The following is a 57258-nucleotide window of genomic DNA, read 5'->3' as shown; positions in this document are numbered from 1 at the left end:
CATGCGCGTGGCCGTCAGATGATGGCCGCCCATGCGCGCGACCTTGTGCGCTTCGTTCATGGTCTGCAGCATCGAGAACGAAGTGCCGCCGCCCACGTCGGTCGCGAGCGCGACGGACATCTCCGATTGCGCCGCCTTGTCGAAATCGAACAGACCGCTGCCGAGGAACAGGTTCGACGTGGGGCAGTGCGCCGCGACCGCGCCGGTTTCGGCCATGCGGCGGCGATCTTCCTCGTCGAGCCAGATGCAGTGGCCGTACACGGCACGGCGACGCAGGAGTCCGTAATGATCGTAGACATCGAGATAGCTGCGCTGGCGCGGGAACAGTTCCTTCACCCATTTCACTTCATCGAGGTTTTCGGCCACGTGGCTCTGGATGAAGATGTCGCCGTGCGCCTTCGCGAGCGCCTGGCACGCTTCGAGCTGCGCTTCCGTCGAGGTCGGCGCGAAACGCGGCGTGAGCGCATACATCTGGCGGCCCTTGTTGTGCCAGCGATCGATCAGCTCCGCGCTGTCGTCGTAACCGGTTTGCGGCGTGTCGCGCAGGAACTCGGGGCAATGGCGGTCCATCAGTACCTTGCCCGCGACCATGCGCAGATTCTTCGCTTCGCTCGCCGTGAAGAGCGCATCGGCGGATTGCTTGTGCACCGTGCAGTAGACCAGCGCCGTGGTCGTGCCGCTCTTGAGCAGTTCGTCGACGAAAAACTGCGCGGTGTCCTGCGCAACCGCTTCGTTCTCGAAGCCGCGTTCGGTCGGGAACGTGTAGGTGTCGAGCCACGGCAGCAGACCCGGTGCCGGCGAGGCGATCATGTCGGTCTGCGGGTAGTGGATGTGCGTGTCGATGAAGCCCGGCACGATCAGCTTGTCGCGCAGGTCGTGCACCTGCGCGCCGTCGCTCACGCGGTCCTTGAGGGCGGACCACGCGCCGGACGCGGCCACGCGGCCGTCCTCGACGATCACGACGCCGTCTTCATGGAATTGCACCGCGTCGGGCGACTGCGCGGGGTCGCCGGTGAAGGTCAGGAGTTGTGCGCGAAAAGCCGATTGAGTCATGGGAACATCGTCTCCGGAGAATTCAGGTATTCATGAGCAGGATGCGTGCGCGCTTCGTCATCGCACTGGCGCGCATCGCGGGCGCCGCTCCTGAAAACGCGGCGCGTAAAACTCGGCCCGATCTGCATCGGATAACCATCCGATTCATGTCCGAACAGCGTCAGATAAACGTCAGATCGACAGGCGGTTAATCGGGCCTTGAAAATCCAGGCGCTAAATCCAGGCGTAAAAGCGCCCCGGGCGCGGCGCGCGGTGCGCCGTTCCCTCAAGTCATTCACGGTCTTGGGCGATGCCCGGGCCGAAAGATCCGCGCCGCCCAACTGCGGCGCGCGGCGGCTTTCGCTCCTGCTTTAAGCCCAGTAAGCGTCGAGCTTTGCGATCAGCGCGGCGCGTTCGTCGGCCGTCACGAACGACGCCTCGAAGCCGTTGCGCAGGATCGTGTACACCTCTTTGTCGTCGAGCTCGAGCGCTTCGATGATCGCGCGGTAGTTCTCGTTGACGTAGCCGCCGAAGTAAGCCGGATCATCCGAATTGACGGTCACGGCCACGCCTTCGTCGAGCAGTTGCTTGAGCGTGTGCTGCGTCATGTCGTCGAATACGCAGAGCTTGGTGTTCGACAGCGGGCAGACCGTCAGCGCCACGCGCGAATCGGCCAGACGGGCGACTAGCGCCGGGTCCTCGATGCTGCGAACGCCGTGATCGACGCGATCGACCTTGAGCAGATCGAGCGCTTCGTAGATGTAGGCGGGCGGGCCTTCCTCGCCGGCATGCGCGACCAGCTTCAGGCCCTTGGCGCGCGCCTTTTCGAACACGCGCTCGAACTTCGAAGGCGGATGGCCGCGTTCCGACGAATCCAGACCCACGCCGATCATGCGCGGATAACGCTCGAACGCCGGCTGCGCCGCGTCCCAGGTGGCCAGCGCGTCTTCTTCGCTCAGATGGCGCAGGAAGCACAGGATCAGCTTGCTGGTGAGGCCGCGCTTTTCGGCGTCGGCGAGCGCGCGGTCGATACCCGCGACCACGGTGTCGATCGACACGCCACGCTCGGTGTGCGTTTGCGGATCGAAGAAAATTTCGGTGTGCACGACGTTGTCCGCGAGCGCGCGCTCGCAGTAGGCCATCGTCATGTCGTAGAAGTCCTGCTCGTGCAGCAGCACGCTCGCACCCGCGTAATAGATGTCGAGGAACGATTGCAGGTCGGTGAACGCGTAGGCCGCGCGCAGGGCGTCGATCGACTCGTAGGCGAGCTTGACGTTGTTGCGCTGGGCGAGCGCGAAAATCAGCTCGGGCTCGAGCGAGCCTTCGATATGGATATGCAGCTCGGACTTGGGCGCGCCGAGGGCTTTCTGGACTAGCGGATTAGCAGCGATTGCGGTGGTCGTGATCGTCATGATCTGGTCGGTCAAAATTTTCTGGTGGGTGACATCACGCGGAATGGGGCACCGCCTGGGCATGCGTGGCATGCGCATGCGCCGTGGCGGCCTCGATGGCCTGCAGCATCTGGGCGGCAGCCGATATCGCAATCACCTCGGGCGATTTGTCGACGATGCCGTCCACGCCCAGCGGGCAGTTCATGCGCGCGATCTGCATCGGGTCGATGCCGCGCGCGGCGAGCCGGTGCTCGAACTGCTGGCGCTTGCTGTGCGAGCCGATCATGCCGAAGAACACGAAGTCGCCGCGTCGCAGGATGCGTTCGGCCAGATCGAGATCGTGCGCATGATCGTGCGTCATCACGATGAAGCAGGTGCCGGGCGGCGCGGCCTCGACGGCCTGGTCGGGCGCGTCGCTGGCGTCGATGACGACGTTGGGCGCGCCAAGCGCGGCGAATTCCTCCGGCGAGGGAAACGCGGCGTCGCGCTGGTCGACCCAGCGCACCCGGCAGGGCAGCGTGCCGAGCACGCGCACCAGCGCCGCACCGACGTGTCCCGCGCCGAACAGCACGACCGGAAAGTCGTTGGGCGCGATCGTTTCGGTGAGCAGCAGTGCTGCGTCTTGCGCGCCAGCGGCGGTATCCCAGAGCAGGCAGTCGGCGGCATCGACGCCCGGTTCCGGCTCCGAGAGCATCACGGCGCCGGCATCGGCATCGGTCAGCATGGCCCCGTTCCGCGAGGAGCGGAATGATACGCTACGAACCGTCGATGCGCCTGCGGCGAGCCGGCGCGAGAGCGTGGCGAGCCAGCCGAGATCGGCGACATCGAGCCGCTCGAACGCCAGCACGACCGCGCCGCCGCAGCACTGACCCAGACTCGGGCCGAGCGACAGCCGCTCCAGACGCCGCGCGTGCGACATGCGCATGCCGTCGCGCAGCACCTGGCGCGCGATTTCGATGGCTTTCCATTCCAGATGACCGCCGCCGATGGTGTGGCGCGCGGCTTCGCGCGTGACGATCATCTTCGTGCCGGCTTCGCGCGGCACCGAGCCTTCGGCGCGCGCGACCGTCACCAGCACGGCGGCATCGCCATGCGCGAGCAGTTGTTGGAGATCGGTGACCCAGGCTTGCATCGGACAGGGCTCCTACTAAGCGAGCGGCAAGGCGCGTTCGTCCACGGCGTCATGCGCGCGGTGAACACAGCGGTCGAGGCGAAGGAGAGTCGGGGCGTGCGCGCACGCATGGCGCTCGATGGAGCGCTGGGAGGGCGCGCCATGAAGCTCAAGGGCGGCGCCGCGAAGGACGTATCGGATGGTTTGCGTTGTCATGTGAAACCCGGGAGACATTGCGGATCAGGCGCGCGTTACGCAGGAAAACCGGGCGGGCCGAAGCCGGCCTCGCGCACGTAGATCGCCATCCAGTTGGGACTGTAACACTGACAGCGCGAGGAAAGTATTCCCTGCGGATGATGGGGGTTATGTGACGGCGCCCATGACCGGAGGATGAAGGATTTGGCCCTTTACTGCGTAGGAGCAGCAAGAAAAGCCGGGAGAAAAACAGGGGGACGATGGGCCGCCCGCTGACGGGGCGGCCTGCTCTGACGGTCTGGCCCGCTGGCGGCTTAGCGGCGGATGCCGGGCCACGACACCTGACGGCGACGGTTACGCCACAGACTCGCCAGCACGGCGACGAACACGACGACAAACGCCACCACCGACCACAGCGGCAAGGTCAGGCCAAGAATCGGCGGATAAGTGGTTTCGCACAGACCCTGAACCTTGAAGACGCCGGGCAGCCAGTGCGCGGGCGGCAGGGCGTCGACGATCGGCTGCAAGGTGTCGAAGCCGCAGCTGAAGCTGGGGAATGCCTGCACCCACGCAAGACGCGCCGACGCCACGATGCCGCCCACCGCCGAAATCACGATCAAACCTTCGAGCGCACGCACGCCGCGCCAGCTCGTGAAGCGCGCGCCGAGGAAGGCGAACACGGCGATCAGAATGAAGAAGTAACGCGTGAGAATGCACAGCGGGCAGGGGTCCTGACGCTCGAAATACTGCATGTACAGGGCGCCGGCCAGCAGCGCAAGGCAGATCAGACCGAGAAGCACCAACAGGCTGCGTTCGCGGCGCAACAGCGCGTTATCGTCGTTCATGTGTTCGTTTTGTTCGGGTTGGATGACGCAGCGGCGCTCCCGCGGCGCGGCTGCAACGGCGTGTCGGGATTCTAGCGCGAAGGCAATGCGTCGCGAGAAAGTGCACGGGGCGGCATGCGGCGGCGCAAGCGCCCCGTAGAAGTCTCGATTAGCGCAGCGGCGCGAGTACGGCTTCCACACCGCGGCCGATGGCGAGCAGCGCGTCGTCGGCGTAGGGCGCGCCGGCGAGCATCAGCCCGACCGGCGCGGCGCCGTGGCGGTGGATCGGCAGCGACAGGGCGCAGGCATCGAGAAAGTTGAACGCGGCCGGGTTGCGCAGCACGAGCGCGTTGGTGCGCGCGAAGGCTTCATCGTCGGCGACGAGCGGGGCGACGGCGGGCGGGGCGATCGGCACGGTCGGCGCGATCACGGCGTCGAAGCGCGACCAGAGCGTGGCCTGCGCTTCCTCCAGCACAGCGGCGCGTGCGGCGATCAGGTCGAGATAGTCGGCGGCGCTGGCCGGCTCGCCCTTGAGAATGCGCACGAGCACGCGCGGATCGTACTGGTCGCGATGCTGCGCGATCAGCGCACGATGCCACGCGTAGGCTTCCATTGGCGAAAAGCCGATGCGGTTGATTTCGCCGAAACGCTCGAACGCCGAAAAACGCACTTCGTTGACGATCGCGCCCGCGGCATCGAGATGCTTGAGCGCGGTATCGAGCGTTTCCGCGACTTCGGGATCGACGCCGTCGGTCACGTAATTCGTCAGCACGCCGATGCGCACGCCTTCCAGATGCCGCGCGGCCGGCACATGCGGCGCGACACCGGCGAGGATGCGGTCGACCAGCGCGCAGCACGCCACCGTGTTGCCGATCGGCCCGAACGAGTCGAGCGTGGTCGACAGCGGCACGCCGCCGGTGCGCGGAATGCGCGCAGCGGTGGGCTTGAATCCGGTCAGGCCGCAGAATGCGGCGGGAATGCGGATCGAGCCGCCGGTATCGGTGCCGAGCGCGATGGCGGCCATGCCGTCCGCAACCGAAGCGGCCGCGCCCGAGGACGAGCCGCCCGCGACGCGCTCATCGCCCTTCACGTGGCGCTGCCACGGCGAAAGCGGCGTGCCGTAATGCGGATTCAGGCCAAGCCCCGAAAACGCGAACTCGCTCATATTGGTACGGCCGACCAGCACGGCGCCCGCGCGGCGCAGGCGGGCGACCACGGGCGCGTCGGCGCTGGCGGGCGCGGCGTTGGCCAGCGCCGTGGAGCCCGCGCGCGTCACTTCGCCTTCGACGTCGAACAGATCCTTCACCGAAACTGGAATGCCCGCGAGCGGCGACAGCACCGTGCCGGCGGCGCGCAGGCGGTCGTGCGCATCGGCGGCGGCGCGCACGCGCTCAACCTCGACGTGCGTAAAGACGGTCGCGCCCTGGCCCGCCGGGTCGGCGATGCGTTCGAGCGCGGCTTCGGCGAGCGCGCGGCTGGTGGTGCGGCCCGCGGCCAGATCGGCGGCCAGCTGGGCGAGCGGCGCAAAGGGGGCGTTGCTAGGGGAGGCGGTCATGGCAGTGGGCGCACAGAAGGCGGGTCGGGCGGTTCAGGGGATTCGTAACAGCGGGCGGCGACGCAACAACGGCCCGCGCGCACCGTGCGGCAATGCTCGGCTGCAAGGGACGCACCATTGTAGAACGTGGATTTTTTCTTGCCCGCGCAATTCGGCGCAACGCGATCATCGGGTAACATTCAGCTATTCGATAGCATTTTGTAAGGAATTGGGCTTATGCACCAGGGAGTCGGCTTTATTCAGGATCTGGCAGTCGTGATGGCGATCGCGGGGATCGTCACCGTGCTGTTTCATCGCCTGAAACAGCCGGTGGTGCTCGGCTATATCGCGGCGGGCGTGATCATCGGGCCTTATACGCCGCCGTTCCAGCTGATCCACGACGAACAGACCATCCAGACGATGGGCGAACTCGGCGTCGTGTTCCTGATGTTCTCGCTGGGGCTGGAATTCAGTCTGCGCAAACTGTTCCAGGTGGGCGCGACGGCCATCGTCGCGGCGATATCGGAAATCGTCGTGATGCTGTGGCTCGGCTATGAGATCGGTCGCGCGTTCGGCTGGGCCACGATGGACTCGTTGTTCCTCGGCGCGATTCTGGCGATTTCCTCCACCACCATCATCGTCAAGGCGCTCGCGGATCTGGGCGTCAAGCGCGAGCCGTTCGCGCAACTGGTGTTCGGCATTCTGATCGTCGAAGACATCCTGGGTATCGCGATGCTGGTGCTGCTCGGCGGCATCGCGCAAACGGGCGAACTTTCGCCTGGCATCGCGCTGATCACGCTGGGCAAGCTGCTGCTGTTCATGCTGGTTTCGTTGCTGGCGGGCATCCTGATCGTGCCGCGCGTGCTCGGCTACGTGGCGCGCGTGGGCAGCGACGAGATGCTGCTGGTCTCCGTGCTGGGTTTTTGTTTCGCGTTCTGCCTGCTGGTCGTGAAGCTCGATTATTCGATCGCGCTGGGCGCGTTCCTGATCGGCGCGGTGATGGCCGAATCGCGGCATCTGGAGCGCATCGAGCATCTGGTCGCGCCACTACGCGATGCGTTTTCGGCGATCTTCTTCGTCACCATCGGGCTGATGCTCAATCCGCTCGTGCTGGTCGATTACGCGTGGCCGATCGCGGTGATTTCGCTGGCGGTGGTGTTCGGCAAGCTGGTGTCGTGCGGTCTGGGCACCTTCCTCGCGGGCCGCGACGGCCGCACGGCGATGCGCGTGGGCATGACGGTTTCGCAGATCGGCGAGTTCTCGTTCATCATCGCTTCGCTCGGCTTGACGCTGAAGGTCACGAGCGGCTTTCTCTATCCGATCGCGGTGACGGTTTCGGCGATCACGACGCTCACCACGCCGTATCTGATCCGCGTGGCCGATCCGCTCTCGCAGCGGCTCGCGCGCGCCATGCCGCCTTCGGTTTCTAACGTGTTCGGCATGTATAGCCAGTGGCTGCGTTGCCTGATGCCGCGTTCGCAGGAAGCGGGCGGCCCGACGCTGTTTTCGCTGACGAGGCGCATCGTGCTGCAGATCGCGGTGAATCTGGCGCTGGTGTCGGCGATCTTTATCGGCATGTCGTATGGCGCGCGCTACGCCGCGCCGCTCATCGCCAACTGGGTGCCCGACGAGCGCATCCAGCGCGTGGTGCTCTGGAGCGCGGCGCTGCTGCTGGCGATGCCGTTCCTCGTGGCCGTGTGGCGCAAGACCCAGTCGCTCGCGCTGCTGCTCGCCGAAGTAAGCGTGCAGCCGGAGAAAGCGGGGCGCTTCACGCGCGCGCTGCGTCACGCGATTGCCGAACTGGTGCCGGCGGTGTCGATGATCGGCGTGTTCGTGCTGGTGGCCGCGCTCTCGGGCACGATCCTGCCGCCCACGGGCTTTCTGATCGGCGTGCTGGTGTGCGCGGCCGTGCTGACGATGCTGTTCTGGCGCTGGTGCGTGAAGATCCACGCAAGCATGCAGATTGCGCTGCGCGAGACGTTCGACGAGCGCCAGGGGCAGGATTCGCAGTAAGAACGCAGCGCCTGGGCGGGCTCGCACGAGGCGCGCCCAATGTGACGGAATGTGAGCAATTGTGCAAATGGGTGGCGGCGTCATGCCGTGGGACGCATAATCGGAACCCTGTTCATCCGTTTGCGCCCTGCAACGATGCGGCGCGCCCCGACACCACGTCATGAGCGAAAACAAGACCGACCGCCCCGAGGTTCCCGACGGCGCAGGCCGTCCCGCCGAGTCCGACCCGTCCAATCCTTCCACGACTTCCTCTGCGGCCCAGACGCCATCGGGCGAAGCCGCGCAACGCGCCTCGACTGACGCGCCCGCAAGCGCCTCGACCGTGACGCCCGACACAGCGGGCGCCGACAGCTCCGGCGTCGGCACCGACGAGGAGCCGATCAGCGCAAAACCCGTCGAAGCGCCCACCCAGGCCCAGCGCGTTGCCGAAGGCGTGCAGGCGCGCGAGGAAACGGCGCGCGCCGTCGAGCGCCAGGCTGCCGAGGCGGCGGCCAAAACGGCTGCCACAGGCGTGGGCAAGCCGCAAGTGCCGATCGAAGTTGCCGCCGATGCCAGCAAAGACGTGCCCGCTCCGGCGCAAGGCCAGAGCACGACGGCGGGCGCCGCGGCTGGAACGGCCGCGCAGCCGCCGCAGACCGGCAGCGCGTCGCGCCCCGGTGCCGCGCCCGCAGGCTTCGGTCAGGCGCCTGACTTCAGCGCGCAGAATCCGCCGCCGCCGGGCGCGCTGCCGCCCGATTCGCCGCGCTACCTGCGACCGAGCGATTCGGCTTGGTCGGTGCTCGGACGCATCATCGCGGCGCGCGCGCGTCAGCTATTCGATCGCGCGGGCCAGCGCATCACCCAGCGCACGCTGCGCATTGGCGTATCGGCGCGTATTTTTCACCCCGAGCCGGGCGCGCAGGGTTTGCGCGGCAAGACGCTGCAATATCTCGAAGAATCGATCGCGCATTGGGTCATGTCGCGCGATGTGATCGTCTTCATGATTCCGACGGTCGGCCATCAGGGCATGCTCCATCCGAGCAATATCCGCCTGCGCGACTACGCGAAGCACCTCGACGGCCTGCTGCTGCAAGGCGGCGCCGATGTCTCGCCGCAAACTTATGCGGAAGTTGCGCCGCGCCCGGAATGGCCCGGCGACCGCGTGCGCGATATGTACGAGCTGGAACTGCTGCATGAATTCGTCGAATCGGGCAAGCCGGTGCTGGGCGTGTGCCGTGGCTGCCAACTCATCAACGTGGCGTTCGGCGGCACGCTGTATCAGGACATCGCCACCGATGTGCCCACGGCCGGTGTGCACGTTAGCGAGCATTACGACCAGCATCGTCACGCGGTCACGTTCCCGGAAGGATCGTCGCTCGCGAGCATGTTCCCGGGGCGGCGCGAAGCCATCGTCAACTCGATTCACCATCAGGCGGTCAAGACGCTCGGCCGCGATCTGACGGTGGAAGCGGTGTCGGCCGGCGACGGCCTGATCGAAGCGGTGCGATACCGCCGTGCGCCGTTCGTGGTGGGCGTGCAGTGGCACCCGGAATTCCATCGCGCCGGCGGTCCCGAACTGCTCGATTGCACGCCGCTGCTCGATAACTTCCTGCGCTCGGCGCGCGAGACGCGTTTCTGACGCGCTTCTGACGCGAGACGTCTGGATTTATCAACAAAGCAGGACATCGAGAGGGGCGATTGCGAAAGCAATCGCCCTTTTTATTTTTCATACAACCTGTCCGAATATTCCTATGCTTTGCTAGGTGATTTCTGACAAACAAACAGCAGGTTCTTTTGTTATCCGAAATTAATTGGCGTTTATGAGATTTTCGTGCGGCGATAATAAACGGTTACTCGAAATCCTGAACGGAACTGGCAGTCATGAAGCAATCCCTTTCGCCGCGGCGCGCTTTGCTGGCCGCTGCGGCCTTCACACTCCTGCAGCACGGCGCGTGCGTCTGGGCCGGCGCGCCCGCGAGCGACGCTGCGCCGGTGGCGGGCGCCCGCCCGGCGCTCGGCAGTCTGACGCCGCAGCCCGCCAATGCGTTGCCGCCCGCCGGTATGGTCGACGACCAGGCCACGGCTGGCGCCTCGCAAGGCGATGTCGCCACGCTGATGCAGCTGATCCACGATTCACAACTGGTTGAATTGCGCACCACCTATAACGCCAGTTATGGGGCGAGCCTGTTCTTCTATCCGCCCGAAATGACGTATTACGTGGTGCTGTTCCAGGACAAGCACTTCTGGCGCGTGATTCGTTCGCAGGACGAAGCACGTGCCGAATCGATCTATGCAAACTTCGTGCAGCAGACCCAGCGTCTTGCCGAAGTGGAAATTCGCCGCATGCAGATCGAGGCGCAAAAGGCGTTTATCGATCGAGTGATTGCGATCAACGAAGATCGTGCGCGGCGTCTGCAGGCGGATATCGACGTGGCGCGCACGCAGCAGGCGCGCGTCGACGACTACCAGCGTCAGATGCAGGGCAATGCGGCCGCACTCAACGCGCAGAAGCTGCAGGCGCAAGCCCAGTTGCGTGATCTGCAGAATCAGGTCAATCAACTCCAGCGGCAAACCGAGCAGGGCTTGCCTGCCGTAGGCCGCTAAGGGAATGCTGAAGGATTGCTGCGCCGCGCTGTCCAAAGGGATGGCGCGGCGCGCACAGGATGACGAGTCAGCGCAGGACGAGAGAATGTAAAAAGCCCGGCTTCGAGCCGGGCTTTTTACTGTGTGCTGAAAGGCGTGCGCTTTATTTGTCGAAGTGGTCGGGTACTTCGGTCACGCGGCGTTGCGCGACATGATTGACCCATTCCGTGCTGTCGGCGTTCAACGGCGCGCGGTTCGCGGCGGGAAGCGCTGCATGCGTGTTCGCGTAGGTGGCGAGCGACGCATATTCGTCGCTGGCATTGGTCGCGAACTGATGTGGCGAATATTCCGCAGCCTCCGAGTACATGCCCTGCGTGCGATGCGTGGTGACGACCGGTGCGCTCAGGTGCGGCGTGAATTCCTGCGCCGCGTGGCGGCGGGCGGGTTCGCGTGCCGCGCGTGTGCTGTAGGCGGTTTCCTCGCGCGTGCGCCGGGACGTGCTGACGCGCTTCTCGCTCGCGGCCCTGGACACGAGCGCGGATTCGACGGGTTGGTTCGCGCGCGCACGCACCGTGAAGTCGGGCTGCTCGACCGATGCCGGCGCCGCAGGCGCTACCTTTGCTGCCGGAGCGATGGCTGGAGCAAACGCGGGCGCTGGCGCGGGCGTCGCGCGCGCGGTTACAGCGGGCGTAGTCACAGCAGGCGTAGTAGCAGGAGCCACGACCGCGATGGTGCTCTCTGCACGTTGCGCCGGCGAAGGCGCGACCGCTGGCGTTGCCTCCCGTTGCGCGACGATCGTCGAGCCGATCGCAATGCCGCGCTCGTTGTTCACTGCGTTGCTAACGTCCGGCGCCTTTGCCGCGACAACCGCTTTCGGCCCTTCGACCACGCCCGAAACCGAGACGTTGCGATCGTGTGCGGCACGCTCATCGGCCAGACGTGCCGACGATTGCGCGCTGGCTGCACCAATGGCTGCGGTTTTCGGCGCCGGGCTGACGGATTCGCGCAGAACCGTGCGGTCTTTCTCGTTGCCCGGCTGCGTGTGGCTTGCGACGATCCACGCCAGCAGCGCCGCGCCGCCGATGGCCACTGCGCTAGCCGCGAGTTTGTGCGATGGCGGCGGCGTGCGCTCAAGCGGCGCCGCCTGCATCGAACGGCTTGATTGCGCCGCGTTGACGGGCTTTGCGCCGATGGCTTCGGCCGCCGCCTGCTGCGCCTGCGCGGCGTTCAGCGCTGCACCGATGGGCGCGGCTGCCGGACGCGGCGGTTCAGGCGCAACGCGGGCGGCACGCTCGACGTGCTCCCAGCTATACACCTTGCGGAATGCCTCCGCGCTCAGGCAGATCGTGCGCAGGAACGCCGCATACAGCGCGTGCAGTTCGGTGCGCAGGCTGAAATGCGAAGGCATGAGCGACCATTCGCGGCCGAATGGCGGCGGGACGCGGTTGAGCGGGCGCATGTGCGGCATCGCGAGTGCGCCTTCCACCTGAACTAACGGAAAAGTTGACATGGATCTCTCGCTGCCTTTGTCGAGGCGGGGCACCGGAACACGGTGGTGTTCGAAAGGCGCGCCACAATCCAGCGCGGCAGCGCGCTATTCGGAAGTCGTATGGTTGATCTCTGATCTTGCAGGTCCGACTTCCGGCAATCCATCGGAAACATCCGAAAATATGACGGGAAGTGTAGTCGTCACGCGCGCGAGGGTCGCGTTGGGTGCGCAGGGCGTGGCCGCTCGCGTGCGCTTTGCGCAACAGGCGGCGGCTAGTTGGCGTTCAGCCGATAGATATAGCGCAGCGCGGTGATGTCGATGCCGCCCATGTGATCGGGCTCGGCGCCCGAAAATTCCCAGCCTTGCCGCTCGTAGAAGGCGATTGCCGGCGTATTGCCATCGAGCACGTAGAGATAGAGCTGGGCTTCGCCTTGCGCGCGCGCCCAGCTCTGCGCGGCTTCCATGAGCCGCTTGCCCACGCCGATGCCCTGATGCGCCGGCAGCGCATGCAGATTGTCGAGCAGCACGCCCCACGGCGATTCGGGCTGGCGCTCGACGCACACGAAGCCGACCGGCGTGCGGCCGTGCGGCTGCGCGTCGCGTTCCGCGATCAGCACGAGGCGGCGCTCTTCGCCGGGCGCTTCCATGCGCGCACGCCAGTAGGCGGCGCGCTCGGCATCGACGTCGCGTTCGAGAAAAGCGGCCGGCAGCAGGCCGCGGTAAGTGGCCTGCCAGCTGGCGGCGTGCATGGCGGCGAGGAGCGGGGCATCGGCGGCGGTGGCCGGGCGCAACGTCAGGGTGGCGGCGGTGGGCATGCTGGGCATTCGTTATGCGGGAAGAGCGCGGACCATCGCCATGGCGGTGAAATCGCCGGAACAGGCCGCATCGATGAGCTATTGTGCATGATAGGTATCGCACGTCGATACCCCGCCGAAAAGAAAGCTATTCGAAATAATTGAATTAATTTAGAAAGAAATGGCCGATGTTGCTGTTGATTGACGAGAGACGGCCAGGTTTTCCCCGAATGTCTGGGTATTGGGGGCCGCAGCATAATGGGCGCCCGCGCGGGCGCGCGTGAGGTCGTGGCGCATCGCCGCCGCGGCGGTGTTTCGTGTTTCACCTTCAGAGATGCAGAGATCGTCATGTCCACAGCGACCCACGTTTCTTCCAGCGAATCGAAGTTCCGCACGGTGTTCCGCGTCGTCAGCGGCAACTTCCTGGAAATGTACGACTTCATGGTCTACGGCTATTACGCCTCGGCGATCGCCAAGACCTATTTCCCAAGCAATAACCCGTTTGCCTCGCTGATGCTCGCGCTCTCCGTGTTCGGCGCGGGTTTCCTCGTGCGGCCGCTGGGCGCGATCATCCTCGGCGCGTATATCGACCATCATGGGCGGCGCAAGGGCCTGATCCTCACGCTCGGCCTGATGGCGCTGGGCACGCTGGCCGTTGCGGTCGTGCCGGGCTACGCGACCATCGGCGTCCTCGCGCCGGTGCTCGTGCTGCTCGGACGTTTGCTGCAGGGCTTTTCGGCGGGCGTGGAACTGGGCGGCGTCTCGGTTTATCTCTCGGAGATCGCGACCAAAGGCAACAAGGGCTTCTACGTGTCGTGGCAGTCGGGCAGCCAGCAGGTCGCGGTGATCTTCGCGGCCCTGCTCGGCGTGGTGCTGCACCGCCTGCTGCCGGTCGAGGAAATGACGGCGTGGGGCTGGCGCGTGCCGTTCATCATCGGCTGTCTGATCGTGCCGTTCCTGTTCCTGATTCGCCGTTCGCTGCAGGAAACCGAGGAATTCGCGAAGAAAAAGCATCGTCCGTCGATTCGCGAAATCATGGCGTCGATGGCGCAGAACTGGGGCATCGTGCTCGGCGGCATGGGCATGGTGATCATGACGACGGTGTCGTTCTACATGATCACGGCTTACACGCCGACTTTCGGTAAGGAAGTGCTCAAGATGGGCGAACTCGATACGCTCATCGTTACGGTCTGTATCGGCCTGTCGAATCTGTTCTGGCTGCCGGTGTCGGGCGCGATTTCGGACCGCATCGGCCGTCGCCCCGTGCTGCTCGCCTTTACGATCCTCACCATCCTGACCGCCTATCCGGCAGTGCAGTGGCTCGTGGCCGATCCGTCGTTCGCGCGTCTGCTGATGGTCGAGCTGTGGCTGTCGTTCCTCTATGGCTGCTACAACGGCGCGATGGTCGTGGCGCTCACCGAAGTCATGCCCGCCGATGTGCGCACGGCCGGCTTCTCGCTCGCCTACAGTCTCGCGACGACGATCGGCGGCTTCACGCCGGCGATTTCGACCTATCTGATCCACGTCAGCGGCAACAAGGCCGCGCCGGGCGCGTGGATGGGCGTCGCCGGTATCTGCGGGCTGATCGCCACGCTCGTGCTCTACCGGACGGCCGAAGCGCGCAATCAGTACAAGACGGTTTGAAGTCGGCCGCGCGTTTCGCAGACGCAAAAAAACCCGCAGCGATGCGGGTTTTTTTATGGCTTGCCGAAGCGTGGCGCGGGCGCGTCAGCCTTCGCGCAAGGCGTTCGCCACCTGCGCGACGACTTCGTCCCATGCGCCCGGGCGCGGCTGGCGCACGAGCCGCGCGCGCGGATACCACGGGCTCGCGTTGGTGTCGGTGAACCAGCGCCAGTCGGCGGCAAAGGGCAGCATCAGCCAGAGCTTCGCGTCGAGAGCGCCGGCCAGGTGGGCAATCGACGTATCGATCGACACCACGGCGTCGAGCCGTTCGATGACGGCGGCGGTATCGGCGAAATCGGCGAGCTTTTCACCGAGGCGATGAATCGAGCGCGCACGCGGATGCACGTCGAGCGCCGCATGTTCGGCGTCGGTCAAATGGGGTTGCAACACGATCCAGTCGATGCCGTCGAGCGCGAACAGCGCTTCGAGCGCCGCGAGCGGCATGCTGCGGTTCTCGTGCCGATGAATGCGGCCCGACCACGCGAGGCCGATCTTGCGCCGCGCCTGGCCGCCCAGCGAGCCGCGCCATTTGCGGCGGTACGCGGTGGGCGCGGCGAGGTAGGGCATCGGCGCGGGCAGGGCGTCGAAAGTGGTGCCGAGCACGAGTGGCAGCGACAGCAGCGGGCATTGCAGGTCGGCGTTCGGGCGCGGCGTGCCCTGGGCGATCAGCGTGATGCGCGCCGTGTGCGCGGCGGGGGCGATCAGCGGCACGAGCGGCGCCTGCACTTCGAGCACGATGCGCGTGCCGGCCTGCGCCAGCGCGAAAATCGACGGCACGAAGCGGATGAATTGCAGCGTGTCGCCGAAACCCTGCTCGGCGTGGATCAGCAGCGTGCGCTCGCCGAGCGGCTCGCCGCGCCAGCGCGGCACGCCTTGCGGGCAAGTTGGCGGCGGGCACTCGCGCGTGGCGACTGGCACGCCCAGCGCGCCAAAGCCGGTGTCGCGCGAAGCCGGATCGAGACGCCATTCGTATTCGGGCAGGCCGCGCCGGAAGTCGCCGAGCGTGAGCCACGTGAGCGCGCGGTTCAGGTGCGCGGCGGCCAGATCGGGCCGCGCGCGCAGCGCTTCGTCGAAGGCGCGCAGCGCGGCGGCGTGACGGCCCAGCGCGTGCTGTGCGGTGCCCAGCGCGAGCCAGGCCAGCGAAAACTTGGGATCGAGGCCGATCGCGCGCTCATAGGCGCCGATGGCCGCTTCGTGGCGGCCGAGCGCGGCGAGCGCGTTGCCCAGACCAAACAGCGCGGGCGGGAACTGCGGTTGCAGCGCCAGCGCGGCCTCGTAGCCGGACACGGCCTGGCTGTGATAGCCGGTCGCGTCGAGCGTATTCGCGAGGTTGAAATGCGCGGCCACGAAACGTGGCTGCGCGCGCAGCGCTTTCTGGAAATGCTCGACCGCGCCCGCGCTGTCGCCAAGCGCATTCAGGGCCATACCGAGGTTGTTGTGCGCGCCTGCGTGGCCCGGGCGGATCTTCAGCGCGCGGCGGAAGGCGTCGGCGGCTTCGGCGTGGCGGCCGAGCGCGTGCAGCGCATTGCCGAGGTTGTTGTGCGACGACGCATCGCCCGGCTGCAGGCGCACCGCGTGGCCGAACGCGTACATCGCATCTTCGTGGCGGCCGATCGCGGCGTAGGCGTTGCCGAGGTTGTAGTGCGCGAGCGCGAAGGCGGGCGACAGCGTGAGCGCATTGCGAAAGCGCTCGATCGCGCGGTCCAGATCGCCGAGCGCCTTCAGCGCATTGCCGAGGTTCAACTGGAGCGCGGCGTCGTCCGGCCGCAGGTCGACCGCCCGGCGCACGAGGTCCGCGGCTTCGGCGTGCTGGCCCTGTTGATGCCGCAGCACGCCGAGCATATGCAGCGCATCGACGTGTACGGGATCGGCGGCGAGCGTCGCGCGGTAGCCGCGCTCGGCGTCATCCAGCCGGCCGTCGCGATGTGCGGCGAACGCGCGGACAAAAACCTGTTCCATGACCTGAAGGCAGAGACTTTGAAGATGCAAAGGCGGCATTTTCCCACACTCGCGCAGGCGTTCCGCCATTCGGACGTGGGTTCTTGACCTGGTGCAGTGCCAGAACCGCCATAATGGGCCAGCGTCTTCCTTGCCGGAGGTCAGCGCAATGAGCGCCGATGGGCATCACGATCATCCGCACCACAGTCACGCCGGCCACGGCTCGCACGGCCATCATCACCACCACGCGCCGGCCAACGGTCATGGCCGCGCATTCGCGCTGGCCGTCGCGCTCAATCTCGTCATCGTGGTCGTGCAGGGCGTCTATGGCGTGCTCGCGCATTCGGCCGCGCTGCTGGCGGACGCGGGCCACAATCTCTCCGATGTGCTCGGCCTGCTGCTCGCCTGGGGCGCGGCCTGGCTTGCCACGCGGCGGCCTTCGGCGCGCTATACGTTCGGTTTCGGTAGCAGCTCGATTCTCGCGTCGCTGGCCAATGTCGCGCTGCTGCTGGTCGCCTGCGGCGCGATTCTGGCCGAAGCGATCGGGCGGCTGGTCCATCCCGCGCCGGTCGCGGGCCTCGACGTGTTCGTGGTCGCGACGGTCGGCATGATCGTCAATGGTTTTTCGGTGTGGCTGTTCATGCGCGGCCAGAAGGACGACATCAACATTCGCGGCGCCTTCCTGCATATGGCCGCCGATGCGGGCGTGTCGGCGGCCGTGGCGGTGAGCGGGCTGGTGATACTCGGCACGGGCTGGAGCTGGGTCGATCCGGCGATGAGTATCGTCGTCGTGCTCGTGATCGTGCGCGGCACCTGGGGTCTGCTGCGCGAATCGGTGCGGCTCGCGCTGGCGGCGGTGCCCGAGGGCATCGATATCGACGGTATCCGGCTTTTTCTTGCGCAGCAGCATGGCGTGACCGATGTGCACGATCTGCATGTCTGGGCCTTGTCCACCACGGGCAATGCGCTTTCCGCGCATCTGGTGATGCCGGCGGGCCATCCCGGCGACGCGGCGCTCGATGCCATCGTGAGCGCGCTGGGTACGCGGTTTCGCGTGCAGCATGTGACCTTGCAGGTCGATCTCGGTACGAGCGTGCATCGCTGTGCGCTCGATATGCGGGCCGATGTGCAAGCCGATGTGCATTCCAGTGAGCAACTGGGTGCCGCGCCGCACAGTCACACATAAGTGCCGCGCCGGCCCGCGCGCGGCCACGCCAAGAGCGGGCGTACACTACGCTTCATGTCGACCGTATGGAGGTCTGCATGACCGAGGTTTTCTCCCAGCCGTCCGTGCTTATCGTCGGTGCGGGACCGACCGGTCTCGCCGCTGCCCTGAGCCTCGCCCGCGCGCGCATTCCGGTCCGTCTGATCGATCGCACGCGCGAACCCGGACGTCAATCGCGCGCTATCGGCATCCAGGCGCGCACGCTCGAACTGTTCGAGCAGCATCGCATCGTCGAGCCGTTTCTCGCGCGCGGTCATCGCGCGCACGTCGCCAATCTCTATTCGAACGGCCAGCGCCGCGCGCGACTGGACTTCGACCCGCTGTTCACGCGCTATCCGTATCTGCTGTTTCTCGATCAGAGCGAAACCGAACGCATTCTCGCCGCGCAACTGGCGAGCTTCGGCGTCGAGGTCGAGCGCGGCTGCGAACTGCTGGAACTGCATCAGGGCGCTGCAGGTATCAGCGCCGATGTGCGCCGCGCCGATGGCCGCCAGGAAGCGCTGCGTTGCGCCTGGCTGATCGCGGCGGACGGCGCGCACAGCACGGTGCGCCATCACCTTGGCATGCAGTTCGACGGCGAGACGCTCGCGCAGTCTTTCCTGCTCGCCGATATCGAAGCGAGCACGCCCTGGTCCGACGACGAATTCCACGTGTTCGCCTCGGGCGACGGTCTGGCCGCGCTGTTTCCGTACGGCCACGGCCGCTATCGCCTGATCGCCGATCACAAGACCATGCTGCCCGCCGCGCCCGAAGGCGCGATGCCGGTGCCGACGCTCGAAGAATGCCGCTCGGTGGTCGAGCGCCGCGTGCATCATCCGGTCTCGATCGCCGATATGACCTGGGGCTCGTACTTCCGCATCAACAGCCGCATGGTGCGTTTTCTGCGCATGGAGCGCGTGTTCTTCGCAGGCGACGCCGCGCATGTGCATAGCCCGGCGGGCGCGCAGGGCATGAACACGGGCATTCAGGAAGCGTTCAATCTGGGCTGGAAACTCGCGCGCGTGCTGGCCGGCGCGCCCGAACGGCTACTCGATACCTACCACGCCGAACGTTCGCCGATCGAGCGCATCGTGCTGCGCCAGACCAGCTTCATGACACAGCTGGTCGAAGCCGATCACGGCCCGCTCAAGCTGCTGCGCGAACGCGTGATGCCGGCGCTGGTCGCGCTCGGGCCGCTGCGCGACGCGGCGCGCCAGGCGGTGAGCGAATTGTCGATTCAATACCGGCGTAGTCCGCTCACGCTCGAACGCGTGCTCGATGGCGGGCCGCGCGCAGGCGAGCGTGCGCCCGATGCCTGCGTGCGCGTGATCGACGGGCCGCTTGGCAAGGCGCCGGGCAAGGGCCGCATTTTCGATCTGCATGACCCGGCGAGCTTTTCGCTCTTTCTGCTGGTGGACGAAGAAACGGTGCGCGCCGCCGATGTCGCGGAGCATGCGGGCGAAGCGAGCCCCGCGGCCGGAAGTGGCGCCGAGGCATTGCGTCATTTCGCCGAAGCCATCGAGCGTGCGATGCCGCAGGCGGTGCGGGTCTGGTGGCTGGCGGAACTGGAAGAGGGCGATGTGCCGCTCGCGGGCGAAGGCGCACCGACGCTCGGCGACGCCTACGGCCGCACGCGCCCCGCGTTCTATCTCGTGCGGCCCGACGGCTATATCTGCGCGCGCGGGCGCACGGGCTCGGATCTGCACGGGCTGCTGCGCCATTGCGAAACATGGTTCGCGCCGACGCCATCGCCTAAACCTTCCGCGCAGTGATCGCGCGGCGTCCGCCTGTCACCTCCTAGGTGGCGGGCGTGAGCGCCTCGCGATGCTGCACGAGCGCGTCACGCACGATCGCGGTAAAGCTGTCGCTTTCATGCGTGGCATCGAGCGCGGCCAGCAGCGTGCGCCGCATGCGCGGCTCCCAGAACTTGCGGATATGTTCGGCAATGCCCGTGAGCGCCTCCTCGCGATCGGGCAGCGAGTCGAAGAACATGCCGATCTGGTTGGCCATTTCGATCAGGTGATCGCTTTTCATCGCGTGTCTTCCCAGATTTATTTGCCGTTAGTGGTCAGCAGTTCGCGCGAGCGATGCAACTCGAGCTGCGTCTCGTTGAAACGCGAGTACTCGCGTTGCCATTCCGACGGCTGCTGCACGTGGCTCACCTGCACGGCGGTCACCTTGTACTCGGGGCAATTGGTGGCCCAGTCGGAGGCATCCGTGGTGATGACGTTCGCGCCCGATTCGGGGAAGTGGAAGGTCGTGTAGACCACGCCCGGCTGCATGCGCGTGCTCACCTTCGCGCGCAGCACCGTATGCCCCGCACGCGATTCGATGCCCACCCAGTCGCCGTCGCGAATGCCGCGATCCTCGGCATCGACGGGATGCACCTCCAGACGATCCTCCTCGTGCCAGCGCGAGTTCTCGGTGCGCCGCGTCTGCGCACCCACGTTGTACTGCGACAGGATGCGCCCGGTCGTGAGCAGCAGCGGGAAGCGGCGCGTGACCTTCTCCGGCGAGGCGATGAACTTCGTGATGACGAACTTGCCCTTGCCGCGCACGAAGCCGTCGATATGCATGATCGGCGTGCCGTCGGGCGCCTGCTCGTTGCACGGCCACTGGATGCTGCCCATTTCGTCGAGCCGCTTGTACGAGACGCCGTGGAAAGTGGGCGTGAGACGCGCGATCTCGTCCATGATCTGCGACGGATGCGTGTAGTCCATCTCGTAGCCGAGCGCGCGGGCGAGCAGGATCGTCGCTTCCCAGTCGGCGTAACCGGCGATCGGCGGCATCACCTTGCGGACGCGCGAAATGCGGCGTTCGGCATTGGTGAAGGTGCCATCTTTTTCGAGGAACGACGAACCCGGCAGCAGCACATGCGCGTACTTCGCCGTCTCGTTCAGGAAAATATCCTGCACGACAATACATTCCATCGACGACAGCGCCGCCGCCACATGTTGCGTGTTCGGATCGGACTGGACGATGTCCTCGCCCTGGCAGTAGAGGCCCATGAAGGTACCGTCGAGCGCCGCTTCGAACATGTTCGGAATGCGCAGCCCCGGCTCGCTTTGCAGCGCGACGTTCCAGGCATCTTCGAACAGCGCGCGCACATTCGCATCGCCCACATGGCGATAGCCCGGCAGCTCGTGCGGGAACGAACCCATATCGCACGAACCCTGCACGTTGTTCTGGCCGCGCAGCGGATTCACGCCCACGCCTTCGCGGCCGATGTTGCCCGTGGCCATGGCGAGATTGGCGATGCCCATCACCATCGTCGAGCCTTGCGCGTGTTCCGTCACGCCCAGGCCGTAGTAGATCGCCGAGTTGCCCTGGCGCGCGTAGAGCCGCGCGGCCGCGCGCACCTGATCGGCAGGCACGCCCGTGAGCGCTTCCATCGCTTCCGGCGAGTTCTCCGGCAGCGCGACGAAATCGCGCCATTGCTCGAACGCGCGCGTCTCGCAGCGCTCGGCCACGAACGCTTCGTTGACCAGACCTTCGGTGACGATCACGTGCGCGAGCGAGTTGACCATCGCCACGTTGGTGCCGGGGCGCAGTTGCAGATGATGCTCGGCCTTCACGTGCGCGGTATCGACGATATCGATACGGCGCGGATCGACGACGATCAGCTTCGCGCCCTGACGCACGCGGCGCTTCAGGCGCGAGCCGAACACCGGATGCCCGTCGGTCGGATTCGCGCCGATCACCATGATCACGTCGGAATAATCGACGGAGGCGAACGTCTGCGTGCCGGCCGATTCGCCTAGCGTGGTCTTGAGGCCGTAACCGGTGGGCGAATGGCACACGCGCGCGCAGGTATCGACATTGTTATTGCCGAAGGCGGCGCGCACGAGCTTCTGCACGAGATAGGTTTCCTCGTTCGTGCAGCGCGACGACGTAATCCCGCCGATCGAATCGCGCCCGTGCTTCGCCTGGATGCGGCGGAATTCGCTGGCCGCGTAGTTGATCGCTTCTTCCCAGCTGACTTCGCGCCACGGATCGGTGATCTTCGCGCGGATCATCGGCTTCTTGATGCGGTCCTTGTGCGTGGCATAACCCCATGCGAAACGGCCCTTCACGCAGGCGTGACCTTCGTTCGCCTGACCGTTCTTGTGCGGCACCATGCGCACGACCTGATTGCCCTTCATCTCGGCCTTGAACGAGCAGCCGACGCCGCAATACGCGCAGGTCGTCACGACCGAATGTTCGGCCTGGCCGAGCATCACGACGCTCTTTTCCTGCAAGGTCGCGGTGGGGCAGGCGGCCACGCACGCGCCGCACGAAACGCATTCCGATTCCATGAACGGCTCGCTCGCGCCCGCGGCGACGCGCGATTCGAAGCCGCGCGCGGCAATCGTCAGCGCGAAGGTGCCTTGCGTTTCTTCGCAGGCGCGCACGCAGCGATTGCAGACGATGCACTTCGACGGATCGTAGGTGAAGTACGGGTTCGATTCGTCCTTCTGATCCTTGAGGTGATTCGCGCCATCGAAGCCGTAGCGCACTTCGCGCAGGCCCGTCACGCCGGCCATGTCCTGCAGTTCGCAGTCGCCGTTGGCGGGGCAGGTGAGACAGTCGAGCGGGTGATCGGAGATGTACAGCTCCATCACGTTGCGGCGCAGCTTGTGCAGACGGTCGGTTTGCGTGCGCACCTTCATGCCCGCTTCGACGGGCGTCGTGCACGAAGCCGGATAGCCGCGCCGGCCTTCGATTTCGACCAGACACAGACGGCACGAGCCGAACGGTTCCAGCGAATCGGTCGCGCAGAGCTTGGGCACGTTGATGCCCGCTTCGATCGAGGCGCGCATCACGGACGTGCCCGCCGGCACCGTGACCGGCTGGCCGTCGATTTCGAGCGTGACGTCGATATCGGCGTGGCGCAGCGGCGTGCCGTAATCGGTGTCGTCGAATGGCGAGCGGGCATTGGCCTTGTTCATCGCCGCCGATTTGCAGGCGCAATTGCCGGAACCGCAACCACCGGCTTGGGAGAGCGTGTCGGACATGCTGGTTCCTTGTTCAGGCTGCGGTGGCCGGTTGTACAGCGGGTTCGAGACCGAAATCTTCAGGGAAATGATCGAGCGCGGAGAGCACCGGGAAGGGCGTCATGCCGCCCATCGCGCACAGCGAGCCGGACACCATCGTGTCGCACAGATCGCGCAGCAGCGTGACCTGCTTTTCGGAGGTGTCGCCTTGGCGGATCTTCGCAATCACTTCGACGCCGCGCGTCGAGCCGATGCGGCACGGCGTGCACTTGCCGCAGGATTCGAGCGTGCAGAACGCCATCGCGTATTGCGCGAGTTCGGCGAGATTCGAGCTGTCGTCGTGCACCACGATGCCGCCGTGGCCCACGACCGCGCCGACGGCCGCATACGCTTCGTAGTCCATCGGAATGTCCCACTGGCTTTCGGGCAGATAGGTGCCGAGCGGGCCGCCCACCTGCACGGCGCGCGCAGGACGGCCACTGGCGGTGCCGCCGCCGTAATCGACCATCAGTTCGCGCAGCGTCACGCCGAAAGCGAGTTCGACCAGACCGCCGCGCGCGATATTGCCGGCAAGCTGGAACGGCAGCGTGCCGCGCGAGCGGCCCATGCCGAAATCCTTGTAGAACGCCGCGCCCTTCGCAAAGATGATCGGCACCGTGGCGAGCGTGATGACGTTGTTGATGACCGTGGGCTTGCCGTAGAGACCGGCCAGCGCGGGCAGCGGCGGCTTGGCGCGCACGATGCCGCGTTTGCCTTCGAGCGATTCGAGCAGCGCGGTTTCTTCGCCGCACACATACGCGCCCGCGCCCTTGGCGACGAACAGATCGAAGCGCTTGCCGCTGCCGAGCACATCGTCGCCGAGCCAGCCCGCGGCGCGCGCACGCTGGATGGCTTCCTCGAGCGTGGCGATCGAATGCGGATACTCGCTGCGCACATAGATATGGCCGACCGTCGCGCCCACCGTGATGCCCGCGATCGTCATGCCTTCGATCAGCACGTAGGGATCGCTTTCCATCACGAGACGATCGGAGAACGTGCCCGAATCGCCTTCGTCGGCGTTGCAGACGATGTACTTCTGATCGGCCTGCGCCTGCGCGACCGTGCGCCACTTGATGCCGGCCGGGAAGGCCGCGCCGCCGCGTCCGCGCAGACCCGATTCGATCAGGGCGTCGCAGGCCTGGGCGCTGGTGGTCTGCAGCGCATTGCGCAAACCTTCGAGGCCGCCGTGCGCGACGTAGTCGTCGGTCGACAGCGGATCGGTAATGCCGATGCGCGCGAAGGTCAGGCGCTGCTGGCGGCTCAGATACGGAATCTGCTCGACGAGACCGACGCCGCTGGCGTGCTGGCCGCCGCGCACGAAGTCGCTGTCGAACAGCGCGCCGACATCGCCTTCATCGACATTCGCGTAGCCGACACGGCCGTCCGGCGTCTCGACTTCGACGAGCGGTTCGAGATAGAGCAGGCCGCGCGAACCGTTGCGCACGAGTTCGATGTCGATGCCGCGTGCGGCGGCTTCGCGCTGGATCGCGGCGGCGACTTCATCGGCGCCCAAAGCCAGCGCGGACGAATCGCGAGGAACGTAGATGCGCGTCATGCGGCCTCCTCGGTGCGGGCGGTGGAAGCCGCGACGGCCTTCGCCAGCAGCCTGTCGAACTTCTGCGGGGTCACTTTTGCGTGCAGCGTGCCGTTAATCATCATGGCGGGCGACAGCGCGCACTGGCCGAGGCAATAGACCGATTCCAGCGCGACGCTTTCGCCCGAAGCCTGCTCGTCATGCGAGTGCGCGCCGAAGTGGCATCCCGTATGCGCTTCGGCATGCTGCGCGAGCGCTTCGCTGCCCATGCTGCGGCACGCCTCGGCGCGACAAAGCTGGACGACGACCGGCGCGGGCGGCGCGGTGCGGAAATGGTGGTAGTAGGTGAGGACGCCGTGCACTTCGGCGCGCGAGAGATTCAACGCTTTACCGAGCGGCCTGACCGTGTCGGGCGGCACGTAACCGAGTTCGTCCTGAATGGCGTGCAGGATCGCCAGCAGGGTGCGGCCCGGCAGCGCGTGGCGCTGCACGAGGGCATCAGCCGAAGCCGCTATCGGCGTGGCCGATTGCGGATTTGTCTCGTCCATTGTGAGGCTCCTCCAGGGGCATATATGCACTTGTTATTCATAAAGTGTGCATCTATGCTGGGGTTGTCTTGTTGTATGGACGAACAATAGGCCCGTAGAATGGCCGTTGCAATAGGAAGGAAGACTTCATAATGATCAAGGTCGATTGCCAGGCGCAACTGGTCGTGCGCGACGCGGATGGCCGCGAGGCAAGCCTGACGGACGTTGTGCCGCTACTCGCCCTCGTCGCGGAAGAAGGCAGCATCGCGCAGGCCGCGCAGCGTAAGGGTTTGTCCTATCGCCATGCGTGGGGGTTGTTGCGCGATGTCGAAGAGCGCCTGGGCGGCGCGCTGATCGCCAAGGCGCGCGGGCGCGGTTCGGTGCTTTCGGAACTGGGCGAGGCGGTGCTGCGCTCGCAGCGGCTGTGCACCGAGCGTCTGCATGGCAATCTCCAGGCGCTCGCCAGCGAAGTGGCGAGCGACCTCAATCGCTGGCTGGCGCCCGACGTGCAGGATCTGCGCATCCACGCTTCGCATGGCTATGCGGTGGCGGCGCTGGTGACGGCGCTGGTTGGCGATCAGGTGCCGGTGGAAATCAAATACCGCGATAGCGCCGACGCCATCACGGCGCTGGCGCGTGGCGAATGCGATCTGGCGGGCTTCCATCTGCCGCGCGGCGATTTCCGCGCCGCCTGCGCCGACGCCTATCGCAACTGGCTCGATCCGCAGCGTCACGTGCTGGTGCATCTGACGCGGCGCAAGCAGGGCTTGTTTGTCGGGCGTGGCAACCCGCGTCAGGTGACGGGTCTCGCCGATCTCGCGCGCGGTGACATCCGCTTCGTCAACCGGCAACCGGGCTCGGGCACGCGACTGCTGATCGATCTGCTGCTCACGCGTATCGGCGTCGATCCGGATCGCGTGAACGGCTATGCGTCGTCCGAACTCACGCATTCGGCGATCGCGGCCTTCGTGGCCAGCGGCATGGCCGATGTGGGCTTCGGCGTGGAGCCGGCGGCGCATCACTTCGGCCTCGACTTCATCCCCATCGTCGACGAGGACTATTACTTCGCCTGCGATCGCGCCCAGCTCGAACGCGAGCCGCTGGCTGCCGTGCTCGAACTGCTGCGCGGCGCGCCGTTTCGCGAGGCGGTGGCGCGGCTGGAAGGCTACGACCCGGGCGAGTGCGGCACGGTGGTGCCGCTGGGCGAGGGCTGGTCGGGGCAGGTGTTCGCGGCTTAAGGTGCGGTGGCGGTTGTAACGCGGAGCAATATCTCCGTAAGCCTACGCTGCAGAACCCGCCGCTTTTTGTGATACTTTCGACCGGTATAAGCTCCCCCGTTCCAGATGCGCGCAGTCCGCGCCGATCGACCATGAAATTTTTGCTGAATGTTTGTGCAGCTGCTGCAACCGCAGGCGCGCTGTTTGCCACCGTCAACGTCGCTTTCGCGCAGAACTCGCCCGGCGTGCCGGGCGGCATCCTGACCGACGAATTCCGTCTTCAGGAACATCCGCAGATGCAATTCGCCGCGTCCGCGCCGTCCGCTAAATATCAGCACGGTAAGGCATCGTCAATGCGCAAGAAGGGCGATCTCGGCGATCCGAATGGCTGTAATCTGCAATGCCCGCAAGATAATTAATTGTTGCGGGATTTACAAATTGTTTTGAAATGAAAGGCGGTGCGTTTGCGCCGCTTTTTATTTATGGCAGATTTATTGCAGTGCAAAAACAAAAAACTCGCGAAGCTTTAAAAGCTTTCGCGAGTTTTTTATATTGCTGCAACAAATTCTGGTGGAGCCGGCGGGAATCGAACCCGCGTCCAGAAGCAGTCCATAAACAGTTCTACATGCGTAGTTCTGTCATTTGATTTAACCGGAGCGACGCGGACGAACACGCTGCGCTACGGCGATTCACTAGGTTTTCGACTCTGGCGTCGTGACGCCGACAGAGCTTAACTGACGTATATGACCTCTGGCGGTATTGCTACCGGTCTTGCGACACTAGCCCGTCAGTGAGCCAGGCAGAGGACGGCGGCCCTTAGGCTGCCAGTGCGAACGTTTCGTCGTTTGCAGTTACGTTTTTCCCATTGATTAACGAGGTGACGGGTCCTCGGCATGCCCTGCCTACTTCATAACCCCTGTCGAAACCAGGTCGGCCCCAGAGGAAGGAACGATTATCCCATAGTTCGGCAGATGAGGCGAACCGTGCCCTTTTCAAGCGGCGCGGTGCACGCGCAATCGGCGCTCAGCCGCGCTGGCCCACGAACTGGAGCTGCGCGAACAGGGCTTCGGCCGTATCGGCGACGAAGTCGGCGTTCCACTGCGCAGGCGGCTCCACGTTGCCGCAGTAACCGTAGGCGGCGGCGATGGTCGCCATGCCGGCCGCCTGGCCCGCCTGGATGTCGCGCAGGTCGTCGCCCACATAGACCACGCGGGTGGGCTCGATGCCGAGCGCCTGCGCCGCGTGCAGCAGCGGGGCGGGGTGCGGCTTCGAATACGGCGTCGTATCGCCGCTGACGACGCAGGCCGCGCGCGTATCGAGGTGCATGAGCTTAACGAGCGGATCGGTCAGGCGCGCGACCTTGTTGGTCACGATGCCCCAGCGCACGCCGCGCGCATCGAGATCGTCGAGCACGGCGTCGATGCCGGCGAACAGCGCCGTTTCCACGCGCAGATTCGCCGCGTAGTTGGCGAGGAATTCCTCGCGCATCGCTGCGAACTCGCGGTCGTCCGGGCCGATGCCGAAGGCGCCGCCGATCAGGCCCCGCGCACCCGCGGAGGCGAGCGGGCGCAGCTTCTCGTAGGGCGCGGGCGCAAGGCCGCGCGCGTGGCGCATCTGGTTGACGGCGGCGGCGAGGTCGGGCGCCGTATCGGCGAGCGTGCCGTCGAAGTCGAACAGGACGGCGTCGCAGGCGCGCAGCGCCGTGCCGTCCACGGACGGGGTGTCAGGCGTGTTCTGGGTCATGTCGGAGATGAAGTGCGGGCGCCGGTTCAGGCTTCGCGCCGGCAGGCGATCATATAGTTGACGCTCGAATCGTTCGACAGCGCGAAGCGACGCGTGAGCGGGTTGTACGTGATGCCCTTGATCTCGGCCGTCGTCAGACCGGCCTGACGCGCAAAGCTGGCCAGTTCCGAAGGACGGATGAAACGCTCGTAGTCGTGCGTGCCCTTGGGCAGCATCTGCGCGATGTATTCCGCGCCGATCACGGCCAGCAGATAGGACTTCACATTGCGGTTGAGCGTGGAGAAGAACACCCAGCCGCCCGGCTTCACGAGCGTTGCGCACGCTTTCACCACGCTCAGCGGCTCGGGCACGTGCTCGAGCATTTCCATGCAGGTGACGACGTCGAACGAGCCCGGCTCTCGTGCCGCGATCGCTTCGGCGGCGATCTCTTCGTATTCCAGCGTGATGCCGCTTTCGAGGCTATGCAGGTCGGCTACGCCCAGCGCTTCGCTGGACAGGTCGATGCCTTTCACGTTGGCGCCGAGTCCCGCCATCGATTCCGACAGGATGCCGCCGCCGCAACCGATATCGAGCACGCGCTTGCCGCCAAGATGCGCGTGGCTGTCGATCCAGCCGAGACGAATGGGATTCAGCTCGTGCAGCGGCTTGAACTCCGCGTTCGGGTCCCACCAGCGATGAGCGAGATCGCTGAATTTCTGCAGTTCGTGGGGATCGGCATTCGTCATGTCGGATTGGCCTGAAGCGCGCAAGCGAGGGTGGAACAAGCCCAGAGTATAAAGGCGAGCGCCTTTGACGGCAAAACAGGGCGGCATAGCGCGTGCCGCTTTGCGGGTCTTGTCAGCAGACGCCATGCCCGGACGATGACGTGCAGGTGAGGGCGGATAGCGGCAGATCGGCGTGCGATCCAGACCGATCGCGCAATAAAAAAACCCCGCCGGAGCGGGGTTTTGAGTCGTGCTGTCGCAGCTCGCAGATTACTGCTTTTGCGTGCCGACGACTTCGACTTCCACGCGGCGATCCGGTGCGAGGCACGAGATCAGCTGCTTGCGGTTCTTCTGGTTGCAACCAGTCGTAACCGGGTTGCGTTTGCCCTTGCCTTCCGTGTAGATACGCTCTGCCGGAACGCCCTTGCTGACCAGGTACGACTTGACTGCCTGCGCACGGCGCAGCGACAGACGGTCGTTGTAGGCAGCCGAGCCGATGCGGTCCGTGTAGCCGGTCGCAACGACGACTTCGAGGTTCAGAGCCTGGATCTTGCTTGCCAGATCGTCCAGCTTTTCCTTGCCAGCCGGCTTCAGGACAGCCTTGTCGAAGTCGAACAGGGCGTCAGCTTGATACGTGATCTTCTGGCTCGTGATAGCCGGAGCAACCGGAGCGACCGGCGGCGTCGGTGCCTGGGCGACCAGCGCGCCATCGCACTTTGCGTTGGCCGTGGCCGGCGTCCAGAATGCATCGCGCCAGCAAAGCTCGTTCGTGCCGTTCATCCACACGTATTCGCCGGTACCATTCACCCAGTTGTCATTGACGGCTTGTCGCGACGCCGGCACCGATTGTGCCTGTGCGGTTGCAGCGACTACTGCGGTAGCTGCAATGAACGCGAGCTTTGAAAGTTTATTCATATTTCTCCTCTCGAAATTGAGATTACCGCAGGTTTACTGCGAGCCATATGACGAAGACAAGTCATACATTGCTCGAAGTATAACATTGGCGCGTTGTGGGGCACGTCTTGTGTAGACTTCGAGCGGTGTCTAACTCTTTGTGCGTTCGCATTTTGCCATATCGTTCCCTTCCGACGATAAAAAAAATCCGCCCCTTACTTTTGGGCCCTGGCGAATGTGGTAGGTCCGCAACAAAAAGTTCCCGCTCGATTGCCTGGTAGTCTGCCTGGTACCTGGGCGGGCGCAAGCCATCATCGATCAAGTGCTGCGCATTGTCATATGCAGGACGTAAATGCCTGCGTTTCTGTCGCGCGCAGATGACTCCTATATGACTCGCATAGGACTTTTATGCCTCGCATCCAGGCGGGATTTCCTTAATTGCTTTGCGAACTCATAGCGCAATCCGCAGATTAATCGGCGGGTCGATCCACGGGTCAATCCGCGCCTGGTCGTTTGAGCCTTTCTGAGCCGTTCGGACTCACCCCTCTAATAGGTATACGTACATCGTGCCCGGACGGCGGGCGGGGGTGCCGCGCATGATAGAATCGGAAGATTGCGCTGCGTCTGCGGCGTCCATGCGACAGCAGGGTGCGTTGCGCGGCTTCCGGCGGCTTTTGCCGGTAGCACCGCGCGTGCCTGACAACGACATCGATAATGGATCAATTCGCCAAAGAGACTCTGCCTATCTCCCTCGAGGAGGAAATGCGCCGCTCGTATCTCGATTACGCGATGAGCGTGATCGTCGGGCGGGCACTTCCGGATGTGCGCGACGGCCTCAAGCCCGTGCACCGTCGCGTGCTGTACGCGATGCACGAGTTGAACAACGACTGGAATCGCGCCTATAAGAAGTCGGCGCGTATCGTCGGCGACGTGATCGGTAAATACCACCCGCACGGCGACACGGCGGTGTACGACACCATCGTGCGTATGGCGCAGAACTTCTCGCTGCGCTACATGCTGGTCGACGGCCAGGGCAACTTCGGTTCGATCGACGGCGACAACGCCGCGGCCATGCGTTACACCGAAATCCGCATGGCGAAGATCGGTCACGAACTGCTGGCCGACATCGACAAGGAAACGGTCGACTTCGGGCCGAACTACGACGGCAGCGAAAGCGAGCCGCTGATCCTGCCCGCGCGCATTCCGAACCTGCTGATCAACGGCTCGTCGGGTATCGCGGTCGGCATGGCCACGAATATTCCGCCGCACAATCTCAACGAAGTTGTCGACGCCTGCCAGCACCTGCTGAAAAATCCCCAGGCCACGATCGACGAGTTGATCGAGATCATTCCCGCACCCGATTTCCCGACCGCCGGCATTATTTATGGCGTCGCGGGCGTGCGCGATGGCTATCGCACCGGCCGCGGCCGCGTGGTGATGCGCGCCGCCACGCACTTCGAAGAGATCGATCGCGGCCAGCGCATGGCGATCATCGTCGACGAACTGCCGTATCAGGTGAACAAGCGTTCGCTGCTCGAGCGCATCGCCGAACTGGTCAACGAGAAGAAGCTCGAAGGTATTTCCGACATCCGCGACGAGTCCGACAAGAGCGGCATGCGTGTCGTGATCGAGCTCAAGCGCGGCGAAGTGCCCGAGGTCATTCTCAACAACCTTTACAAGGCGACGCAGCTGCAGGACACGTTCGGCATGAACATGGTCGCGCTGGTGGATAACCAGCCGAAGCTGCTGAACCTGAAGGAAATGCTCTACCATTTCCTGTCGCACCGTCGTGAAGTGCTCACGCGCCGCACGGTGTACGAGCTGCGCAAGGCGCGCGAACGCGGTCACGTGCTGGAAGGCCTGGCCGTTGCGCTGGCGAACATCGACGAATTCATCGCCATCATCAAGGCAGCGCCTACGCCGCCGATCGCGAAGCAGGAGTTGATGAACCGTCCGTGGGATTCGTCGCTGGTGCGCGAGATGCTCACGCGCGCCGAGCAGGACAACGCCACGGCGGGCGGGCGCGATGCCTATCGTCCGGAAGGCCTCAACCCGCTGTACGGCATGCAGGGCGACGGTCTCTATCGTCTGTCCGACACGCAGGCGCAGGAAATCCTGCAAATGCGTCTGCAACGCCTGACGGGTCTGGAGCAGGACAAGATCATCGGCGAGTACCGCGAAGTCATGGCCCAGATCGCCGACCTGCTGGACATCCTGTCGCGCCCCGAGCGCGTCACGGTGATGATTTCCGACGAACTCACCGCGATCAAGAGCGAATTCGGCGACGCCCGCCGCTCGAAGATCGAGCTGAACGCGACGGAACTGAACACCGAAGACCTGATCACGCCGCAGGACATGGTCGTGACCATGTCGCACGCCGGTTACGTGAAGTCGCAGCCGCTGTCCGAATATCGCGCGCAAAAGCGCGGCGGTCGCGGCAAGCAGGCGACCTCGATGAAGGACGACGACTGGATCGACACGCTCTTCATCGCCAATACGCACGACCACATCCTGTGCTTCTCGAACCGTGGCCGCGTGTATTGGGTCAAGGTCTATGAGGTTCCGCAAGGTTCGCGCAACTCGCGCGGCCGTCCGATCGTGAACATGTTCCCGCTGCAGGACGGCGAGAAGATCACGGTGGTGCTGCCGGTGAAGGAATTCTCGGCCGACAAGTTCGTCTTTATGGCGACGGCTCTGGGTACGGTCAAGAAGACGCCGCTCGAAGCCTTCAGCCGCCCGTTGCGCAAGGGTATTATTGCGGTCGGTCTGGATGACGGCGATTACCTGATCGGCGCAGCCATCACCGACGGCGCGCACGACGTCATGCTGTTCTCGGACGCAGGCAAGGCCGTGCGCTTCGACGAAAACGACGTGCGCCCGATGGGCCGCGAGGCACGCGGCGTGCGCGGCATGCAGCTCGACGACACCCAGCAGGTCATTGCCCTGCTGGTGGCCGGCGACGAACAGCAGTCCGTGCTGACCGCAACCGAAAACGGTTACGGCAAGCGCACGCCGATCACCGAGTACACGCGTCACGGCCGCGGCACCAAGGGCATGATTGCGATCCAGACGTCGGAGCGCAACGGCAAGGTGGTGGCGGCGACGCTGGTGGACCCGGAAGCCCAGATCATGCTGATCACGACCACGGGCGTGCTGATTCGCACGCGCGTTTCGGAGATCCGCGAAATGGGCCGTGCAACGCAAGGTGTTACACTCATCAGCCTTGACGAAGGCACGAAGCTCTCGGGTCTGCAGCAGGTTGCCGAAGCGGAAGACGCCGACGGCGACATCGCTGAAGGCGAGGGCGAAAGCGAGGAGTAAGGCTAGGCCCGCAGGACTGAACGGCCCGCGCGAGCGGGCCGCGTCGTGTCAGGCGTCTGGTGGGCTTCTTCGGGTGCTTTCGGTGTGCGTCCGGGTGGCCGCATCAAGTGGCTGTTGAGTGTTGGTATCGGTTTGCCGGTGGCGGCGTGACAGCACAGAAGTGCTGAACGGCGCTACAGGTTCTGAATGAATGCCGGGTGGATTGGGCAGCGGGTGCAGGGGTCGCGGAACAGACCGCGACCGGCCTGAATCAGGCGCGCCCCGCGTCCGCCGGGCAGGCAATTCGATTAATTTCACAGAGGGAGTAATGATGCAAAAACGATTCAAGCAGGTTATGTTGCTGGCCGCTCTCGTGCCGACGTTTGCCATGGCTCAGGCGCTCCAGTCCCAGGCGCCCGCACAGGCTCCGGCTGCAGCCGCAGCACCGATCGATTCGGCCAAGCAAGCCGCGATCAAGGACCTGCTGGACGCGATCGACGCGCAGAAGCTCGTCGGCGCAATCGGCAACAGCGCACAGATGCAGGCCAAGCAGCTCGTGCCGGCGATCCTCTCGGACGCGCTGTCGGAAAACAAGACGATGACGGACAAGCAGAAGCAAGCTGCTGTCCCGACGCTGCAGAAGAACGCAGTGCCGAAGCTGGTTGACGGCGCAGGCCAGGTCTTCAACACGGACGGCTTCAAGCAGGACGCCATGGAAGCTCAGTACGAAGCTTACGCAAAGTACTACAGCACCCAGGAAATCAAGGACCTGACGTCGTTCTACCGCAGCCCGACCGGCCGCAAGTTCATTCAGGTGCAAGACCAGGTTGGCCGCGATGTGGTCAACGGCCTGATGCAGAAGTACATGCCGCAATCGATCAAGGCAACGCGCGACCAGGCTGACAAGGAAGTCGCTTCGGTCAAGCCGGGCAAGTAAATCCCGCCTTTCGACGATCCCGTTCGCCGCCGCAGCGGTTTAAGCGCGCGGTAAACGCGGGTCAGATCGAGCCGCCTTGCCCGGAAACCCTGCGTTGGCGGGTTCCCGGCGACAATGCGATAATGGCCGTTTGCGCGATAAGCGCAGACGGCCATTTTCTTTTTCCGGCGCGTCCCGGCCTCCACCGCCGCAGCGCCCGCCTCGGGATCTCCAAACGATGCGCGTTTTCAACTTCTCCGCCGGACCGGCTGCACTGCCTGAAGAAGTCCTCCGTCAGGCTGCCGACGAAATGCTCGACTGGCACGGCAGCGGCATGGGCGTGATGGAAATGAGCCATCGCGGCCCTGAATTCATGCAGATTCACAGCGAAGCGCTGCTCGATCTGCGCGAACTGATGCAGGTGCCCGCGAGCCACCAGATCCTGTTCCTGCAGGGCGGCGGCATCGGCGAAAACGCCATCGTGCCGATGAACCTGTTCGGTTCGAAGCCGCGCGCGGATTTCGTCATCACCGGGTCGTGGTCGCAGAAGTCGCAGAAGGAAGCGCTCAAGTACGGCGCCTCGCATATCGCTGCGACGGGCCGCACGCAAGACGGTTTCACGCACTCGCCGCCGAAGGGCGAATGGCAGCTTTCCGACGATCCCGCCTACGTGCATCTGTGCACGAACGAGACGATCGACGGCGTCGAAACCTTCGAGATTCCCGACCTCGGCGATATCCCGCTTGTTGCTGATGCCTCGTCGCACATCCTGTCGCGCCCGATGGACATCGCCAAATACGGCGTGCTCTACGGCGGCGCGCAGAAGAATATCGGCATGGCGGGGGTGACGGTGCTGATCGTGCGCGAGGATCTGCTCGACCGCGCGATGCCGATCTGCCCGTCGGCGTTCGAATGGAAGACGGTCGCCGCCAACAATTCCATGTTCAACACGCCGCCCACCTACGCGATCTATATCGCGGGCCTCGTGTTCAAGTGGTTGAAGCGCCAGGGTGGCCTCGAAGCCATCGAAGCGCGCAATATCGAAAAAGCGCAGCTGCTCTACGACACGATCGACACGAGCGGTTTCTACATCAACAAGGTGGAGCGCCGCGCGCGCTCGCGGATGAACGTACCGTTCTTCCTCGCCGATGAAACACGTAATGATGATTTCCTGGCCGGCGCGAAGGCGCGCGGGCTTCTGCAGCTGAAGGGCCACAAGTCCGTCGGCGGCATGCGGGCGTCGATTTACAACGCGGTGCCGCTCGAAGCAGTGCAGGCACTGGTCGAGTACATGAAGGAATTCGAGGCGAAGCACGCTTGAAGCGCGCTTGACGCCTTATCGATATTTCCTCTCAGATTGCCGGTTTCACGCATGGACGACGAACTTAATTCACAACTCAAGCCGTTGCGCGAGCGCATCGACGCCATCGACGCGCAGCTCATCGCGCTCCTGAACCAGCGCGCTTCGGTTGCGCTCGAAGTGGGCGAGGTCAAGAAGCACTTCAACGCGCCCGTGTTTCGCCCGGAGCGCGAGCTTCAGGTGATCGAGCGCCTGCAGAATCTCAGCGACGGCCCGCTCGGCAACGATCACATCAGCGCGATCTGGCGCGAGATCATGGCCGCGAGCCGCTCGCTCGAAAAGACCATCACGGCGGCCTTCCTCGGGCCGGTCGGCACCTATAGCGAACAGGCGATGTACGCGTACTTCGGTCAGTCGATCGAAGGTCTGCCGTGCCCGTCGATCGACGAGGTGTTCCGTGCGGTCGAGTCGGGCACTTCCGAATTCGGCGTCGTGCCGGTCGAGAATTCGGCGGAAGGCGCGGTGTCGCGCACGCTCGATCTGCTCCTGCAGACGCAGCTCGTGATCGGCGGCGAAATCGCCTTGCCGATCCAGCACAACCTGATGACGCAAAGCGGCAAGCTCGCCGGTGTGACGCGCGTGTGCGCGCATCCGCAGGCGCTTGCGCAGTGCCAGCACTGGCTGACGGCGAACGCGCCGCATCTGGAGCGCCAGGCGGTGTCGAGCAATGCGGAAGCCGCGCGCCTCGCCTCGCAAGATCCGACGGTTGCGGCCATCGCGGGCGAGCGTGCGGCTACGCACTACGGCCTTTTGATCGCCAACGCGCTGATCCAGGACGATCCGCATAACCGCACGCGCTTCGTGATGATCGGCAAGCAGCCGGCGGGTGTGTCGGGTCACGATCAGACGTCGATGATCGTCTCGGTGAAGAACGAGCCGGGCGCGGTCTACAAGCTGCTCGAACCGCTCGCGCGCCACGGTGTCTCGATGACGCGTTTCGAATCGCGTCCGGCGCGTGTCGGCACGTGGGAGTACTACTTCTATATCGATTTCGAAGGCCATCGCGACGACCCGGCGGTCGCTGCAGCGCTCGACGAACTCGGCAAGAAGGCTGCGTTCCTCAAGATTCTCGGTTCGTATCCGCGTTCGCGCTGACGTTTGTGCCGAGGTTTGCACGCCTGCCACGTTGCGTGCGCAGGCGCGTTGGCCCGTCACGGGCGCAAGTCCCGCTTAAATCCGGTTCTGGAGAGATCCGCATGACCACGCCATTCGGCCCGTCCTATGTCCGAGAGATCGCGCCGTATGTCGCCGGCAAGCCGATTTCCGAAGTCGCGCGCGAATTCGGTCTCGACGAGGCGCGCATCGTGAAGCTCGCGTCGAACGAGAATCCGCTTGGCGTGCCCGAATCGGCGCAGCGCGCGATTGCGCAGGCGGCCGCCGAACTGGGCCGCTATCCGGATTCGAACGCGTTCGAGCTGAAGGCCGCGCTGGCCGCGCGCTACGACGTGCCGGCAGAATGGATCACGCTCGGCAACGGCAGCAACGATATCCTCGAAATCGCCGCGCATGCGTGCGTGGAGCGCGGTCAGTCGATCGTCTATTCGCAGTATTCGTTCGCGGTGTATGCGCTGGCGACTCAGGGTCTGGGCGCGCGTCATCGGGTGACGCCCGCCGTGCAGTACGGTCACGATCTCGACGCGATGCTCGCGGCGATTGCCGACGATACGCGGCTGGTGTTCGTCGCCAATCCGAACAACCCGACGGGCACTTTTATCGACGGTGCGGCGCTCGAAGCGTTCATCGCCAGGGTGCCGGCGCACGTGGTCGTGGTGCTCGACGAGGCGTACACGGAATATCTCGCGGCCGACAAGCGCTACGACTCGATCGAGTGGGTGCGGCGTTATCCGAATCTGGTGGTGTCGCGCACGTTCTCGAAGGCCTACGGGCTCGCGGGTCTGCGCATCGGGTTTGCGATTGCGCAGCCGGCGCTGACCGATCTGCTGAACCGTCTGCGCCAGCCGTTCAATGTGAACACGCTCGCGCAGGCTGCGGCCGTGGCGGCGCTAGGCGATACGGCGTATCTGGAAAAGAGCGCAGCGCTGAACGCCGAAGGCTATCGCACGCTGACGGCCGCGTTCGAGCGCATGGGTCTCGAATACGTGCCGTCGGACGGCAACTTCGTGCTGGTGCGCGTGGGGCAGGACGATGCGGCGGGCGACCGCGTGAATCTCGAACTGCTCAAGCAGGGCGTGATCGTGCGGCCGGTCGGCGGCTATGGCTTGCCGCAGTGGCTGCGCGTGACGATTGGTCTCGCCGACGAAAACGCAGCGTTCATCGCGGCGCTCGAGCGTTCGCTCGCGCCGGTTTGAGCGCGCAAACTTTTTACTTTTGGTGATCGCGTGAGCGCGTTTTCTTTCAAGAAGCTGGTGATTTTCGGCGTCGGCCTGATCGGCGGATCGCTGGCGCGCGGGCTGCGCGAGCGCGGCCAATGTGTGCCGGGCAGTGAGGTGATCGGCGTAGGGCGTCGTGCGCATTCCGTGGCGCGCGCGCTGGAACTGGGCGTGGTCGACGCAACCGCGACGTTCGACGACGACGCCGCGCTGGCGAAGGCGCTCGACGGCGCCGATCTCGTGCTGATCGCCGCGCCCGTCGCGCAGACGCAGATGCTGCTGGAGCGCATCGAGCCGCATTTGCAGCCGCAGACCATCGTCACCGATGCCGGCAGCACCAAGAGCGATGTGATCGCGGCCGCGCGCGCGGCGCTGGGCGAGCGCATCGGCCAGTTCGTGCCGGGTCATCCGATTGCGGGCCGCGAGTCGAGCGGCGTGGAAGCCGCGCTGCCCGATCTCTACGTGGGCCGCAACGTCGTACTGTGCCCGCTGCCGGAAAACGCGCCCGCGGATGTGGAGCGCATCGCGCAGATGTGGCGCGCCACCGGCGCCGTGATCGGCCAGATGAGCGCCGAGCAGCACGACCGCGTGTTCGCTTCGGTGAGCCATCTGCCGCACGTGCTCTCGTTCGCGCTGGTCGACCAGATTCTCGCCACGCCCGACGCCGAACTGAAATTTTCGTTCGCGGCGGGAGGTTTCCGCGATTTCACGCGCATTGCCGCGTCGAGCCCCGAAATGTGGCGCGACGTGTGCCTGGCGAACCGCACGGCGCTGCTGGCCGAGCTGGACGCCTACACTGAAGTGCTGGCGAAGCTGCGCACGGCAATCGACGCCGGTGACGGCGCGGCGCTGGAAACCGTGTTCGCGCGTTCGCGCGCGGCGCGCGAAGCGTGGCAGGAGCGCGGCGGCAAGCATGCCGTGCAGGGGGGAATCAGCGCACCCTCGCAGGCAGGACCCGACAAGTAAGGCATCAGTCATGCGGCAGGGCCACTTTGATGCCATGCCGCACCATCAGGACACGCTCATGGAACACCTCGATCTCGGACCGTTCACCCGTGCGTCCGGCACGATCCGCCTGCCCGGCTCGAAGAGCATCTCGAACCGCGTGCTGCTGCTCGCCGCGCTCGCCGAAGGCGAAACGACGATCACGAATCTGCTCGACTCCGACGACACGCGCGTCATGCTCGACGCGCTGGAAAAGCTCGGCGTGAAGCTCAAGCGCGAAGACGACACCTGCGTCGTGCAGGGCACGCGCGGCGCCTTTACGGCCGTGCGCGCGGATCTCTTTCTCGGTAACGCCGGCACGGCGGTGCGCCCGCTCACGGCGGCGCTCGCGGTCAATGGCGGCGACTACCGGATTCATGGCGTGCCGCGCATGCACGAGCGCCCGATCGGCGATCTCGTCGACGGTCTGCGCCAGATCGGCGCCAAGATCGACTACGAAGAGAACGAAGGCTTTCCGCCGCTGCGCATCCGTCCCGCGCAGATCGATGTGAGCGCGCCGGTGCGCGTGCGCGGCGACGTGTCGAGCCAGTTCCTCACCTCGCTCTTGATGACGCTGCCGCTGGTGCGCGCCGAAGGCGGCGTGACGGTCGTCGAAATCGATGGCGAACTGATCTCCAAGCCGTATATCGAAATCACCATCAAGCTGATGGAGCGCTTCGGCGTGAAGGTCGAGCGTCACGGCTGGCATCGTTTCGAAGTGCCGGCCGGCGTGCGTTACCAGTCGCCGGGCAAGATCATGGTGGAAGGCGATGCGTCGTCGGCGTCGTATTTCCTCGCCGCGGGCGCTATTGGCGGTGGTCCGATCCGCGTGGAAGGCGTGGGCCGTTCGAGCATCCAGGGCGACGTCGCGTTTGCGGCTGCGCTCATGCGCATGGGCGCGAACGTCACGGTGGCCGACGACTGGATCGAGGTGCGCGGGATCGGCAACGATCACGGCAAGCTCGACCCGATCGACATGGACTTCAACCTGATTCCCGATGCGGCCATGACGATTGCCGTCGCCGCCTTGTTCGCCGACGGCGCGACCACGCTGCGCAATATCGCGAGCTGGCGCGTCAAGGAAACCGACCGCATCGCCGCGATGGCGACGGAATTGCGCAAGGTGGGCACAGACGTGGAAGAGGGCCCGGACTATCTGATCGTGCGTCCGCCCGAGAAACTCACGCCGAATGCCGCGATCGACACTTACGACGATCACCGCATGGCCATGTGCTTCTCGCTCGTGAGCCTGGGCGGCGTGCCGGTGCGCATCAACGACCCGAAGTGCGTCGGCAAGACGTTCCCCGATTATTTCGAGCGCTTCCTGGCGCTCGCACAACCCTGAATCTTTCGTAGCCGAGTATCGTTGCCGAATGAAATCGACCCGTCCCTTTTACCCGACGCCCGTCATCGCGATCGACGGCCCGACCGCCTCCGGCAAGGGCACGGTGGCCACGCTGGTCGCCGCGCATCTCGGCTTTCACCTGCTCGACAGCGGGGCGTTGTATCGCCTGGCGGCACTCGCCAGCATCCGCTACACGATCGCCGCCGATGACGCCGATGGTCTTGCCAGGCTCATCGACGATCTCCATATCACGTTCCGCGAAGGGCTCGCGCAGCTCGACGGCGTTGACGTTTCGAACGATATCCGCGCCGAGGAAGTGGGCAACCGCGCCTCGATGATCGCCGCGCATCCGTCCGTGCGCGCCGCGCTGGTGGCCCGTCAGCGGGCCTTCCGCAAGCTGCCGGGCCTCGTTGCCGACGGCCGCGACATGGGCACGGTGATCTTCCCGGATGCCGGTCTGAAGGTGTTCCTGACGGCCAGTGTGGAGGCCCGCGCGGCACGCCGGCATAAGCAATTGATCCAAAAAGGATTTTCTGCTAATATGGATGACTTGCTCCGGGATTTGCGTGAGCGCGACGCGCGTGACAGTAACCGCGCAGCCGCGCCGCTCAAGCCTGCAGCGGATGCGAAGCTTCTGGATACCTCGGCGCTGTCCATCGACCAGGCGGTCGAACAGGTCGTGCAGTGGTACCAGACCTTGCCCGTGCGTCATGTCGAAGCACACGGCAAGTCGCAGTAAGAATGCTGTAGAAATCGCAGTCAAGCAGTTGCAGTAAATGTAGTGGTGCCCTGCTGGGAAGCAGGGCGTGTCTTAACCCTTTAACCCCGTATGGCTTTTGCATCTGTGCCACGAGCGTAAGCGCTCCGGCCTCAACGCCCAACCGGCCTAGACAGGCTGGAAGCGCAGCAGAACCATGCAAATCCAGATTTTTATGTCCGACCTGCAAACCTCCACCCCGAATACCGAATCTTTTGCGGCTCTGTTTGAAGAGTCGCTGACCCGCCAGGACATGCGCGCCGGCGAAGTGATCTCCGCCGAAGTCGTGCGCGTTGACCACAACTTCGTGGTCGTCAACGCTGGCCTCAAGTCCGAAGCCTATATTCCGCTCGAAGAATTCCTGAACGACGCGGGTGAAGTGGAAGTGCAGGCGGGCGACTTCGTTTCCGTCGCGATCGACGCGCTGGAAAACGGCTACGGCGACACGATCCTGTCGCGCGACAAGGCGAAGCGTCTCGCTTCGTGGCTGTCGCTGGAAAAGGCTCTCGACAACAACGAACTCGTGACCGGCACGATCACGGGCAAGGTCAAGGGCGGCATGACCGTCATGGTCAACGGCATCCGCGCGTTCCTGCCGGGTTCGCTGGTTGACACGCGTCCGGTCAAGGACACGACCCCGTACGAAGGCAAGACCCTCGAATTCCGCGTCATCAAGCTCGACCGCAAGCGTAACAACGTCGTGCTGTCGCGCCGCGCAGTGATCGAAGCGACCCAAGGCGAAGAGCGCGCAAAGCTGCTCGAAACGCTGAAGGAAGGCGCGATCGTCAACGGCGTGGTCAAGAACATCACCGACTACGGCGCGTTCGTGGACCTCGGCGGCATCGACGGCCTGCTGCACATCACCGACATCGCATGGCGTCGCGTGCGTCACCCGTCGGAAGTTCTGTCGGTTGGCCAGGAAGTCACCGCCAAGATCCTCAAGTTCGACCAGGAAAAGAACCGCGTTTCGCTCGGTATCAAGCAACTGGGCGACGATCCGTGGGAAGGCATCTCGCGCCGTTACCCGTCGGGCACGCGCCTGTTCGGTAAGGTCACCAACATCACCGACTACGGCGCGTTCGTCGAAGTCGAATCGGGCATCGAAGGCCTGGTTCACGTGTCGGAAATGGACTGGACCAACAAGAACGTTGCTCCGTCGAAGGTTGTCCAGCTGGGCGACGAAGTCGAAGTCATGGTCCTCGAGATCGACGAAGACCGCCGCCGTATCTCGCTCGGCATGAAGCAGTGCAAGCCGAATCCGTGGGATGACTTCAGCCGCAACTTCAAGAAGGGCGACAAGCTGCAAGGCGCAATCAAGTCGATCACCGACTTCGGCGTCTTCATCGGTCTGCCGGGCGGCATCGACGGTCTGGTTCACCTGTCGGACCTGTCGTGGTCGGAAACGGGCGAAGAAGCTGTTCGCAAGTACAAGAAGGGCGACGAAGTCGAAGCTATGGTTCTGGGCATCGACGTCGAGAAGGAACGCATTTCGCTCGGCATCAAGCAGCTCGAAGGCGACCCGTTCAGCAACTTCGTTGCTGTCAACGACAAGGGTTCGACGGTTGACGGCGTGGTCAAGTCGGTCGACGCAAAGGGTGCAGTTATCACCCTGAACGCTGACGTCGAAGGCTACCTGCGTGCTTCGGAAATCGCGCAAGACCGCGTGGAAGATGCTCGCAACGTGCTGAAGGAAGGCGACAAGGTCAACGCGATGATCATCAACATCGATCGCAAGTCGCGTGGCATCAACCTGTCGATCAAGGCCAAGGATTCGGCTGAGACGCAGGAAGCCCTGCGCAGCATGTCGACCGACACGGGCGCTGCCGCTACCGGCACGACCAACCTCGGCGCGCTGCTGAAGGCCAAGCTCGACGGCCAGAACCAGTAAGCCTCAAACGGGGGCAAGCTGAAGTATGACCAAATCTGAATTGGTCGCGCAGCTGGCTACGCGATTTCCGCAACTTGTCCTCAAGGATGCGGATTTCGCGGTCAAAACGATGCTCGATGCGATGTCCGAGGCGCTTGCCAAGGGTCATCGCATCGAAATTCGCGGCTTCGGCAGTTTCGGACTGAATCGCCGGCCGTCGCGCGTCGGACGCAATCCCAAATCGGGTGAAAAAGTGTTGGTGCCTGAGAAGTTCGTGCCGCACTTCAAGCCGGGTAAGGAGCTGCGCGAGCGCGTGGACCGTCGTTCGGGCGAACCGCTGAAGGCGGAAGAGCCGGACGACGATCTGTAAGCGCCGCAGGGTATTGGCAGCGGTTACAGCCGTTGGCGGTCAATGCCAGATGGCCAGCATGGACCGAAGAAAGCGCAGGGTTTTTCGAAACCCGGCGCTTTTTTTTCGTCCGCGTTTTTTGCGTGGCCGTTTTTATCGTTCGCGGTTTTTATCTTTCGTTTTCTTTCGTGCTGTGAGGCGAGGTGAGGCCGTGTAAGGTGTGCCTGTCGGCCCATCTTGTTCGCTTTACCGTGCGGCTTCGTGCACGTGCCGGCTCGCGAGCCGTTCCATTACAATACGGGACACTTCGGCGCGGCCTATGCTGCGGCGCAGCAAGCCGGACAAGCCGGCGCTTTCCCGCAACTGCCAAGAGAATCCTTCATGAGATTGATCGCCTGGGTGATCCGTGTGCTGGTCTTCGTGCTGCTGCTCGTGCTCGCACTGGCCAACACGCAAACCACGACGCTGAACTTTCTGGCCGGCTATGCGTGGCAGGCCCCGCTCATCCTGATCGGGCTGGCGTTCTTTGTGGTCGGGCTACTGGCCGGTCTGCTTTCGGCGTTGCCGGCGATGTTCCGGCTGCGCATGGAAAACGGCCGCCTCAAGCGCGAACTGCGCACGGCGCGCGAAACGCCCGTGGTGCAGCCCGAACCGCCGCTGCCGCCGCTCATCTGATTCGAAACACCCGTCGCGCGTCAGCCGTGGCGCGCGGCATGAACACATACCATCGCTCGCATGGATCTCGATTTCTGGTGGCTCCTCGTTATTCCCGTCGCGTTCGCTCTCGGCTGGATGGCGTCGCGCTACGACCTCAAGGCGCTGCTTTCCGAAAGCGCCAACCTGCCGCGTTCCTACTTTCGCGGCCTGAACTTCCTGCTCAACGAACAGCCGGACAAGGCTATCGATGCGTTTATCGAAGTCGCCAAGCTCGATCCTGAAACGGTCGAACTGCACTTCGCGCTCGGCAACCTGTTCCGGCGTCGCGGCGAAACCGATCGCGCGATCCGCGTGCATCAGAATCTGCTCTCGCGCGCCGACCTGCCCGTGAACGAGCGCGATCACGCGCTCTACGAACTCGGCCAGGACTTCCTGAAGGCCGGCATGCTCGACCGCGCGGAGGAAACCTTCAGCACGCTCAAGTCGGGCGACTATGCGCAGGGTGCACAGCGCGCGCTGCTCACGATCTATGAGATCGAGAAGGACTGGAACCGCTCGATCGATACGGCGCGTCTGCTCGAAACCATGGGCGCGCCTTCGCTCGAACTCGAAATCGCCCAGTTCCATTGCGAGCTTGCGCAGGAAGCCCTGCAGCGCAAGAACCCGGAAGAGGCGCGGCGCCAGCTCGGGCTCGCGCTCAAGGCGAATCCGCAGAACGTGCGCGCCACCATCCTCGCGGGCGATGTCGACGCCGCAAGCGGCGACGCGCAAAACGCGCTGGTGCAGTGGAAGCGCGTGGAAGCGCAGAATTCCTCCTATCTGCCGCTCGTCGCTGAAAAGATCATGAAGGCGTACGAGACCTTGGGCCGTGCGCCGGAAGGCGCGCAACTGCTCACCGAATGGGTCGATCGTCATTCGTCGAACGATCTGCTCGATGTGGCCTATAAATATGTAGCCGAGCAAAGCGGTCCCGACGCGGCGCACACGCTTGCGCGCACGCAGATGCAGAAGTCGCCGAATCTCGCCGGCATGACGCGTCTGCTCGAAGCGCAGCAGGCCAGCGCCGAAGAACCGCGCCGCAGCGAACTCGAACTGATGCGCAAGCTGATCCAGCAGCGCACCAAGAATCTGCCGCGTTACACGTGCCAGAACTGTGGTTTCCGGGCGCGCCTGTTCTACTGGCAATGTCCGGGTTGCAGCGGTTGGGAAACCTACGCGCCGCGCCGCGTCGAGCCGATTCCGGCGTCAAGCTGACGGGCTGATCTGAATCAGCCCGCGCACATGCAATATCAACATCCGAATCTGTCACCGGAGCGCGTATGAAAATCACCATTATCGGTACCGGCTACGTTGGCCTCGTCACCGGGGCGTGCCTTGCCGAAATCGGTCACGACGTGTTCTGCCTCGACGTCGATCCGCGCAAGATCGACATCCTGAACAACGGCGGCGTGCCGATCCATGAGCCGGGTCTGCTCGAACTGATCCAGCGCAACCGCAAGGCGCGCCGCATCACGTTTTCCACTGACATCGCCGCGAGCGTCGAACATGGCGAGGTCCAGTTCATCGCCGTCGGTACGCCGCCGGACGAAGACGGTTCCGCCGACCTGCAATACGTGCTGGAAGCGGCGCGCAGCATCGGCCGTCACATGAGCGGCTTCAAGGTGATCGTCGATAAATCGACGGTGCCGGTGGGCACGGCGCAGCGTGTGCAGGCCGTGATCGCCGAAGAACTCGCCAAGCGCGGTCTGGGTGAAAGCGACGCGCATCGCTTCTCGGTGGTGTCGAATCCCGAGTTCCTGAAAGAGGGCGCGGCCGTGGACGACTTCATGCGTCCGGACCGCATCATCATCGGGATCGACGAAGACGCCAACGGCGAACTCGCGCGCGAGAAGATGAAGCGCCTCTACGCGCCGTTCAACCGCAACCACGAACGCACGATCTATATGGACGTGCGCTCGGCGGAATTCTCGAAGTACGCGGCCAACGCGATGCTGGCCACGCGTATCTCGTTTATGAACGAGATGGCGAATCTGGCCGATCGCGTGGGCGCGGATATCGAAGCGGTGCGTCGCGGCATCGGCTCCGATCCGCGTATCGGCTATCACTTCCTGTACGCGGGCTGCGGTTACGGCGGTTCGTGCTTCCCGAAGGACGTGCAGGCGCTGATCCGCACGGCGGCCGAGTCGGGCCAGAATCTGCGTATTCTCGAAGCGGTCGAGGAAGTGAATCACGACCAGAAGGACGTGCTGGTGCGCAAGATCGTCGATTCGCTGGGCGAGGATCTGACGGGCAAGCATTTCGCGGTCTGGGGTCTGGCGTTCAAGCCGAATACCGACGACATGCGCGAAGCGCCGAGCCGCCGTCTGATCGCCGATCTGGTGTCGCGCGGCGCGACGGTGTCGGCGTATGACCCTGTGGCGACCGAAGAGGCGCGCCGCGTGTTCGCGCTCGATCTGGCGCAGTCGCCGGAGCTGCTCGCGCGCATCACCTTCGCGCCGAGCCAGGACGACACGCTCGCGGGCGCCGATGCACTCGTGATCGTCACGGAATGGACGGCGTTCAAGGCGCCCGATTTCGAAGCGCTCAAGGCCGATCTGAAGTCGCCGCGCATCTTCGACGGACGCAATCTCTACGAGCCGGACGCCATGGCGGAACACGGCTTTGACTATCACTCGATTGGGCGGCCCCATGCCAAACACGCAACCTCAGCAGCCTGACCACGCGGCGCTCGCGCCCGACGTCCAGGTCGTGCCGCGCGAACAGTTCGGCAAATCGCGCGTGCTGGTCGTGGGCGACGTGATGCTCGACCGTTACTGGTTCGGCGACGTCAACCGCATCTCGCCGGAAGCGCCGGTGCCGGTCGTGCATGTGCAACGCCAGGAAGATCGTCTGGGCGGCGCCGCGAACGTCGCGCGCAACGCCGCTGCGCTGGGCGCGCAGGCCGGTCTGCTGTGCGTGGTCGGCCATGACGAGCCCGGCGAGCGTATCGTCGAGCTGCTCGGCGAAAGCCATGTGCACGCGCACCTCGAACGCGATCCCGCGCTGCCCACCACGATCAAGCTGCGTGTGCTCTCGCGCCAGCAGCAACTGCTGCGCGTGGATTTCGAGAACACGCCGGCGCACGAGGCGCTGCTTGCGGGCCTCGCGCGCTTCGACGCGCTGCTGCCCACGCACGACGTCATCCTCATGTCGGACTATGCGAAGGGCGGCCTCACGCACGTCACGCAGATGATTTCGACGGCGCGCGCGGCCGGCAAGGCCGTGCTGGTCGATCCGAAGGGCGACGACTGGGAGCGCTATCGCGGCGCGAGCGTCATCACGCCGAATCGCGCGGAATTGCGCGAAGTGGTGGGCACGTGGAAATCGGAAGAGGACCTGCTCGCCCGCGTGACGAAGCTGCGCGAAGAACTGCAACTGGACGCGCTGCTGCTCACGCGCTCGGAAGAGGGCATGACGCTCTTCTCCGAGGCCGGCGTGCTGCACGCGCCGGCTGTCGCACGCGAAGTGTATGATGTGTCGGGCGCTGGCGACACCGTCATCGCAACTGTCGCGGTCGCGCTGGGCGCGGGCCTTTCGCTGCAGGAAGGCGTCGCGCTCGCCAATCGGGCGGCCGGCATCGTGGTCGGCAAGCTCGGCACCGCCACCGTCGATTACGACGAACTCTTTCAATGACGCTGCACGCATCGCAGCACACGGCGAGCTAGAACGGCGGCCTTCCGGGACGCCGCTCGCCTTCCGGGCCGGGATTTCTGGAGAGTTTTCCCGGCCGCGCGTGCACCTCATCACAGCAGAACTACCATGACCATCATTGTGACCGGCGCGGCCGGCTTCATCGGCAGCAACATCGTCAAGGCGCTGAACGAACGCGGCGAAGATCGCATCATCGCCGTCGACAATCTGACGCGTGCCGACAAGTTCAAGAATCTCGTCGATTGCGAGATCGACGATTACCTCGACAAGACCGAATTCGTCGAGCGCTTCACGCGCGGCGACTTCGGCAATGTGCGTGCCGTGTTCCACGAAGGCGCCTGTTCGGACACGATGGAAACCGACGGCCGCTACATGATGGACAACAACTTCCGCTACAGCCGTGCGGTGCTGGACGCCTGCCAGGCGCAGCGCGCGCAGTTCCTGTATGCGTCGTCGGCGGCGATTTACGGCGGCTCGACGCGCTTTGTCGAAGATCGCGAAGTGGAAGCGCCGCTGAACGTCTACGGCTATTCGAAGTTCCTGTTCGACCAGGTGATCCGCCGCGTGCTGCCCACGGCGCAAAGCCAGATCGCCGGTTTCCGTTACTTCAACGTCTACGGCCAGCGCGAGACGCACAAGGCGCGCATGGCGTCGGTGGCGTTCCACAACTTCAACCAGTTCCGCGCCGAAGGCCGCGTGAAGTTGTTCGGCGAGTACAACGGCTATGCGCCGGGCGAGCAGACGCGCGATTTCGTGTCGGTGGAAGACGTGGTGAAGGTGAACCTGTTCTTCTTCGATCATCCGGAAAAGTCGGGCATCTTCAACCTGGGCAGCGGCCGTGCGCAGCCGTTCAACGATATCGCTACCAGCGTCGTCAACACGCTGCGCGCGATGGAAGGCAAGCCGGCGCTCACGCTGGCCGAACAGGTCAAGGAAGGCCTGATCGAGTACATCCCGTTCCCGGACGCACTGCGCGGCAAGTACCAGTGCTTCACGCAGGCCGACCAGTCGAAGCTGCGCGCAGCGGGCTACGACGCGCCGTTCCTGACGGTTCAGGAAGGGGTCGATCGTTACGTACGTTGGCTATCCGGCCAGGTGTAAGCGCAAGCGATCTCTCCCTAAACTGGATTCTCCTCGCCGGCGATGGTCGCCGGCGGTGGTTGTCAACGGAGATCCAGCATGTTCAAAAAACTTCTCGCATTGGCGGCGCTGCTCGCCGCCTTCGGCCAGGCGTTCGGCGCCGTGGACGTCAATTCGGCCAATGAGGATGCGCTGCGCGGCATCAAGGGCATCGGGCCGGCACGCGCCAAGGCAATTCTCGACGAGCGCGGCGCGCACGGTCCGTTCAAGGACGCCTCCGACCTCGGCAAGCGTGTGAAGGGCCTGGGCGGCCATACCGTCGAACGTTTGCAGGCCGAAGGATTGTCGGTCGGACCGGGCGATGGCAAGGCCACGCAAACTGCTAACGCCGCTGCGGGCGGCAAGGGCGCGCCCGCGAAGGGCAGCGCCACGCCGGCGGCTACGGGCACCACGACGGTCGCGGTCAAGAAGTAGCGTGCTTTCGCGTTAATCGCGCGTCTGTTTTACGCGTGCCGCGTTCCTCGGGCGGTGCGCAGGCAAGTCCCTTCAGGTGTCGCTACGGTGTCGCGCAAGCCACTACGGCGACCTTGTACCCGCGGTTCAGGCCGCGGGCTTTTTGCGTGGCGCATCCGTGTCGCGAATCGGCGGGCCGCCGACCCTCATCGCGTTATGGACTGTCGGGGTGCCTCTGCGAAGGTAGGCCGCGTGGTTTAGAATCGAAAAATCACGTAATCGCGCCTGACCGTCACCTTTTATGCCATACAAGACCATTGAAGACACGATCGGCAATACGCCGCTCGTGCAACTCGTCCGTTTGCCGGACGACGAAATCCGCGCCCGCAACAACGTGGTGCTGGCCAAGCTGGAAGGCAATAACCCGGCCGGCTCGGTCAAGGACCGCCCGGCGCTGTCGATGATCCGCAAGGCGGAGCAGCGCGGCCGCATCAAGCCGGGCGACACGCTGATCGAAGCCACGAGCGGCAACACCGGCATTGCGCTGGCGATGGCTGCGGCCATCCGCGGTTACAAGATGGTCCTGATCATGCCGGAAGACCTCTCGATCGAGCGTCGCCAGAGCATGGCCGCCTATGGCGCGGAAATCATGCTCACGCCGGTCAAGGGCGGCATGGAGTACGCGCGCGATCTCGCCGAGCAGATGCAGCGCGACGGCAAGGGCATCATCCTCGACCAGTTCGCCAATCCCGATAATCCGCTTGCGCACTACGAAGGCACCGGCCCGGAACTGTGGCGCGACACCGAAGGCCGCATCACGCACTTTGTCTCGTCGATGGGCACGACGGGCACGATCATGGGCACGTCGCAGTTCCTGAAGGAACAGAATTCGGCGATCGAAATCGTCGGGGCGCAGCCGGAAGAGGGCTCGCGCATTCCTGGCATCCGCAAATGGCCGGAAGCCTATCTGCCGAAGATCTTCGATCGCAGCCGCGTGGACCGCGTCGAGAACGTGAGCCAGGCCGCCGCCGAAGCGATGGCGCGCCGTCTTGCGTCCGTCGAAGGCATCTTTGCGGGCATTTCGTCGGGCGGTGCGTGTGAAGTGGCGATGCGCCTCGCGCGTCAGCTCGAAAACGCGACGATCGTGTTTATCGTCTGCGATCGCGGCGACCGTTATCTGTCGACGGGTGTGTTCCCGGCCTGAGCGTCGTTTTAATTTCGCGCGCTCGAATGCAAACGGGCGGTCTGTCCTGAGAGACAGACCGCCCGTTTTTTATGGCGCGAAGCTTATTGGGGTTGCGCTTGCGGCTGCGCGGGCCGTGCCTGCCTCAGCAACTGCAGTTGTTGCGGCGTCAGCGTGGTCGTGCCGTTCGACGGCCCCGTGCTCACCTCGCCGCCAGCATCATCGCCCGCATCGACGTTGGTATTTGCACCGGTATTGACACCCACGCCCGGCTGCGTCGCCAGCATCTGCGCCTTCACGCGCATGCCCAGCTGATACACCGAAAGCGCGTAGAAGAAGCTGCGGTTGTAGCGCGTAAGCACATAGAAGTTCTTCAGGCCGATCATGTATTCGGTGGCGCGTCCGGGCGTCGGCAGGTCGATGACGGTGACCGGCGTGCCGCCTTCGGCTGCGATATCCACGTTCGGTTCGTTGAGCGCGAGGCCCGAGCGCAGCAGTTGCACGAGCGGCCAGCGCGGTTCCGGCTTGCCGTCGGCGGCGGCCTGCGCGATGCCCTGGCTGCCCGCGTCGTTGGCGATCTTCCACACCACCGGGCGGCCGGTTTCCCAGCCGTTCTGCTTCAGATAGTTCGCGACGCTGCCGATCGCATCGGGCGTGCTCGCGCGCAGGTCAATATGGTGATTGCCTTCGTAATCGACCGCGTATTGCACGATGCTGCTCGGCAGGAATTGCGGAATGCCGATCGCGCCCGTGTACGAACCCAGCACCGACGACGGATCGATCTGCGAACCGCGCGTCCACACCAGGTAGTCCTCGAGATTCTTGCGGAACGTCGCCATGCGGTCGGCGCGGTTCGGCGTATTGGGGTAGTCGAACGCGAGCGTCGTGAGCGCATCGAGCACGCGGAAGTTGCCCATATAGCGGCCGTAGATCGTCTCCACGCCGATAATGCCGACGATCACTTCGGGCGGCACGCCGAATTCATCGGATGCGCGCTGCAGCGTCGCCTGGTTCGCGCGCCAGAATTTCACGCCCGCGTTGATGCGCACGGTGTCGAGGAAGCGCGACTGATACGCGCGCCAGTTCTTCGTGCTCGGCGTGGGCGAGGGCGTAACCAGCTTCACGGCCGTGGCCGAATAGCTCGCGCTCGAGAACAGCGCGTGCAGCGCATCGGCGTTGAAGTCGTAGCGCGCGACCATGTCGTTGATGAAGGCATCGACATCCGGGTTGTTCGCATAGCGCTGCGGAACGATTTCCTCTTCGAACGTCTGGCCTTGCGAGGCACCTTGCGATGCGGGCTGCGCCTGGGCGAGCGTCAACGGCTTCTGGCGCAGATTCGCTGCGTTCGATGCGTTCGACGTTTGAGCGTGTGCAGCGCCGGTCCACAGCGCCGCTGCGGTGCAGAGCGCGAGCGCGAACGACGGAATGCGCGAGTGACCGGAAGCAGGCAGGGCGGACTTGTGCGCGGGCTTTTGCGTCATGGGAGGCGGCAGATCTGAGCGGGAGGAAGTGATCCGGGGCAGTATACCCGAGCACTCCGCGTGGACTAACCCTGCGTGGGCGCTTGCGCGGCGCTCGCGCCACGACCGCACCGGCTGGCGTAATCGATGCAGTGGCCGTGTGGTAACGTGATGGCTGTTCGCGCCGGCCGACCGTGCCGGCATGCGGATCATGCCGCGATTGCACGACTGTTGCCGATTCCTGCGCAGCACACCCGACGAAAGATCAGATGGAGACCCGCGAAAAGCCCACGTGTGCAATCGAGCACGTGTGCAGCGCGGCCAGTACGACACATGACGACCGGTTTTTTCTCGCATCCCGACTGTCTGCTGCATGAGATGGGCGAGTGGCATCCCGAATGCCCCGCGCGCCTGCAGGCCATCGAAGACCAGCTCATCGCGAGCCGCATCGACGCGCTGATCGAGCGCGACGACTCCGCGCCGCTCGCCGACGAAGCCGCGCTGCTGCGCGTGCATACGCAGGCGCATATCGACTACCTGCGCCAGCTTGCGCCGCAGGAAGGCTACGCGCCGATCGACCCCGACACCTCGATGAATCCGCACACGTGGCAGGCCGCACTGCGCGCGGCGGGCGCAGCCGTCGCCGCCACCGATGCGGTGATCGCGGGGCGCTTCGAGAACGCCTTCTGCAGCGTGCGTCCGCCCGGCCATCACGCCGAACCCGCGCGCGCAATGGGCTTCTGCTTCTTCAATAACGTGGCGATTGCGGCGCGTCATGCGCTCGACGTGCACGGGCTGTCGCGCGTGGCGGTGATCGACTTCGACGTGCATCACGGCAACGGCACGGAAGCCGCATTCGCCGGCGACACGCGCGTGCTCATGTGCAGCATGTTCCAGCACCCGTTCTATCCGTTTTCGGGCGCGGACAACCAGGCGCCGAACATGGTCAACGTGCCGATGGCGGCGCGCAGCAAAGGCATGGAAGTGCGCGAGGCCATCGACATCATGTGGCTGCCGCGACTGCACGAATTCAGGCCGGAGATGGTGTTCATCTCGGCGGGTTTCGATGCGCATCGCGAAGACGATCTCGGCAATATGGGGCTGGTCGAGGACGATTACGCGTGGATCACGGAACAGATCGTCGATATCGCCAACCGCTATGCCAAAGGGCGCATCGTGAGTTGCCTCGAAGGCGGCTATAACCTTTCGGCGCTCGGGCGCAGCGTGGTGGCGCATCTGCGCGTGATGGCCGGCATCTGATTTTTCTGCAGCGTTTCAAAGGAGCGCAGCGTCATGAGTGAAGCTTCCCCGCTGGCCGCAGTGATCGACGTCACGCAGGACGCCTACGGCGTAGACGGTGTCGTGCGCCTCACACTGAATCGGCCCGATGCGTTCAACGCGCTCTCCGAAACGCTCATCGACGCGCTGCTCGCGCAACTGGCCGATATCGCGAAATCATCGGCGCGCGTGGTGGTGATCGCGGCGGCGGGGCGCGCATTCTGCGCGGGCCACGATCTCAAGGAGATGCGCGCGGAACCGTCGCTCGATTACTACAAGTCGCTATTCGCGCGCTGCTCGAAGATGATGCTGGCGATCCAGAAGCTGCCGCAGCCGGTGATCGCCCGCGTGCACGGCGTCGCGACGGCGGCGGGCTGCCAGCTGGTGGCGATGTGCGATCTGGCCGTGGCCGCGGAGACGGCGCGGTTTGCGGTGTCGGGCATCAATCTGGGGCTGTTCTGCTCGACGCCCGCGGTGCCGCTCACGCGCAACGTCTCGCGCAAAGCCGCTTTCGAAATGCTGATGACGGGCGATTTTATCGACGCGCACACGGCGCAGCGCGAAGGTCTCGTCAACCGTGTCGTGCCCGCCGAGGCGCTCGACGATGCGGTGAAGTCGCTGGCCGCAAGCATCTGCGCGAAGCCGCGCGAGGCGGTGGAAGCGGGCAAGGGACTGTTCTACCGGCAACTCGAAATGGGCATCGAGGCCGCGTATCAACTGGCCGGGCAGACCATGGCATGCAACATGATGACCGACCCGGCGCTCGACGGCGTGCGGGCGTTTATCGACAAACGCGGCACGAAATAAGCACCGCTAGCTCCGCTTGCCGATCCAGTCGAGCATTGCGGCGATCACGCGCTCGCGATCCAGATCGTTGAGCGTTTCGTGGAAGCTGCCTTCGTAAAGCGTCAGCGTGCGATCGGGCGAGCCCACCTGTTCGCCGAATGCGCGGCTGCCGTCGGGTTCCGTGAGCTTGTCCTCGGTGCCGTGCCAGACGAGCACCGGCAGGCGCAACTGCTTGCGGCCCGCTTCGATGCGCTTCATCGCTTCCAGCAGTTCCGCGCCGGTGCGCGCGGGAATTGCGCCGTGATGCACGAGCGGATCGGCGCGATTGGCGGCGACCACGGCGGCGTCGCGCGCGAGCAGGGCGGCGTCGATTTTCATCGCCGGAAAGCGCGGCCAGATCGCGCTCATCACGCGGCTGGCGGCAATCATCCACTGCGGCACGTCGCGACCGGGCGCGAGCGCCGCGCTCGAGAGCAACAGGCCCGCAAACTTCACGCCGGAGCGCGGCGCGCGTTCGATCGCATAGAGCGCGGCGATCGCGCCGCCCATGCTGTGGCCCATCAGAAAGAGCGGCATGCGCTGCTTCGCGCTTTGCGCGGCGGCGTGGGCGACCAGCGCTTCGGCATCGTCGAGATAATCGTCGAAGCGGTGGATGGTGGCGCGCTTGCCGCTCGCCCGCCCGTGACCGCGCAGATCGATCGCATAGACGTCGATGCCTGCGGCGTTCAGCCGCGCGGCCAGCGCCGTATAGCGGCCGGCATGTTCGGCCAGACCGTGAATCAGCGCGATGGCGGCGCGTGCCGGCGTGCCGCGCGCGCGCCAGGCGTAAAGCGGCAACTCGACGCCGTCGCGGGCGCGCAGCGTAACGGTTTCGGCACCGCCATAAGCGCGCTGGGCGGCGCTTGCAGCGGGGTTCGGCGCGGTGGCCGGCGGGGTTGTCTCCATATGCGCCTCTTTTTCCCTCGAAGTGTCGTTATCAGGTTTCGGGCTGTCGGGCAGGGTAGCGCCGATTCGGCAGCGCTTCATCGCTTTTTCCCGCACGATTCCTCTAATGCGTTTGGGTTATGAAAGTATCGGAATTGATTATTAAAAGGAATTTTGTCAGCCAGGGTAAAATGGCGAGTTGATTCCAGTCCAGCAAACGGCGGCAGTCTGCCGGTGCGACGCGGCTTGTGCGGTTGAAAGATCGTTGCAAGATTCCTGTGGCGCACGGCACACCCCGCCGTTTCGTTTTTTTCATGATCGAAATTCGAAACGTGTTCCAGCGCTTCGCCGGCCCGCAAGGCGGCTGGGTCGAGGCGCTGCACAACGTCAATCTGACGATTCCGCAGGGCGAGGTGTTCGGCATCATCGGCCGCAGCGGCGCGGGCAAGAGTACGCTCGTACGCACCCTCAATCTGCTCACGCGTCCGACCGAAGGCGACATCGTCGTCAACGGGCGCACGCTCACGTCGCTCTCCAGCGCCGATCTGCGCGAAGCACGCCGTGAAATCGGCATGATCTTCCAGCACTTCAACCTGCTGTCTTCGCGCACGGTGTTCGAGAACGTGGCGCTGCCGCTCGAACTCGCCGGCATGAAGCGCGCGCAGATCGAGGACGCGGTGCTGCCGCTGCTCGAACTCGTCGGCCTGAGCGCGCAGAAGGACCGTTATCCGTCGCAGATCAGCGGCGGCCAGAAGCAGCGCGTGGGCATTGCGCGGGCGCTCGCGAGCAAGCCGAAGGTGCTGCTGTCCGACGAAGCGACTTCCGCGCTCGACCCGGAAACCACGCGCGCGATTCTCGATCTGCTGCGCAAGATCAACCGCGAGCTGAACCTGACCATCGTGATGATCACGCACCAGATGGAAGTGATCAAACAGGTCTGCGACCGCGTGGCCGTGCTCGACGCGGGCCGTGTGGTCGAAACCGGCCCGGTGCTCGACGTGTTCCTGCAACCGCACCACGAAGTCACGCGCGCGCTGCTCGGCGACGTGATCGCCCAGGAGCTGCCGCCCACGCTCAAGGCCCGTGTGGTCGAGCGTCTCGCGAAGGGCAACGCGCACTTGCTGCGCCTGGCCTTCAAGGGCTCGGGCGTCGATCAGCCGGTGCTGTCGGAAACCATTCGCCGCTTCGAACTCGACTTCAACATCTTGCATGGCCAGATCGACGAGATCCAGGGGCAGGCGTTCGGCTCGCTCGCGGTGCTCGCGGGCGGCGATCCGGTGAAGGTGGCGCAGGCCATGACGTGGCTGCGCGAGCAGGGTGTGGTGGTCGAGGAGCTGTCCCATGTGGAGTGAAATGTTCGATATGTTCGTCCAGTCGTTCTGGGAGACGCTCATCATGGTGGGCATTTCCGGGCTGGTCGGCGCCGCTGTCGGTCTGCCGCTGGGCGTGCTGCTCTATCTGACCGACCGCAACGGCGTGCTGCAGAACGTGGCCGTCAATCGCGCGATGGGCATGGTCGTCAACGCCGTGCGCTCGACGCCGTTCATCATCCTGCTGGTCGCGGTGATTCCGTTTACGCGTGTGATCGTTGGTTCTTCGATCGGCACGGCGGCCGCGATCGTGCCGCTGACGATTTCCGCCGCGCCGTTCATCGCGCGTCTGGTGGAAACTGCGCTGCGCGAAGTCGATCGCGGTCTGATCGAAGCCGCGCAGTCGATGGGCGCGACCACGAGCCAGATCGTCTTCAAGGTGCTGCTGCCCGAGTCGCTGCCCGGCGTGGTGGCGGGTCTGACGATCACGTTCATTTCGCTGGTCGGCTATTCGGCGATGGCCGGTGCGATCGGCGGTGGCGGTCTGGGCGACCTGGGCATCCGCTACGGCTATCAGCGCTTCGAGCCTGAAGTCATGCTGCTGGTGGTCGTGGTGCTGATCGTGTTCGTGCAGATCGTGCAGTCGTTCGGCGACTGGCTGGTGCGCCGCCTGAGCCACAAATAAGTAGCGCGATCGTCCAAACCGACGAGGCTGGCCAGGCGTTTTTTCGCTATAGATAACACTACAGAGACAAAGGTTTGGCTATGCAACGTCGTTTTGTGATCGGGCTGGTGGCGGCGCTGGGCGCTGCGGCGTTCGCCGCGCCGCTGCTCGCGAATGCGGGCGAGACCATCAAGGTGGGTGTGACGGGCGGTCCGCACGAGCAGGTGATGGAAGTGGTCAAGCGTGTCGCGGCGAAGAACGGTCTCGACATCAAGATCGTCGAGTTCTCGGATTACGTGCAGCCGAATGCGGCGCTGGCAAGCGGCGATCTCGACGCCAACAGCTACCAGCACGCGCCGTATCTGGATGCGCAGGTGAAGGATCGCGGCTACAAGCTCGTGAAGCTCGCGGACACGGTCACGTTCCCGATGGGCATCTACTCGAAGTCGATCCATTCGCTGACGGAACTGAAGCCGGGCGCGCGGATTGCGGTTCCGAACGATCCGACCAATGGCGGCCGCGCGCTGCTGTTGCTGCAGAAGCAGGGCCTGATCAAGCTGCGCGCCGACGCGGGTTTGAAGGCCACACCGCTCGACATCGTCGAGAACCCGAGGAAGCTGAAGATCGTCGAACTGGACGCGGCGCAGATTCCGCGCTCGCTCGCCGATGTGGATGCCGCCGCGATCAATACGAATTTCGCGATGCAGGCGGGTCTGAAGCCGAAAGCGGACGCGATTGCGATCGAAGACCCGAACGGGCCTTACGTGAACATCCTCGCGATTCGTGCGGAAGACCGCAACAAGCCGTGGGCGGCGAAGCTGGCGGCGGCCTACCGCTCGCCAGAGGTCAAGCAGTACATCGAACAGAAGTTCGGCGGGGCGGTGATCGCCTCCTGGTAAGGTGGGGCACCGACCACGACGAATTAGATAGAGAGTTCAGTCGGAGCCCGGGCTTGAGCCCGGGTTTTTTCCGACATAAAATCGCACGGTCGTTCGCTACTGGCGAACAAGGCAGCCGGGCCGCAAAAATGGGCGGCTGCGGCATAGAGCGGGTCGTGCGGGAAAAATGCTGGCGGCGAAGGCGTGCGGGAATGCTATCGCTATAATGTCCGCCAGGTTGACGTATTCGTAACTTCGGAGCATGTGAATGAAAGTCCTTGTGCCA

Annotated in this window: 48 protein-coding genes and 1 other RNA gene (1 of these 49 only partly in view); 30 read left to right on the top strand and 19 right to left on the bottom strand. The window is 64.6% G+C overall.

What is annotated here, in order from left to right; all coding sequences use genetic code 11:
• From guaD to U5A67_RS27255, 6 genes are all read right to left on the bottom strand, one after another.
• On the bottom strand, positions 1-1053 hold the 5' portion of the coding sequence (guaD, locus tag U5A67_RS27280; protein ID WP_321816796.1) for a guanine deaminase. 249 nt of this gene lie to the left of the window's left edge; only the first 1053 of its 1302 coding nucleotides appear in the window; the start codon lies at positions 1051-1053; the stop codon falls past the left edge of the window.
• Positions 1050-1373 carry a hypothetical protein gene (locus U5A67_RS27275; RefSeq protein WP_321959758.1) on the bottom strand — a complete coding sequence of 108 codons (324 nt, stop codon included), beginning with the start codon at positions 1371-1373 and terminating at the stop codon, positions 1050-1052. The genes guaD and U5A67_RS27275 overlap by 4 nt, the downstream gene beginning before the upstream one ends.
• A 30-nt stretch (positions 1374-1403) precedes the next feature.
• Positions 1404-2444 (bottom strand): adenosine deaminase, encoded by a 1041-nt coding sequence (locus U5A67_RS27270; protein ID WP_321816797.1) that lies wholly within the window; start codon positions 2442-2444, stop codon positions 1404-1406.
• Between the two features lie 34 nt (positions 2445-2478).
• Positions 2479-3555 (bottom strand): xanthine dehydrogenase accessory protein XdhC, encoded by a 1077-nt coding sequence (gene xdhC / locus U5A67_RS27265; RefSeq protein WP_321816798.1) that lies wholly within the window; start codon positions 3553-3555, stop codon positions 2479-2481.
• 488 nt (positions 3556-4043) lie between these two features.
• Positions 4044-4574, bottom strand: coding sequence for a disulfide bond formation protein B (locus tag U5A67_RS27260; RefSeq protein WP_205984757.1), 531 nt, complete (start codon positions 4572-4574; stop codon positions 4044-4046).
• 148 nt (positions 4575-4722) lie between these two features.
• The gene (locus tag U5A67_RS27255; RefSeq protein ID WP_321816799.1) at positions 4723-6108 is read right to left on the bottom strand and encodes an amidase; all 1386 of its coding nucleotides are present in this window, start codon (positions 6106-6108) and stop codon (positions 4723-4725) included.
• A 216-nt stretch (positions 6109-6324) separates the two neighbouring features.
• Here U5A67_RS27255 and U5A67_RS27250 point away from each other — a divergent pair, with 216 nt between their 5' ends.
• The 3 genes from U5A67_RS27250 to U5A67_RS27240 all read left to right on the top strand — a co-directional run bounded on the left by U5A67_RS27250 (position 6325) and on the right by U5A67_RS27240 (position 10683).
• Positions 6325-8100, top strand: a complete 1776-nt coding sequence (locus U5A67_RS27250) for a cation:proton antiporter (protein ID WP_205984300.1) — start codon at positions 6325-6327, stop codon at positions 8098-8100.
• Between the two features lie 160 nt (positions 8101-8260).
• Entirely contained in the window at positions 8261-9718 is a 1458-nt protein-coding gene (locus U5A67_RS27245; protein ID WP_321816800.1) for a gamma-glutamyl-gamma-aminobutyrate hydrolase family protein, read from the top strand.
• A 242-nt stretch (positions 9719-9960) separates the two neighbouring features.
• Positions 9961-10683 (top strand): DUF2968 domain-containing protein, encoded by a 723-nt coding sequence (locus U5A67_RS27240; RefSeq protein ID WP_321816801.1) that lies wholly within the window; start codon positions 9961-9963, stop codon positions 10681-10683.
• Positions 10684-10825: 142 nt separating this feature from the next.
• Here U5A67_RS27240 and U5A67_RS27235 read toward each other — a convergent pair whose 3' ends face one another.
• Entirely contained in the window at positions 10826-12172 is a 1347-nt protein-coding gene (locus tag U5A67_RS27235; protein WP_321816802.1) for a hypothetical protein, read from the bottom strand.
• A 251-nt stretch (positions 12173-12423) separates the two neighbouring features.
• The gene (locus U5A67_RS27230) at positions 12424-12966 is read right to left on the bottom strand and encodes a GNAT family N-acetyltransferase (RefSeq protein WP_415767950.1); all 543 of its coding nucleotides are present in this window, start codon (positions 12964-12966) and stop codon (positions 12424-12426) included.
• Between the two features lie 327 nt (positions 12967-13293).
• Between U5A67_RS27230 and U5A67_RS27225 the strand changes: the two genes are divergently transcribed.
• Positions 13294-14589 (top strand): MFS transporter, encoded by a 1296-nt coding sequence (locus tag U5A67_RS27225; protein ID WP_205984295.1) that lies wholly within the window; start codon positions 13294-13296, stop codon positions 14587-14589.
• 84 nt (positions 14590-14673) lie between these two features.
• Here U5A67_RS27225 and U5A67_RS27220 read toward each other — a convergent pair whose 3' ends face one another.
• The gene (locus U5A67_RS27220; RefSeq protein ID WP_321816804.1) at positions 14674-16587 is read right to left on the bottom strand and encodes a tetratricopeptide repeat protein; all 1914 of its coding nucleotides are present in this window, start codon (positions 16585-16587) and stop codon (positions 14674-14676) included.
• Between the two features lie 148 nt (positions 16588-16735).
• Here U5A67_RS27220 and U5A67_RS27215 point away from each other — a divergent pair, with 148 nt between their 5' ends.
• Together U5A67_RS27215 and U5A67_RS27210 are read left to right on the top strand one after the other, a co-directional pair.
• A complete protein-coding gene (locus U5A67_RS27215; RefSeq protein ID WP_321816805.1) occupies positions 16736-17752 on the top strand; it encodes a cation diffusion facilitator family transporter in 1017 nt (338 codons plus the stop codon).
• Between the two features lie 77 nt (positions 17753-17829).
• On the top strand, positions 17830-19542 hold the full coding sequence (locus U5A67_RS27210) for an FAD-dependent monooxygenase (protein WP_321816806.1): 1713 nt from the start codon (positions 17830-17832) through the stop codon (positions 19540-19542).
• A gap of 25 nt (positions 19543-19567) precedes the next feature.
• On the opposite strand, the gene U5A67_RS27205 is transcribed toward U5A67_RS27210, so the two are convergent.
• Genes U5A67_RS27205 through U5A67_RS27190 form a run of 4 tightly spaced genes read right to left on the bottom strand, consistent with a single transcriptional unit; the run spans position 19568 to position 24864 of the window.
• The gene (locus tag U5A67_RS27205; RefSeq protein WP_205984291.1) at positions 19568-19804 is read right to left on the bottom strand and encodes a formate dehydrogenase subunit delta; all 237 of its coding nucleotides are present in this window, start codon (positions 19802-19804) and stop codon (positions 19568-19570) included.
• 17 nt (positions 19805-19821) lie between these two features.
• The gene (gene fdhF, locus U5A67_RS27200) at positions 19822-22764 is read right to left on the bottom strand and encodes a formate dehydrogenase subunit alpha (RefSeq protein ID WP_321816807.1); all 2943 of its coding nucleotides are present in this window, start codon (positions 22762-22764) and stop codon (positions 19822-19824) included.
• A 13-nt stretch (positions 22765-22777) separates the two neighbouring features.
• Entirely contained in the window at positions 22778-24337 is a 1560-nt protein-coding gene (locus U5A67_RS27195; protein WP_321816808.1) for a formate dehydrogenase beta subunit, read from the bottom strand.
• A complete protein-coding gene (locus U5A67_RS27190) occupies positions 24334-24864 on the bottom strand; it encodes an NAD(P)H-dependent oxidoreductase subunit E (RefSeq protein ID WP_321816809.1) in 531 nt (176 codons plus the stop codon). Before U5A67_RS27190 ends, U5A67_RS27195 begins: the two co-directional genes overlap by 4 nt.
• Positions 24865-24995: 131 nt before the next feature.
• Here U5A67_RS27190 and U5A67_RS27185 point away from each other — a divergent pair, with 131 nt between their 5' ends.
• Both U5A67_RS27185 and U5A67_RS27180 read left to right on the top strand, forming a co-directional pair.
• Entirely contained in the window at positions 24996-26081 is a 1086-nt protein-coding gene (locus tag U5A67_RS27185) for a substrate-binding domain-containing protein (RefSeq protein WP_205984287.1), read from the top strand.
• A gap of 131 nt (positions 26082-26212) precedes the next feature.
• Positions 26213-26479: a hypothetical protein gene (locus tag U5A67_RS27180; protein ID WP_205984286.1), complete on the top strand. Its 267-nt coding sequence runs from the start codon at positions 26213-26215 to the stop codon at positions 26477-26479.
• A gap of 149 nt (positions 26480-26628) precedes the next feature.
• On the opposite strand, the gene ssrA is transcribed toward U5A67_RS27180, so the two are convergent.
• The 4 genes from ssrA to ompA form a co-directional block, all read right to left on the bottom strand.
• Positions 26629-26998: a transfer-messenger RNA gene (ssrA, locus tag U5A67_RS27175) on the bottom strand.
• An 85-nt stretch (positions 26999-27083) separates the two neighbouring features.
• Positions 27084-27803, bottom strand: a complete 720-nt coding sequence (gene gph, locus U5A67_RS27170) for a phosphoglycolate phosphatase (protein ID WP_205984285.1) — start codon at positions 27801-27803, stop codon at positions 27084-27086.
• A 26-nt stretch (positions 27804-27829) separates the two neighbouring features.
• On the bottom strand, positions 27830-28528 hold the full coding sequence (gene ubiG / locus U5A67_RS27165) for a bifunctional 2-polyprenyl-6-hydroxyphenol methylase/3-demethylubiquinol 3-O-methyltransferase UbiG (RefSeq protein WP_205984284.1): 699 nt from the start codon (positions 28526-28528) through the stop codon (positions 27830-27832).
• Between the two features lie 249 nt (positions 28529-28777).
• A complete protein-coding gene (gene ompA, locus U5A67_RS27160; RefSeq protein WP_205984283.1) occupies positions 28778-29422 on the bottom strand; it encodes an outer membrane protein OmpA in 645 nt (214 codons plus the stop codon).
• 693 nt (positions 29423-30115) lie between these two features.
• On the opposite strand from ompA, the gene gyrA reads away from it, so the two are divergent.
• From gyrA to cysM, 17 genes are all read left to right on the top strand, one after another.
• Entirely contained in the window at positions 30116-32722 is a 2607-nt protein-coding gene (gene gyrA / locus U5A67_RS27155; protein ID WP_205984282.1) for a DNA gyrase subunit A, read from the top strand.
• Positions 32723-33032: 310 nt separating this feature from the next.
• On the top strand, positions 33033-33638 hold the full coding sequence (locus tag U5A67_RS27150; RefSeq protein WP_205984316.1) for a DUF2059 domain-containing protein: 606 nt from the start codon (positions 33033-33035) through the stop codon (positions 33636-33638).
• A gap of 217 nt (positions 33639-33855) precedes the next feature.
• Positions 33856-34938 carry a 3-phosphoserine/phosphohydroxythreonine transaminase gene (gene serC, locus U5A67_RS27145; protein WP_205984281.1) on the top strand — a complete coding sequence of 361 codons (1083 nt, stop codon included), beginning with the start codon at positions 33856-33858 and terminating at the stop codon, positions 34936-34938.
• Between the two features lie 51 nt (positions 34939-34989).
• The gene (gene pheA / locus U5A67_RS27140; protein ID WP_205984280.1) at positions 34990-36072 is read left to right on the top strand and encodes a prephenate dehydratase; all 1083 of its coding nucleotides are present in this window, start codon (positions 34990-34992) and stop codon (positions 36070-36072) included.
• A gap of 101 nt (positions 36073-36173) precedes the next feature.
• Positions 36174-37286 (top strand): histidinol-phosphate transaminase, encoded by a 1113-nt coding sequence (gene hisC / locus U5A67_RS27135; protein WP_321816810.1) that lies wholly within the window; start codon positions 36174-36176, stop codon positions 37284-37286.
• A gap of 30 nt (positions 37287-37316) precedes the next feature.
• The gene (locus tag U5A67_RS27130) at positions 37317-38273 is read left to right on the top strand and encodes a prephenate dehydrogenase (RefSeq protein WP_321816811.1); all 957 of its coding nucleotides are present in this window, start codon (positions 37317-37319) and stop codon (positions 38271-38273) included.
• Between the two features lie 58 nt (positions 38274-38331).
• Entirely contained in the window at positions 38332-39636 is a 1305-nt protein-coding gene (aroA, locus tag U5A67_RS27125; RefSeq protein WP_321816812.1) for a 3-phosphoshikimate 1-carboxyvinyltransferase, read from the top strand.
• A 28-nt stretch (positions 39637-39664) separates the two neighbouring features.
• The gene (gene cmk / locus U5A67_RS27120) at positions 39665-40375 is read left to right on the top strand and encodes a (d)CMP kinase (RefSeq protein WP_205984276.1); all 711 of its coding nucleotides are present in this window, start codon (positions 39665-39667) and stop codon (positions 40373-40375) included.
• 175 nt (positions 40376-40550) lie between these two features.
• Positions 40551-42281, top strand: coding sequence for a 30S ribosomal protein S1 (rpsA, locus tag U5A67_RS27115; protein WP_321816813.1), 1731 nt, complete (start codon positions 40551-40553; stop codon positions 42279-42281).
• 25 nt (positions 42282-42306) lie between these two features.
• Positions 42307-42630 carry an integration host factor subunit beta gene (locus tag U5A67_RS27110; protein WP_103707056.1) on the top strand — a complete coding sequence of 108 codons (324 nt, stop codon included), beginning with the start codon at positions 42307-42309 and terminating at the stop codon, positions 42628-42630.
• A gap of 360 nt (positions 42631-42990) precedes the next feature.
• Entirely contained in the window at positions 42991-43284 is a 294-nt protein-coding gene (locus U5A67_RS27105; protein ID WP_205984274.1) for a lipopolysaccharide assembly protein LapA domain-containing protein, read from the top strand.
• A 60-nt stretch (positions 43285-43344) separates the two neighbouring features.
• On the top strand, positions 43345-44520 hold the full coding sequence (lapB, locus tag U5A67_RS27100) for a lipopolysaccharide assembly protein LapB (RefSeq protein ID WP_205984273.1): 1176 nt from the start codon (positions 43345-43347) through the stop codon (positions 44518-44520).
• Positions 44521-44585: 65 nt separating this feature from the next.
• Positions 44586-45983, top strand: a complete 1398-nt coding sequence (locus tag U5A67_RS27095; protein WP_205984272.1) for a UDP-glucose dehydrogenase family protein — start codon at positions 44586-44588, stop codon at positions 45981-45983.
• Positions 45955-46938, top strand: coding sequence for a D-glycero-beta-D-manno-heptose-7-phosphate kinase (gene rfaE1 / locus U5A67_RS27090; RefSeq protein ID WP_205984271.1), 984 nt, complete (start codon positions 45955-45957; stop codon positions 46936-46938). The genes U5A67_RS27095 and rfaE1 overlap by 29 nt, the downstream gene beginning before the upstream one ends.
• 126 nt (positions 46939-47064) lie before the next feature.
• Complete coding sequence (gene rfaD / locus U5A67_RS27085; protein WP_205984270.1) at positions 47065-48057, top strand: ADP-glyceromanno-heptose 6-epimerase; 993 nt, start codon at positions 47065-47067, stop codon at positions 48055-48057.
• Positions 48058-48135: 78 nt separating this feature from the next.
• A complete protein-coding gene (locus U5A67_RS27080; RefSeq protein ID WP_321816814.1) occupies positions 48136-48510 on the top strand; it encodes a ComEA family DNA-binding protein in 375 nt (124 codons plus the stop codon).
• A 280-nt stretch (positions 48511-48790) separates the two neighbouring features.
• Entirely contained in the window at positions 48791-49693 is a 903-nt protein-coding gene (cysM, locus tag U5A67_RS27075; RefSeq protein WP_205984268.1) for a cysteine synthase CysM, read from the top strand.
• A gap of 83 nt (positions 49694-49776) precedes the next feature.
• Here the strand turns inward: cysM and mltB are convergent, their stop codons facing one another.
• The gene (gene mltB / locus U5A67_RS27070) at positions 49777-51153 is read right to left on the bottom strand and encodes a lytic murein transglycosylase B (protein ID WP_321816815.1); all 1377 of its coding nucleotides are present in this window, start codon (positions 51151-51153) and stop codon (positions 49777-49779) included.
• Between the two features lie 312 nt (positions 51154-51465).
• Between mltB and U5A67_RS27065 the strand changes: the two genes are divergently transcribed.
• Together U5A67_RS27065 and U5A67_RS27060 are read left to right on the top strand one after the other, a co-directional pair.
• Positions 51466-52392 carry a histone deacetylase family protein gene (locus U5A67_RS27065; RefSeq protein WP_205984266.1) on the top strand — a complete coding sequence of 309 codons (927 nt, stop codon included), beginning with the start codon at positions 51466-51468 and terminating at the stop codon, positions 52390-52392.
• Between the two features lie 33 nt (positions 52393-52425).
• On the top strand, positions 52426-53217 hold the full coding sequence (locus U5A67_RS27060) for an enoyl-CoA hydratase (protein ID WP_321816816.1): 792 nt from the start codon (positions 52426-52428) through the stop codon (positions 53215-53217).
• 6 nt (positions 53218-53223) lie between these two features.
• Here U5A67_RS27060 and U5A67_RS27055 read toward each other — a convergent pair whose 3' ends face one another.
• Entirely contained in the window at positions 53224-54141 is a 918-nt protein-coding gene (locus tag U5A67_RS27055) for an alpha/beta hydrolase (protein ID WP_321816817.1), read from the bottom strand.
• A 293-nt stretch (positions 54142-54434) separates the two neighbouring features.
• Between U5A67_RS27055 and U5A67_RS27050 the strand changes: the two genes are divergently transcribed.
• From U5A67_RS27050 to U5A67_RS27040, 3 genes are all read left to right on the top strand, one after another.
• Entirely contained in the window at positions 54435-55472 is a 1038-nt protein-coding gene (locus U5A67_RS27050; protein WP_205984263.1) for a methionine ABC transporter ATP-binding protein, read from the top strand.
• Positions 55462-56115, top strand: a complete 654-nt coding sequence (locus tag U5A67_RS27045) for a methionine ABC transporter permease (RefSeq protein ID WP_205984262.1) — start codon at positions 55462-55464, stop codon at positions 56113-56115. The genes U5A67_RS27050 and U5A67_RS27045 overlap by 11 nt, the downstream gene beginning before the upstream one ends.
• An 80-nt stretch (positions 56116-56195) precedes the next feature.
• Complete coding sequence (locus tag U5A67_RS27040) at positions 56196-56993, top strand: MetQ/NlpA family ABC transporter substrate-binding protein (protein WP_321816818.1); 798 nt, start codon at positions 56196-56198, stop codon at positions 56991-56993.
• The last annotated feature ends 265 nt before the right edge of the window (positions 56994-57258 follow it).

It is taken from the genome of Paraburkholderia sp. J69-1 (assembly GCF_905220255.1).
GTDB lineage: Bacteria > Pseudomonadota > Gammaproteobacteria > Burkholderiales > Burkholderiaceae > Paraburkholderia.
This window is presented reverse-complemented; position numbering and strand designations above follow the sequence as displayed.

Coding starts and splice junctions, on each gene's coding strand:
- lapB (WP_205984273.1), top strand. CDS start 43,345: ATGGATCTCGATTTCTGGTGGCTCCTCGTTATTCCCGTCGCGTTCGCT.
- U5A67_RS27195 (WP_321816808.1), bottom strand. CDS start 24,337: ATGACGCGCATCTACGTTCCTCGCGATTCGTCCGCGCTGGCTTTGGGC.
- U5A67_RS27235 (WP_321816802.1), bottom strand. CDS start 12,172: ATGTCAACTTTTCCGTTAGTTCAGGTGGAAGGCGCACTCGCGATGCCG.
- rpsA (WP_321816813.1), top strand. CDS start 40,551: ATGCAAATCCAGATTTTTATGTCCGACCTGCAAACCTCCACCCCGAAT.
- U5A67_RS27225 (WP_205984295.1), top strand. CDS start 13,294: ATGTCCACAGCGACCCACGTTTCTTCCAGCGAATCGAAGTTCCGCACG.
- gph (WP_205984285.1), bottom strand. CDS start 27,803: ATGACCCAGAACACGCCTGACACCCCGTCCGTGGACGGCACGGCGCTG.
- U5A67_RS27185 (WP_205984287.1), top strand. CDS start 24,996: ATGATCAAGGTCGATTGCCAGGCGCAACTGGTCGTGCGCGACGCGGAT.
- U5A67_RS27045 (WP_205984262.1), top strand. CDS start 55,462: ATGTGGAGTGAAATGTTCGATATGTTCGTCCAGTCGTTCTGGGAGACG.
- U5A67_RS27230 (WP_415767950.1), bottom strand. CDS start 12,966: ATGCCCACCGCCGCCACCCTGACGTTGCGCCCGGCCACCGCCGCCGAT.
- cmk (WP_205984276.1), top strand. CDS start 39,665: ATGAAATCGACCCGTCCCTTTTACCCGACGCCCGTCATCGCGATCGAC.
- U5A67_RS27050 (WP_205984263.1), top strand. CDS start 54,435: ATGATCGAAATTCGAAACGTGTTCCAGCGCTTCGCCGGCCCGCAAGGC.
- U5A67_RS27040 (WP_321816818.1), top strand. CDS start 56,196: ATGCAACGTCGTTTTGTGATCGGGCTGGTGGCGGCGCTGGGCGCTGCG.
- U5A67_RS27260 (WP_205984757.1), bottom strand. CDS start 4,574: ATGAACGACGATAACGCGCTGTTGCGCCGCGAACGCAGCCTGTTGGTG.
- aroA (WP_321816812.1), top strand. CDS start 38,332: ATGGAACACCTCGATCTCGGACCGTTCACCCGTGCGTCCGGCACGATC.
- U5A67_RS27215 (WP_321816805.1), top strand. CDS start 16,736: ATGAGCGCCGATGGGCATCACGATCATCCGCACCACAGTCACGCCGGC.
- pheA (WP_205984280.1), top strand. CDS start 34,990: ATGGACGACGAACTTAATTCACAACTCAAGCCGTTGCGCGAGCGCATC.
- U5A67_RS27150 (WP_205984316.1), top strand. CDS start 33,033: ATGCAAAAACGATTCAAGCAGGTTATGTTGCTGGCCGCTCTCGTGCCG.
- U5A67_RS27255 (WP_321816799.1), bottom strand. CDS start 6,108: ATGACCGCCTCCCCTAGCAACGCCCCCTTTGCGCCGCTCGCCCAGCTG.
- mltB (WP_321816815.1), bottom strand. CDS start 51,153: ATGACGCAAAAGCCCGCGCACAAGTCCGCCCTGCCTGCTTCCGGTCAC.
- U5A67_RS27240 (WP_321816801.1), top strand. CDS start 9,961: ATGAAGCAATCCCTTTCGCCGCGGCGCGCTTTGCTGGCCGCTGCGGCC.
- U5A67_RS27180 (WP_205984286.1), top strand. CDS start 26,213: ATGAAATTTTTGCTGAATGTTTGTGCAGCTGCTGCAACCGCAGGCGCG.
- ompA (WP_205984283.1), bottom strand. CDS start 29,422: ATGAATAAACTTTCAAAGCTCGCGTTCATTGCAGCTACCGCAGTAGTC.
- xdhC (WP_321816798.1), bottom strand. CDS start 3,555: ATGCAAGCCTGGGTCACCGATCTCCAACAACTGCTCGCGCATGGCGAT.
- U5A67_RS27190 (WP_321816809.1), bottom strand. CDS start 24,864: ATGGACGAGACAAATCCGCAATCGGCCACGCCGATAGCGGCTTCGGCT.
- rfaD (WP_205984270.1), top strand. CDS start 47,065: ATGACCATCATTGTGACCGGCGCGGCCGGCTTCATCGGCAGCAACATC.
- U5A67_RS27245 (WP_321816800.1), top strand. CDS start 8,261: ATGAGCGAAAACAAGACCGACCGCCCCGAGGTTCCCGACGGCGCAGGC.
- U5A67_RS27065 (WP_205984266.1), top strand. CDS start 51,466: ATGACGACCGGTTTTTTCTCGCATCCCGACTGTCTGCTGCATGAGATG.
- gyrA (WP_205984282.1), top strand. CDS start 30,116: ATGGATCAATTCGCCAAAGAGACTCTGCCTATCTCCCTCGAGGAGGAA.
- ubiG (WP_205984284.1), bottom strand. CDS start 28,528: ATGACGAATGCCGATCCCCACGAACTGCAGAAATTCAGCGATCTCGCT.
- cysM (WP_205984268.1), top strand. CDS start 48,791: ATGCCATACAAGACCATTGAAGACACGATCGGCAATACGCCGCTCGTG.
- U5A67_RS27060 (WP_321816816.1), top strand. CDS start 52,426: ATGAGTGAAGCTTCCCCGCTGGCCGCAGTGATCGACGTCACGCAGGAC.
- U5A67_RS27250 (WP_205984300.1), top strand. CDS start 6,325: ATGCACCAGGGAGTCGGCTTTATTCAGGATCTGGCAGTCGTGATGGCG.
- U5A67_RS27220 (WP_321816804.1), bottom strand. CDS start 16,587: ATGGAACAGGTTTTTGTCCGCGCGTTCGCCGCACATCGCGACGGCCGG.
- U5A67_RS27110 (WP_103707056.1), top strand. CDS start 42,307: ATGACCAAATCTGAATTGGTCGCGCAGCTGGCTACGCGATTTCCGCAA.
- U5A67_RS27105 (WP_205984274.1), top strand. CDS start 42,991: ATGAGATTGATCGCCTGGGTGATCCGTGTGCTGGTCTTCGTGCTGCTG.
- U5A67_RS27270 (WP_321816797.1), bottom strand. CDS start 2,444: ATGACGATCACGACCACCGCAATCGCTGCTAATCCGCTAGTCCAGAAA.
- fdhF (WP_321816807.1), bottom strand. CDS start 22,764: ATGTCCGACACGCTCTCCCAAGCCGGTGGTTGCGGTTCCGGCAATTGC.
- U5A67_RS27210 (WP_321816806.1), top strand. CDS start 17,830: ATGACCGAGGTTTTCTCCCAGCCGTCCGTGCTTATCGTCGGTGCGGGA.
- hisC (WP_321816810.1), top strand. CDS start 36,174: ATGACCACGCCATTCGGCCCGTCCTATGTCCGAGAGATCGCGCCGTAT.
- U5A67_RS27080 (WP_321816814.1), top strand. CDS start 48,136: ATGTTCAAAAAACTTCTCGCATTGGCGGCGCTGCTCGCCGCCTTCGGC.
- U5A67_RS27055 (WP_321816817.1), bottom strand. CDS start 54,141: ATGGAGACAACCCCGCCGGCCACCGCGCCGAACCCCGCTGCAAGCGCC.
- serC (WP_205984281.1), top strand. CDS start 33,856: ATGCGCGTTTTCAACTTCTCCGCCGGACCGGCTGCACTGCCTGAAGAA.
- U5A67_RS27205 (WP_205984291.1), bottom strand. CDS start 19,804: ATGAAAAGCGATCACCTGATCGAAATGGCCAACCAGATCGGCATGTTC.
- rfaE1 (WP_205984271.1), top strand. CDS start 45,955: ATGCCAAACACGCAACCTCAGCAGCCTGACCACGCGGCGCTCGCGCCC.
- U5A67_RS27095 (WP_205984272.1), top strand. CDS start 44,586: ATGAAAATCACCATTATCGGTACCGGCTACGTTGGCCTCGTCACCGGG.